Consider the following 57671-nt stretch of genomic DNA (forward strand, 5'->3'; position numbering starts at 1 on the left):
TGAAGCACCTGTTGTTGAAACCACGGTTGTTACCACACCGTTAGTTGAAACAACGATCGTTGAAACGACCACGGTTGATACACCGGTAGCTGAAAAGCCAGCAGTTGAAACAACTGTTGTAGCAACAACGACGGTTGAGACAACAGTGGTTGAAACGACGACTGTTGAAACAAGCAAAGCAGAAGTTCAACAAGATTTACCTTTTGATGAACCTCAAGTTGCAGAGCAAGAAGTTGAAACTGCGGTTGAAAAGCCAAAGCGCGTTATTTCAAGAAAACCAAGCCCTAAAGTGAGCTCAAAAGCCGGGAAAGTTTCTAGTAAAGGTAGTAAGCCAGGTAAATCATCTGCGCCAATGACTAAAACAGAATCAATTACCACCATGAATGAAGTTCCTACGGACTTCATTGCTAGTGAAGATCGTGTCAAGCATGCTTCATCGGGTAAAATGGCAAGAGTATCTAACGCAGTAAGTCGTAGTGGTGCAGGTCCAACTAAACCATAGGCCTATATAGCGTATATATTTACCACTAGGTAAAATTAAAAAAACCAGTCACTAGACTGGTTTTTTATTGTCTACGATAGAGTAAAACACCCTTTACAAAGCGGTAAAGGGTCGTTTATTGAGATAAAAACGCCTAAGGGAAATTTAAATTGACCTTAATAGAGATGTCTACAGCGATCATAAAATTTTAAATATCATCAAACATCACATAGTTAGCACTAAAGTACCTCTTACTTATAAAACAAGGTTGCAAACAAAGGGTTTTAATTCCTAAAACATATAACCCTTCCGCTGAGATACTCTAAACTTAAACTGAGCTTAATGGGGTAAGATCATCGTCTCATACCATTAATCACCGTTAGATTGGCTTATGAATAAAGGAGCATAAAGTTATTTAAGTTTCAGAGGTAATGTATATGAGTGTTATTTGGAAGAATCATGCAAGTCGACTGGTGGACTTCGTTAATAATAATAACGAAGTTCAAGCACATCTTTATCTTGAACAGCTAATGCTGTTTCCTTTAGATATTCAAGATAAAATAATCAATGACATTAGCCACTTGCCATATTGCAATTGTGAGTCCGTCTCAAACATCATCAGCCAATATATGATGTTTGAGCTTAAGTGATGACAAATCTATTTAACGAGATAGCTGCTGTTCTCTTAATTTTGCCACTTCATCACGTAAATTAGCAGCTTGTTCAAACTCTAGATTTTGAGCATGGTTAAGCATTTCACTTTCAAGCTGCTTAATTTTTTTATCAATATCTTTAATTGATAATATTTTATAATCTGAAGCTTGCTCAGCTACATTTAATAAGGTGTTACTTGAAGATACCGTACCATTATGAAGTGCATCACTAATTTTGCTAATGACTCCCCGAGGCGTAATGTTATTATCAAGGTTGTATTGATGTTGCATCTCACGTCTTCGTTCAGTTTCATCAATCGCTTTTTTCATAGAGCCAGTGATCTTCGCCGCATATAAAATAGCTCGACCATTAATATTACGGGCAGCACGTCCAATCGTTTGAATAAGTGAACGCTCTGAGCGTAAAAATCCCTCTTTATCTGCATCTAAAATCGCCACTAAGGAGACTTCTGGCATATCTAAACCTTCACGTAACAAGTTAATACCAACGAGCACATCAAACTTACCTAAACGAAAGTCACGAATAATTTCAACACGCTCTACGGTATCAATGTCAGAATGTAAATAACGGGCTTTTACATTATGTTCATCTAAGTAATCAGTAAGGTCTTCTGCCATTCGCTTGGTTAGCGTGGTCGCTAAAACACGCTCTTGTATCACGACACGTTTTCGAATTTCTGATAATAAGTCATCTACTTGTGTTTCGACTGGACGAACTTCGATGATAGGATCAAGTAAGCCTGTTGGACGAACTAATTGCTGAGCAATTTCATTACCTGACTTTTCAATCTCGTAATTACTTGGTGTCGCTGAAACATAAATAGTTTGTGGCGCTAACGCTTCAAACTCATCAAACTTCATCGGACGGTTATCCAATGCAGATGGCAAACGAAAGCCATAGTTCACTAGGTTTTCTTTACGAGAACGATCGCCTTTATACATAGCACCTATTTGCGGCACGGTTACATGCGATTCATCAATAATTAATAAACCATCGTCAGGTAAATAATCAAATAAAGTCGGTGGTGCTTCCCCTTCCCCACGCCCTGATAAGTAACGAGAATAATTTTCAATACCCGAGCAATAACCCAGCTCTGTCATCATTTCAATATCGAATTGAGTACGTTGCACGATGCGTTGCTCTTCAATTAAGCGGTTATTATCCTTTAAAAAAGTTGCTCGCTCTTTTAACTCGATTTTAATTTTATCTATTGCTGATAAAATTTTATCTCTTGGGGTCGCGTAATGTGTTTTAGGGTATACGGTTACTCGATCTAGCGTGCGGTCAACTTGTCCAGTCAGCGGATCGAACATCGACAAACGTTCTATTTCTTCGTCGAACAATTCAACACGTAACGCCAAACGATCTGATTCAGCAGGAAATATGTCAATAACATCACCGCGCACCCGATAAGTTGCTCGTTGAAAAGCTACATCGTTACGCTTGTACTGTAATTCAGCTAAGCGTCGTAAAATATCGCGCTGGTTGATAATATCGCCAACACTAATGTGTAGCATCATCTTTAAATACGAGTCGGGGTCACCCAAACCATAAATAGCAGACACTGAAGCGATAATGATAACATCTCTACGCTCTAGCAAGGCCTTAGTAGCCGACAAGCGCATTTGTTCGATATGTTCGTTTACAGAGGCGTCCTTCTCTATAAAAGTATCTGTTGTTGGCACGTAAGCTTCTGGTTGATAATAATCATAATAAGAAACAAAGTATTCAACCGCATTATTTGGAAAGAACTCTTTCATCTCACTATAAAGTTGTGCAGCAAGGGTTTTATTGGGGGCAATCATCATTGTTGGACGATTTAAGGTTGCAACAACATTGGCAATAGTAAAGGTTTTTCCTGAGCCAGTAACACCTAATAGCGTTTGATGCGCTAAGCCATCTCCAATACCATCAACTAACTGTTTAATCGCTGCTGGTTGGTCACCATTAGGGGTGTAATCTGACTTTAAATCCATTGATTTCATTAAGAAACATCCTTTGCTTGGGTAAGTTCATGCGGAAATTGTTTATCAAATAAACGGTATGAAATTATCGCCATAATAAAATTGCCAAAGACTCCACCAATGAAAAATCCTTCAAGACCATAATAAACACTGCCTAAATAGGCTAAAGGCACATAACAAACAAAAAGTCGGATAGCGCTAAGCACTAATGCGACTAACGGCTTATGAAGTGCATTAAAAGAAGAATTAGTTAAAATAATGACGCCTTGAAAACCATAACCTAAGGGAAGTATCCAAATAAAAAGTACAATAATATCTGCTACCGCTTGTTCTTTAGAGAAAACATCGGCGATAAATGGCGCAATTAACACCAGTAGAAAATAAATAAGTAATTGTAATACCATGATAAACTTTGTTGATGCTTTATAGCTTGTCTCAACCCTATGCATATTACCAGCACCAAAATTTTGGCTAATAAAAGGAGGTAAAGTCATCGACATAGCCAGCACAACTAAACAAGCTATAGATTCAATACGAGAGCCAACACCAAAGGCTGCAACAGCCGACTCACCATAATTTGCTACAATAGCGGTTAAAATAGCAGCGGCTATTGGCGTAAGCATATTAGCCCCCGCTGCTGGTAAACCGATATGTAAAATACCTCGACTCGACGCAATAAATGTTTTCAAAGGTAACAGCGTAGTGTGAATTAATTGTCGCTTGATACCAACAATATATAAAACCAATAAGAGTCCAAAAACCCAAGAGATTAGCGTCGCAATAGCCGCACCTTGTATTCCCATGGCCGGTATAGGACCTAATCCAAAAATAAAAATAGGATCTAATATCGCATTAATTAAACCGGCACTGCCCATAATTATGCTTGGCGTTTTGGTATCACCGGATGCTCTTAAAATAGCGTTACCTATCATAGGTCCAATTAAACAAATACTGCCAATAAACCAGATATCCATGTATTGATGAATAAGCGGTAATAAACTTTCACTCGCTCCCAGTAATAAAAAGGTTTCATCAATAAAATAATAACCAACACAAGATATAATACCGACAATTATTGCCGCTAAATATATCGCTGCTGTGCCTGAGTTTTTTGCAGAATCATCATTACCTTTACCTAAGGCTTTGGCAATAACAGCTGATGTGCCAATACCCAAACCTATGGTTAAACTGATCACGGTAAAGGTAATAGGAAAGGTAAAGCTGATTGCTGCGAGAGGTTGTGTACCGAGTAAACCAACGAAAAAAGTATCAACCAAGTTAAAAGTCATTAACAAAACCATACCGTATATCATAGGTATAGTCATACGTTTAATGGTTTCTGCAACAGGGTCTTCGAGTAAATTGATTTTTTTCTTTTTATTTATTTCGGTCATTTAAAGGTAGCTTTTGCTTGTCTTTGCAGGAGAATAGCAAAGTATTGTAAAAGATAGTGATAAGACTCGCTATGTATATATTTTATTTCAACTTCATTTTAATTTTTTATATAAATTTAATGTTAAAAAGAAATAAATAATAACGTTGAAATATCTTTACTTTTGTATAACTCACTGCAAATGGGTATAAAAACTGACGTTGAACAAAAATCACACTAAGATAGTAAAGTAGACAACAAAACTAGCTAAGTCACTGTTATAAATATAAAAAGACAAATCATCTTTATATAGCCATTTAGCTGTAACGTGCATTCTTCACCCAAGTTACGCTTTTTTACACTTTAACTCACAAAGTTATCCACAGATTCAGTGGATAACTTTGTGTAATAGTAACTTATATAGCCCAAGTGTAAAAAAAGCACTGAACTTGAAGATAAAGCAGACTGAGTGTCGACAAAATAAGCAAACAAACAAAATAATGATTTATTTCTACATTTTGTGTTGACAGTTCCGCCACGGACATTTAATATCTCGCCCCGTTAGCCAAGACCCTTGGCAAACAAAACAATTCCTCAATAGCTCAGTTGGTAGAGCAACGGACTGTTAATCCGTTTGTCCCTGGTTCAAGTCCAGGTTGAGGAGCCAAATTAAGATGAGTGGCTTTGAATTTTAAAGCGGCTTTAGAAAAGAACAATTCCTCAATAGCTCAGTTGGTAGAGCAACGGACTGTTAATCCGTTTGTCCCTGGTTCAAGTCCAGGTTGAGGAGCCACATAAGATAAGCCTGCAATTATTTGCAGGCTTTTTTTTATTTGAATGACTACTTCAATTAATTGATAGTAGTGAATAAAAATAGTCGCTTTTCATTATTAAAGGCAACTACATAAAGAACAATTCCTCAATAGCTCAGTTGGTAGAGCAACGGACTGTTAATCCGTTTGTCCCTGGTTCAAGTCCAGGTTGAGGAGCCACATAAGATAAGCCTGCAAATATTTGCAGGCTTTTTTTTACACTAAATTTAATAATCTGAGAAAGCTCAATAGCTCAGTTGGTAGAGCAACGGACTGTGCTTAAATAAAGTCAGCGTTTCTCCCTGGTTCAAGTCCATAGCTAAAGAAAGAGTCAAAGAAAGAGCTAAGGAGCCACATAAGATAAGCCTGCAGTTATATGCAGGCTATTTTTTACGCTAAATTTAAGACGTTAATTATACTAATACATTTTTTGGCTATCTTAATTGTCAGACGGCTAGCAAGTTAACTTGTTAATCATCTAGACGAGCGATCAAGCTAGATGTATCCCAACGGCTACCGCCTTTGTTCTGTACCTCTTCATAATAACCGTCTAATTGTTTAGTAATGGTTAAGTCAGCGCCGATCTTTTCTGCTTCACTGAACGCCATAGCTAAATCTTTTCTCACCCAATCGACGGCAAAACCAAAATCAAATTCTCGGGCACACATCGTTTTACCACGATTATCCATTTGCCATGAACCTGCTGCACCTTTAGAAATGGTCTCTATTAGCTTATCAGTATCAAGACCTGCCTTCTGGGCAAAGTTAAGGCCCTCTGCTAAGCCTTGTACGGTGTTTACAAAACATATTTGATTAACCATCTTAGCTAACTGACCCGAGCCTACCTGCCCCATTAATTGACTAAAGCGGGCATAAGCATCCATGACTGGCTTTACCTGTTCAAAAATAGTCAAGTCACCACCGGCCATAACCGTTAATACACCATTCTCTGCGCCTGCTTGGCCACCGGATACGGGTGCATCAATAAAGTGCTTTTTTTGCAATTTTGCTAGTGCATCAAGATCTCTTGCCAGCTCTGCTGAAGCGGTAGTGTGATCGACCAAAATAGCGCCAACAGCTAAGCCAGCGAATATACCGTCATCCCCCAAAACAACTTGTCTAACATCATTGTCATTACCAACACAGGAAAAGACGATCTCGCAACCTTGGGCGGCTTCTCTTGGACTTTGAGCTAAACAGCCACCAAACTCTTGCACCCATTGTTCTGCCTTCGCAGTCGTACGGTTATAAACGCAAACATCAAAGCCTGCCTTTTGTAAATGTCCGGCCATTGGATAGCCCATAACGCCTAAACCAACAAATGCTACTTTTTTCATATTATCTCCACGATAAATCAGCTCATAAAACCTATATTCTTCATTCATTAAATACTACGAAAAGTTGATAACAATTAATAGTAATCGTTTTATAAACATCATCTTTCTTTGTTATTGACACGATTGGAATTATTCATGCTTTGTTGTAGATAACAAAAACTCCGTCATCCTGAACTGGTTTCAGGATCTGGTCATTTAGATACTGAAATAAATTCAGCATGACGAACTTAGGATCTAGTCACAGAGATACTGAAACCAGTTCAGCATGACGACTTTAAGATCTCGTTACTTAGATACTGACATAAATATTATTCTAAACCTGAACTCTCTCACCTTAATACTGAAGTACTGCTTTTTGTAGACAACAAAAACTCCGTCATCCTGAACTCGTTTCAGGATCTGGTCACTTAGATACTGAAATAAATTCAGTATGACGACATTAGGATCTAGTTACTTAGATAGAGACATAAATATTATTCTAAACCTGAGCTCTCTCACCTTAACATTGAGGTACTGCTTTTTTGTAAACAACAAAAGCTCCGTCATCCTGAACTGGTTTCAGGATCTCGTCACTTAGATACTGAAATAAATTCAGCATGACGACATTAAGATCTTGTTACTTAGATAGAGACATAAATATTATTCTAAACCTGAGCTCTCTCACCTTAACATTGAGGTACTGCTTTTTTGTAAACAACAAAAACTCCGTCATCCTGAACTCGTTTCAGGATCTAGTCACTTAGATACTGAAATAAATTCAGCATGACGAACTTAGGATCTAGTCACAGAGATACTGAAACCAGTTCAGCATGACGACTTTAAGATCTCGTTACTTAGATACTGACATAAATATTACTCTAAACCTGAGCTCTCTCACCTTAATACTGAAGTATTGCTTTTTTGTAGATAACAAAAACTCCGTCATCCTGAACTCGTTTCAGGATCTCGTCACTTAGATACTGAAATAAATTCAGTATGACAACCTTAAGATCTCGTGATTTAAGTACTAAAATAACAGGGCTTAACATAAAAAAGCCCATTATTTTCATAATGGGCTTGGTCTCTTGTAACTGGGTTTACTCTAGCTGTATATTAAATATATTCGACTGAAACAATCTCATATTCAACAACGCCACCAGGTATGGTGATTTCAACTTCAGAATCAACTTCTTTACCAATTAAACCACGGGCAATCGGTGAGTTTAATGAAATACGACCGGTTTTAAAGTCTGCTTCATCATCGCCAACAATTTTATAAGTGACTTCAACTTCGGTTTCAATGTTTAATAAGGTAACTGTTGTACCAAAAAGCACTTTGCCATGATTGGGTATCTTAGTGATATCGATAACTTGAGCATTACACAGTCGACCTTCAATATCTTGAATTCGGCCTTCACAAAAGCCCTGCTCTTCTTTAGCCGCATGGTATTCTGCATTTTCTTTTAAATCACCATGTTCACGGGCAACAGCGATATCTTTAACAATACGTGGGCGTTTTTCTGTTTTTAAAACTCTAAGCTCTTCTTTCAGCTGTTCAGCACCAAGAAGTGTCATTGGATATTTTGTCATTTCTCTCTTCTTTTTAAATGATAAAGGTGGCTTACTTAAAAAGTATAACCACCCTTATATAACAATTTTTTATAAAGCATTTATCTCATAATAAATAAATGCCTTACATACTTCAATATTAATTACATTGCTTATGCAATTCTTGTATTGATGTTACCGTATTTCTATCATCAGCTGCATGAGATTGGCATGTTGCAAATGCTGCGTTCAAAGTAGTCGTGTATGCCACTTTATAGCGCAATGCTCCTCCACGCAAGACTTTAGAATCTTCAATCGCTTTACGACCTTCTGTGGTGTTAATAATATAGCTATATTCACCATTTTTGATTCTATCAAGAATATGCGGACGACCTTCTTGTACCTTATTAACTAAGCGACATGGAATATTAGCTTCACCTAGGATAATCGCTGTGCCATGAGTAGCATCGACGTCATAACCTAAAGCGACCAACTGTTTCGCTAAATCAACCACACGTACTTTATCACTGTTACGAACAGAGATTAACGCACGACCTGATTTAGGCACAGATACACCGGCACCTAAACAAGCTTTTGCGTATGCTTCTTCAAATGTCTTGCCAACGCCCATCACTTCACCCGTAGAGCGCATTTCAGGACCAACCAAAGGATCACTACCATGAAACTTGTTAAACGGAATAACCACTTCTTTCACTGAAAAGTATGGAGGAATAATTTCTTTCGTTATCCCTTGTTCTCTTAGTGACTTGCCAGCCATGACACGTGCGCCAATTTTAGCTAGTGGCACAGATGTCGCTTTAGAAACAAACGGTATGGTACGTGCAGCACGAGGGTTTACTTCAATAATGTAAACTTCGTTATCTTTAACCGCCATTTGTGTGTTCATTAAGCCAATAACGCCTAACTCAAATGCTAAGTCGGTAACCTGCTTGCGCATAACATCTTGGACTTCTTGGCTTAAGCTATAAGCTGGCAATGAACATGCTGAGTCACCTGAGTGAACACCCGCTTGTTCAATGTGTTGCATAATACCGCCAACAACAACGTCAGTACCATCACAAACAACGTCGATATCGACTTCAATCGCATCATCAAGAAAATGGTCAAGCAAGACTGGTGAATCATTTGAAACACTAACAGCTTCTGTCATGTATCGACGTAAATCATCTAGGTCATAAACAATTTCCATCGCACGACCACCTAAAACATAAGATGGACGAACAACTAACGGAAAGCCAATACCTTCAGCTTTAGCCATTGCTTCTTCTAATGAAGTCACCGTCGCATTTTCTGGTTGTAATAAACCTAAGCGTTCAACGGCTTGTTGAAAACGTTCTCTATCTTCTGCTCTATCGATTGCATCAGGAGAGGTACCAATAATAGGCACTCCGGCTGCTTCTAAAGCACGCGCTAATTTAAGCGGTGTTTGACCACCGTATTGCACAATAACGCCTTTAGGTTTTTCGATACGAACAATTTCAAGAACATCTTCAAAAGTGATAGATTCAAAATATAAACGGTCTGATGTGTCGTAATCGGTTGAAACAGTTTCAGGGTTACAATTGACCATGATAGTTTCATAACCGTCTTCGCGTAATGCTAATGCCGCATGTACACAACAGTAATCAAATTCAATACCTTGACCGATACGGTTTGGGCCGCCACCTAAGATCATAATTGATTCTTTATCGGTTGGGTTTGCTTCACACTCTTCATCGTAGGTTGAATACATGTAAGCTGTATCTGAACTAAATTCAGCCGCACAGGTATCAACACGTTTGTATACCGGGAAAATATTAGCTTTATGACGTTTTTTACGCACTTCAGCTTCGGCTATACCAATTAAATCGGCAAGGCGAGAATCAGCAAAACCTTTACGTTTAAGTTTACGTAAATAGTCGGCGGTTAATATTTTTAAACCGCCGGCAGCAACTTTAGCTTCTTCTAAAACGATATCTTCGATTTGAATAAGGAACCAACGGTCGACCATAGTTAAGCGATAAATATCATCAACTGATAAACCTAAGCGAAACGCATCAGCGATATACCAAATACGGTCAGCGCCAGCTTCTTGAAGTTCGTGCATAATTTTAGTTTTAGCGCCCGGCTGAGTAACATCAACCATAGAGTCAAAACCATTTACGCCAACTTCTAAGCCACGTAACGCTTTTTGTAATGATTCTTGTTGGTTACGGCCAATGGCCATTACTTCGCCAACAGATTTCATTTGCGTGGTTAGACGGTCTTCACAGCCAGCAAATTTTTCAAAATTAAAACGTGGAATCTTAGTAACAACATAATCAATAGTCGGTTCAAATGACGCTGGAGTTGCGCCGCCGGTAATATCGTTAGTTAATTCGTCAAGCGTATAACCGACCGCTAATTTTGCAGCAATCTTAGCTATTGGGAAACCTGTTGCTTTTGAAGCAAGTGCTGATGAACGTGAAACACGTGGGTTCATCTCGATAATAACCATGCGGCCAGTGTTAGGACAAATACCAAACTGTACGTTAGATCCGCCTGTTTCTACGCCAATTTCACGTAAAACCGCAATCGATGCATTACGCATGATTTGGTATTCTTTATCAGTTAACGTCTGTGCTGGAGCAACCGTAATAGAATCACCGGTATGAATACCCATAGGGTCAAAGTTTTCAATCGAACAAATAATAATACAGTTATCATTTTTGTCGCGAACCACTTCCATCTCATACTCTTTCCAACCAATTAATGATTCATCAATCAATAATTCAGAGGTTGGCGAGAGATCTAATCCACGAGTACAAATTTCATGGAACTCTTCGCGGTTATAAGCGATACCACCACCGGTCCCCCCCATAGTAAATGAAGGTCGAATGATACAAGGAAAGCCTAAGATTTTACTAGCGGCGTGCGCTTCTTCAATCGTATGAACAATTTCAGCATTTGGCGTATCTAAGCCGATTGCTTTCATAGCTTTATCGAAACGAGAACGATCTTCAGCTTTATCAATCGCATCAGCTGTTGCGCCGATCATTTCAACATTAAATTCTTTTAATACGCCTTTTGCTTCAAGTTCTAAAGCACAGTTTAAAGCGGTTTGCCCACCCATAGTCGGTAAAACCGCACAAGGACGTTCTTTTTCAATGATCTTGCGCACAACTTCCCAGTGAATAGGCTCAATGTAAGTTGCATCGGCCATTTCAGGGTCTGTCATGATAGTTGCAGGGTTTGAGTTAACTAAAATAACTCGGTAGCCTTCTTCACGAAGTGCTTTACAGGCTTGTGCGCCTGAATAATCGAATTCACATGCTTGACCAATAACAATTGGGCCAGCGCCTAAGATCAAGATACTTTTTAAATCGGTACGTTTTGGCATTTTTCAGTTCTCTCTATATCTTGTTTAAGGGCTAAGCTTTGGCTTCGTTCATTAAATCGATAAAATGATCAAATAATGGTGCCGCATCTGCAGGACCAGGACTTGCTTCAGGATGACCTTGAAAACTAAATGCAGGCTTATCGGTGCGATGTACACCTTGAATTGATTGGTCAAATAATGACACATGCGTTACTTTCAAATTCGCGGGCATTTTATTTTCATCAATCGCAAAACCATGGTTCTGCGCAGTTATCATCACGACATTACGTTCAAAGTCTTTCACGGGGTGATTGCCACCGTGATGACCAAATTTCATTTTAATGGTACCCGCTCCACTGGCTAAGCCAAGAAGTTGATGACCTAAACAAATACCAAAGATTGGCGTTTGTGTTTCTAAAAATGATTGAATAGCAGAAATCGCATAATCACAAGGCTCTGGATCGCCTGGGCCATTTGATAAGAATATGCCATCTGGATTCATTGCTAAAACATCAGCGGCTGGTGTTTGTGCTGGCACTACTGTTACCTTACAACCACGGTCGACTAACATGCGCAAAATATTGCGTTTGGCACCAAAATCGTAAGCAACTACATGAAACTTCGAGTTTTCAGGGGTAATGTGACCTTTTCCTAATTCCCAGCTACCTTCTGTCCATTGATATTGTTCTTTGGTTGAAACAACTTTGGCTAAATCCATGCCTTTAAGACCTGGAAATGCTTTTGCTTGAGCTAAAGCGTCTGTTTCTGCAGCCTCAGACATTGTGTCTAGGGTCATGATACAACCGTTTTGAGCACCTTTCTCCCGAAGAATACGTGTTAGTTTACGCGTATCAATATCAGCAATACCTAAAACATTACGTGCCTTTAGGTAGTCGCTTAAATTCTGTTCATTTCGAAAATTACTCGCTAATAGCGGTAAGTCACGAATAACTAAACCTTTTGCCCAAATAGTGTTTGATTCTTCATCTTCACTGTTGGTACCTGTATTACCAATATGCGGGTAAGTTAGGGTAATAATTTGCTCTGCATATGATGGGTCGGTAAGAATTTCTTGGTAACCGGTCATTGAAGTATTGAATACTACTTCACCAACAGCCGCTCCGTCTGCACCAATAGCGGTGCCTTTAAATACAGTGCCGTCTTCAAGCACTAAAATGGCAGATTTAGTCAATTTAACCTCCGTAAAGAAGAAAGAAGCTTAACGATGCAACTAAAAAACATCATTAAGTACAAATTACGTGTCGGCTGTTTCCTAATGAAACACCCATAAAAAATGCCAAAAATTTCGTTATTACTAACAGAACCACTAAATTTTTGACAAAATCCACTTATTTTACGCTTGTATCACATGTTCGTCTAGCGATAATTGTAAAAACTAAGCGTTTAATTGAATATTCAGTTAAAACAGCCAAAAGTAACTGTTTTCTCTAAAAATAAATTACTTCAAGCCTAAAACATCTTGCATATCATAAAAGCCATTATCTGCTTCACTTAACCAGAATGCGGCTCTCATAGCACCTAATGCGAAAGTCATTCTTGAACTTGCGCGATGGGTGATTTCTAACCGTTCACCAATATCAGCAAAAAAAGCGGTGTGCTCTCCAACGATATCTCCAGCTCTTACTGTCGCAAAACCTATGGTTTCTTTATCACGTTCTCCTGTGATACCTTCGCGACCATAAACAGCCACTTTATTTAAGTCTCTACCTAAAGTGTCTGCTATAACTTGCCCCATTTTTACTGCTGTACCTGATGGAGCATCTTTCTTAAATCTATGGTGTGCTTCAAATATTTCTATATCAGTATAGTCACCAATTGCTTTTGCGGTAACTTCTAGTAGTTTAAACATTAAATTAACACCGACACTAGTATTTGGCGCTAAAATCACCGGCATAAGTTCGCCTGCTTTTTCAATAATACTCACTTGCTCGTCACTGAAGCCCGTGGTACCAATAACGAGAGCTTTATGATGTTGTTGACACCATTTTAGGTTGTCTAAAGTGGTTTGAATAGCCGTAAAGTCAATAAAAACATCAGCATCGAGTAAGTCGTTTAAGTTAGTTGCTGTTTTTTGGCCAATAGCACCAATACCGGCGAGTTCGCCTAAGTCAAAATTAACAAACGATGAAGACGCTCGAACCGTACCACCAACAAGTTCAATAGACTTATGCTCTACGGCTGCTTGAATTAAGTTACGGCCCATACGGCCGCTGCATCCTAAAATGGCTACTTTTACTTTCATTTTAATCTCTATAAAATTATTTTATCTACTAGATTACTTTAGCGTACTAACGCTAATGGCAATGCTAATTCAATACTATTGGATAAGTCGTGTGAAACCACACTCATTATTTTAAACTGCTCATCTATCTTAACTACATGGAAAAATGCGGAAAAATCAGCAAAAACTTGATCTTTGTCATCAAAGAAAGCCCAATCAACACATATATCGATAGACGAATTATCTGCATAATTATAACTTGCTGTAATTGGTATTATCTTTCGGGTTTTTGCATGCGTTAAAACAGTAAAGATATCTTTAAACTCTTGATTGAAACTTTCACTATTCACTAAATAAGCAATTTTATCTGGGGTATGTAATGTACAAGGTAAATGATAACAAGCGCGGGCTGCCTCTAAATCACAATGTTCAAAGGCAGTAATATAATCTTTAAATAATTTGATCAATGCTTGCTCTAACATACATCCCTACTTGATTGCTTTGTTATGGTTAATCACTATGGGTTTATATTTTATTATTTTAGCGTATTCGTCGTTCTTTGCCATCTATGGCATCACGACATACAGGCATAAAAAAGCCCTCAACGGAGGGCTTTAAAAACTAATTAGCTAACAATTGCTAATAATTCAACGTCAAATACTAACGTTGAATAAGGTGGTATAGCACCTTGTGAGCCTTGCTCACCGTATGCCAAATGGTAAGGAACGTATAAACGCCACTTAGAACCTTCGGTCATTAACTGTAATGCTTCAGTCCAACCTGGGATAACACCACCAATTGGGAATTCAGCAGGTTGACCGCGATCTACAGAACTATCAAAAATGTCGCCATTGATGAAAGTACCATGATAATGAGTACGAACTGTGCTTGCTGCTGTTGGCTTCTCGCCATCGCCTGTTGCTAAAACTTCATATTGAAGGCCAGATTCAGTAACAGTTACTTCATCACGCTTAGCATTTTCAGCTAAGAATTTTTCGCCTTCAGCTGACATTTCTTTAGCTGCGGCTTGCTCTAACTCTTGCATTTTTTTAGAAACAACAGAAAACGCGGCATTTAAATCTTCGTCTGATACTTGGCTTGCTGAATTAGCAATAGCATCGGCCAAACCTGCTTGTACAGCAGATACGTCAAACTCTTTAAAAGGGTTATTACGTAATTGATCACCTAATTGACGACCTACGCCGTAACTTACACGTTGCTCAATTGTTTCAAATGTATTCTCTGACATGATATTCCTTATGTTTTCGCCGACACAGTTATTGTGTAAAAATGGCAATTAGATAAAAATTCGCGATAGGATAACATAAACAGCTACTGGTCTGTAGCTTGAACTTAAGACATTTGGTTATTTTATATAATTTCCGGTTATGGCTATGCTTTCGTTATTATTTTGCTATCGATTTAGTTTACGATAGACTAGCGTTAACTTAATGTTAAAGATAAATTTTATGAATAAAGATATCGTTATTTCTTCTCCAGAGAAGCGTTTACTTAGCCTGTTACCTTTTGGGGTTTTTCTTGGTTTATTTCTGGGCACCGGTATTGTCCTTACCCTACAAGGCGTTGAGTTTGCTTTTTATCAACTCCCCGCCAGCATCGCTATTATTCCAGCCATCTTAGTGGCTATATATTTAGGTAAAGACAGTATTAATGATCAAGTAAGCCAATTTATTTCTGGAGCTGGCCATGCAAACATTATTACTATGTGTGTTATTTATCTACTCGCCGGTGCTTTTGCAACAGTTGCCAAAACAACTGGGAGTGTTGATGCGAGCGTTCAGCTAGGTTTATCTTTTTTCCCTGATTACTTATTACTGCCAGGCTTATTTTTAGTTGCGGCTTTTATTGCTACCGCCATGGGTACTTCAATGGGCACCATCGCTGCGATTGCGCCGGTGGCATTAGGCTTTATAGAGTCTGCTGATTTAGACGCTTCAATTGTTGCTGGCTGTATTATTTCAGGCGCTATTTTTGGCGATAATTTATCAATAATATCTGACACCACCATAGCATCGACGCGCAGTCAGGGTGCGCACATGAAAGACAAATTTAAAGTCAATTTTAAATTTGCCGTACCTGCGGCAATTTTATGTCTCATTATTTATGCTTCAATGGGAATTAGTATTCCGCATGAACAAACCCAAGATATTAACGTACTTGGCTTATTACCCTATTTGGTCATACTAACGTTAGCGTTAATGGGTCTTAATGTGTTTGTCGTATTAATTGTTGGTATTATCCTCGCGGCTGCAATAGGCATGTACGACAATGGCTATCAATTATCGGCATGGGTCAGTGATATCAATGCTGGCTTTGCTAGTATGCAAGACATTTTCATTCTTTCGCTGTTTATTGGTGGTTTAAGCGAACTGATCAAACGCCAAGGAGGCTTAGCCGCGCTAACCCATGCAATTGAGCACTTTGCGCGAAAGCTCAACCCCAACAATAAAAAACGTGCCGCCGGTTTAGGTATCGCTTCGTTAGCATTTACTTGTAACTTTTTTACCGCAAATAATACCGTATCAATTATTGTTACTGGTGAAACAGCGAAAGAGTTAGCAGAAGATGGACAAGTCAGCCCAGCACACTCGGCAAGTTTATTAGATATTTACGCTTGTATTAACCAAGGTTTACTGCCTTATGGTGCGCAAGCTTTACTGCTAGGAGCAACCTTGAAAATATCACCTATTGAAGTGGTATCAAGTGCTTTTTATCCGATGATCTTGCTAGTTGTCGCCAGCATAGCTTTTTGGCGCATCACTAAGTAGCTTACCAATATTAGGCTTTCGTTACTCTATTCTAGATTCTTGCGTGATTGACTCGTTTAGGAGGTGATGAATTTACCATTATATTAAAAGACGTTGTTTGTATTAGTGAAATTAATGAGGTAACCGAGCGTATTTTAGCTAAAATGAACGAACCCTATATTATTGATAAGTTATCTTTATATTGCCACGCAAGTGTTGGAATGGCATGGAATAAAGATAAAACTAGCTCACCGGAATTACTGATGCAACAAGCTGATTCGGCTATGTACCAAGCGAAGGAAAAAGGTAAGCAGAGTTGTCATACTTTTAATTACACAACTCACTAAATATTAGCTAACTGCTAATATAACAGCCCTTTAAGCATTACGGGTTATTGAGCAATAATTCAAGTTTGTTGGCAACAATAAAAATGCCAAGTTAACGACATAGCGCTATCGGCACTAAACAACAGTAAATAAGACGTTATAACGTGATTATCGATAAGTGAAACACCAAAGTAGCGAAGTGCTCTACATGCCGCTAGACAGCGATTTATCTGCCTTGATGATCAACATGGAAATTCTGAAACTAACGCTTCAAATAATACCTCTTTCAAAGATTTCGTCTGTAAGTCATCTATTTTCATCGACTTGGCTACTTTAGAGACCACTTTCCTTCGGTCTTCTTCAAGAGGAATGCAAAACTCATGTTCACCGCCTTTCTCTGTCAATGATGACCTCGCTGTAACACGAGTATTGTAGGCTCTTTTGACAAAATCACTGACTGGCGCTCGAGGATTATCAATTAACGCCTCTGGTTTTACTACCGCACTTTCTGAAAGTAAAGATGAATCGATAAACCCATCGATATAAAGTTTGCATGGATTAATTTCACTACGGTCTATACCCTGTTGGTATGCTTTACACGATTTAATAATATCAGACTTAAAGTCGGCAAATACTGAGCCACTTGCTAATAAAAAACCAACGAAAATAAATTTAGCTATAAAATTTTTAGTGAACTTCATTGTTAAAATCCCTTAATTCAATTAATTTTCCAGATAACCACTCGTATTAATATTCTGCAAGTAATGGCAAAAACTACAATAATAGCCAACTTTAGTGCTTAACCATCCTAACCTAAGCAGTTTTATCTTTCTAGATATTTTACAATCCGAAAGTAAAACAATAAAAGCTGTTTGTTGTTACTTCTTTATTAGAAAAAAGTTGACAAAAAATCTAAGGATTATTATTTTTAATAGCTATAGGTAAATCATTAAGAGAACATTATGGCCAAACTAAACTATCACCACCTACAGTATTTTAATGCGATAGTAAAACATGGCAGTATTGCCCAAGCATCAAAAATTATTCATATAACTCCGCAAACGTTGAGTGCCCAACTCAGTACTTTTGAAGATCAATTAGGCTACCTGTTATTTGAACGAAAAGGGAAACGTTTAGTGCTGAACGAAATGGGACGCTTGACATATAGTTATAGCGAAGAAATCTTTAGTTTAGGAGACGAATTACTTTATTCACTTAAAAATCACTCAGCAGATTTTGCTTCCCGCTTTTCAATAGGTGTTACAGATGTGATAGCAAAAGTATTTTCTTTTCATTTCCTAAAGCAAATTTATACCATGGATAGTTCGATAAAATTAATCTGTAAGGAAACGAGTTTAGAGGTATTACTTGGAGAGTTGGCGATAAATAAATTAGACGCGATATTAACTGATACTCCCCTGCCTACGACTTCCCCGTTAAAGGCATATAGCCATGCTATCGGAAAAAGCGGTTTTAGCTTTTTTGCTCACCATAATTTGGCTGATAAATTACAGGCTAACTTTCCTTACTCACTCGATGGACAATCATTTTTCATTGCTGGTGAAGGTACAAATCAACGTTTAAGTGTACTTTCTTGGTTTAATCAATTGAGTATCTCGCCATTAATTATTGGAGAGTTTGATGATTCGATATTAACTAAGTATTTTGGTCAGGCGGGTTATGGTGTTTTTTGTGCCCCAACAATTATTGAAGATCACGTTATGGAACAGTTTAACGTGAGCATTATCGGAAAAACCAATGATATAACCGAACATTACTACTTGATCTCACCCGAACGTAAAGTCAAACATCCAGCGGTTCAACATTTATTAACCGAAGGCAAAAAACTATTTAAACAACCAATGGCTTAAACTTATTAAATAGTTAGCAAAATAAAGCCCCTAGATGGGGCCTGGGTAAACGTCTTTACTTTTCAATATTTATACTATGCTAAAGCCGTCATTCATTTAGTTAATTATTATTCAGCAGTTTTTGGAAAATTAAGGGTTAATTTAGCACCACCAGTATAGGTTTTATCTAGAGAGAGATAACCTTGCTGCTTGCGGGCAAAATCACCACATAAACTTAATCCTAAGCCATGACCTGATTCACCTTGAGTACCGCACTGACTAGCAACACAATCACTAAATAGTTGGTCTTGTATATTTTGAGGAACACCTTCACCAGTATCTGTTATAACCAGTTTAACCTGGCCATCACTAGATTTAGCTTCAATGTCGATACTGCCATGCTCTGGCGTATATTTAATGGCGTTTGCTAATAAATTACGAATAATAGTTTTTGTTAAATTAACGTCCGCCATCACAGTAGTATTTTCATTGATGTTGTGTTTAATACTGATTTTTTTTAAATTGAAACTTTCTGTCATCAAGTCGAGCGTTTCTATTAACAGTGGCTTTAACGCTATCGTTTTTAATTCCGCATGAACGGCGCCTAATTGATTACGCGACCATTGCAGAATTTCGTCTAGTAGCTGATAAAAAGTCAGTGACGACTCTAAAATTCCATCTGCCATTTCAGCAATAATCTCAGGCTCAAGAGTGTCTGCATTTTCATGCAAAATTTTTGATAACCCTAAAATACCATTAAAAGGAGAGCGTAAATCATGAGACAAAATAGCAAATATTTTTTCTTGATCTGCTTGCATACGCTCTAACTGACGGTTACGTAGTCTTAGTTCTAATTGGCTAACCACTTGTTTTGCTAAAGTGTTTAATGCTAGTTGTTGTTTTTCATCCAGTTTATGGGGAACTGTATCAATAACACATAAGGTGCCGATAGGCATGCCGTTTGTACTGACCAGAGGTGCTCCCGCATAAAAACGAATATCTGGAGCACCTGTTACCAATGGATTATCGACAAAGCGTTCATCCGCTAAGGTATCAGGTACTTCAAAAACGTCATCTTGTAAAATAGCATGTGAACAAAAAGCGATATTCCTTGGCGTTTCCTGAGCATTAAGACCTACTCGAGATTTAAACCACTGGCGGTCTTTGTCGACAAGAGAGATCAGAGAAATAGAAGTACCACAAATGGCGCTAGCCAACTGAGTAAGTTCATCGAGCATCTTTTCATCTTCAGTGTCTAATACTTCGTATCTGAGTAATTCATCAATACGTTGTAATTCTTCGGGGTGCAGCTCAGCACTTATCATAATACGCAAATCCTTAGGTTGCATTAACTACGTTTATAGGAAAAACAGAAGATTACATTAAACTATATTTCAATGACTATAGCGTATTTTACCATGTTAAGTTCTGATATTTAACTGTTTAAACAAAATCAATCACATTTGTAGTAGTGTTACTAAAGCCAGTCATCAATATAATTATAATACGTTTCTCAATTAGAGGCAGTAGAATCAATTACTGCTGTATTTGAGCGTAAAGACTCTATATAAGTCTTTAAATATTCTTTGGCTTTTTACAACTGGGTGCGTTACTGGCCTTATAATAAGCTTGGGATTTCGGCAAATGTTCTGTTAACTGAGTAATACGGGTTTCATTTGATGGATGTGTTGACATAAATTCTGGTGGTGAACCATTTGAAAGTTTAGCCATGTTCTGCCACAAACTAATAGCTGCCGATGGTTCAAATCCTGATTTTGCCATTAAGTCTTGCCCAACTATATCAGCTTCACTTTCATGGGTACGTCCATAGGGCATTAATATACCGTATTGTAACCCTAAGCCTAAACCAGACATCCACAAGTTGCGGTTTTCAACATTTCCAACTGATAGGGCCGTATCAACAACAGCCATACCTGTTTGAGAAATTTTACTAGATGACATCCTCTCATTAGAGTGACTTTCAATAACATGCCCTACTTCATGACCAATAATTGCCCCAAGTTGATTTTGATTTTCGGCAACTTTTAAAATACCCGTATAAACGCCAATTTTCCCGCCGGGTAAAGCGAATGCATTGACTTGTTCAGAGTCAAAAACAACAACTTCCCACTCTCCTTTATGAGCAGATTTATGCACGTTTTTAGTGATGGCTTTCGCGACACATTGTACGTAATTATTTACTGCAATATCGGTACTGATTTTTTCTTTTTCTTTCATTTGTTCAAACGAACTGGCACCCATTTTATTGAGATCTGAACTTGAGAAAAGCGTTATTTGATTACGTCCAGTCGAAGATTTTGCACAGCTTGCTAAAACGATAAGCGCAGCAAGTGTTAATAAGAGGGTAGCTTTGTTATTCACGATATTTCCTTAGGTGAAATTTTTTAAATGAAATCCTAATAGGTATTCTAAGGAATGTTGCCAAACAATTCGACTGTTAAAATTCAATTTATAACGAAACTTTACTTAAATTAATAGAAAATGTTGTCCCTTCGCCTAACGTACTCGTTACCTTTATATCAGATTTTAATAATTCCAATAGTTTTTTAGTGATAGCAAGCCCAAGTCCAGTATGCTTCTGCTTGTCTTGCACTGCATTACTTGCGCGATAACGCGTATCAAAAATATAGGGCAGCTCATCTTCTTTAATACCGGTGCCCGTATCCGTAATATTTAATTGACAGTGGTTTTTATCCACCTCAGAAATAGATAAGGTAATTTTTCCTAACTCAGCAGTATGACGAATAGCATTTTCTAGTAAATTACTTAATACCCGCTCTAATTTTCCAATATCACTATGAACTTGGGTGTAAGAACACTCAGGTACGATATTAATTTCTATATGCTTTGCTGAGGTTTGCAAACTAAATTTAGCAACAACATCATATAAAAGTTCAGCTAAATTAAACGCTTCAAGATTCAAAGAAACTTGACCACTTTCAAGATGGGCTAACTCAAATATTTGATCAATAAGCCCTTTCAATTGTTGAGCGTTTTTCAATGCTATTTCGATATATTTTTGTCGTTGTTCTTTAGTGACCTGATCATTTTTTAATTCAAGGGTTTCAATATAACCTTGCAGAGACGACAGTGGTGTTCGTAAATCATGGGAGATATCAGCCAACAGCTCTCGTCGATGCTCATCATTTTTTTGTAACATGCCAAACTGTTGATTAATTTGTTTAACCATTTGCTCAAACGCTTCGCCCAGTTGGTGTACTTCATTACGACTGTTAGGCATCCATTTAGCGAGATTCACTTTACTTTTGTCAAAACCAACCGCTCTTAGTGCTTTAATATCTCTACTCAAGCGTCTTAATGGGCGAGTAAAGTAAGCAAATATTCCTAACATTACTACAAAAAAGAATAACATAGCACCAAACATTGCCAGAATAGAAAGTTCGGCTTGCCTGCTTGGCTGCAATCGCTTAAAAGCAGATTCATAACGTTCTCCTGTAACAATGACATATAAGTAACCTTGCAAACTACTGCCATTAAAAACAGGCGCGGCAGAAAATATTTTTTTACGAGAAATGTGTTGCGGATCATCGCCATAAATAGGTAACGCAGCTTGATTTTGTGTTAATTGAATAAGTGGGAGTAAATCAATTTTTGTACGTTTAATTAATGTTGGAGTAATCGAATGGGTTATAATTTTACCTGCGGGGTCAACAAAATAAAATTCAAAGGCGGGGCCTAAAACCATTAAGGTATGAAATAAATTTTTCAACGCTTGGTGATCATAAACACCTTGTTGTAATAATGGGTTGTCTCTGGCTAGATTAGCCGCTAAAGATAAGTGTAAATTTTGCTCTGATTCATATCTTGTTTTTTGCTCAAGCTGTTGCGCCCAAATATAAAAAACACTAATAATTGCAATAAATACCACCAATAAAGAAAGAGACAAACGGTGATATAAAGACAGTTTCATGCGGCAACACCTTTTTTATTAAATTTATAACCCACACCCCAAACTGTTTGCACAATTTCAGGTTTAGTGGCATTTCTTTCAACTTTGTTACGTAAGCGATTGATATGAGAATTTACAGTATGCTCATAACCGCTATGGTGGTATCCCCAGACATTACTAAGTAGCTGTTCTCGAGAAAACACTTGCTCAGGATGAGAAGCCAAAAATAAGAGTAAGTCAAATTCAGTGGAGGTTAGCTCTAGTTCTTTTCCAGCCAATAGCGTTCGATGAGTAGTATTATTAATTTGCAATTCACCTATTGTTAAATGCTGTTCTGGTTGCTGTTGTTGTGAGTGTTGTTGCTCTCTCTGAGCCGCTAAGTGTAAACGTCGCAGCTGACTTCTTACCCTAGCTTGTAATTCACGCACACTAAAAGGCTTACTCATATAATCGTCTGCGCCCAATTCAAGCCCTAATACACGATCAATTTCACTATCACGAGAGGTTATCATTAAGATCACTTGTTCTGGTTTTTGTTCACGTAGTTGTCGGCAAACATCTAAACCTGAAATTCCTGGTAGCATCACATCCAGTAAAACGAGAGCATAGTTATTATCAACAAGTTTCTGCAACGCTAGCTCTCCGGTTAAGCAGTGTTCAACCGTTAATGACAGTTCTTGTAAATTTAAAATCATTAAATCTGCAATATCTTGATCATCTTCAACCACTAAAATAGTGTCCATGCTTTGCTCCGTTTTATTCTATTTATTATTAAGAATTACAGCACAAAGAAAAAAAGTTCATCAACTATTGATTGAATATACTTTATTGGACAATTTTAATGCTCATCAATATTATTAGGTAGCCAAGCAGGAGTTATAAACCTCATCGATTCAAGTTAAGCTATTATTAAGCTAACTCTCCATCGATACACCTAAGCCAATACCAACAACATCAATATGTTCTGCATTATTTTTCTTTATGCCTGAGCATAAGAACTTGCTCGGGCATAAATACTTTCGAAACATTTATTATTTTATTTTTTATCAACTCTTTGACTTTATTATCTATCACTAGCAATGTAGAAATAGCGACGCCTGTAAGGACGCCAGCCAATTTATCGAGTTCGAGTGACTATGATACGTGACGTTGGATTATCCCAGCGATCCGCTTCTGTTAATACCGACGTGCTTAAACCTTCCTTACTCTCATCATTAGCATTGGCATTAGTGACAACACCGCGATGGAAATGAACTAAGTCAAAAAGATCATCACGTGCTGCATCAAAACCAGCACTTGCTCCACCGCCACCTGCAGCACCTGCTGCTGGACCAGGCATAGTCGTTGCCGTTTCAGTATTAGCTTCAGTGCCAGAGTCCCATGTAGGAGCCATAAAGCTCATTGATTGTCCGACTGTCATATTACTTATGTCTGCCGCATTAAGACCGGTAAACGCATCATTAGTGTCAACTAACATTGTTGTGAAACTAAGTCTTAAATCATCTACGTCAAGTAATGGAACAACGAGAGTCGACATTGTACCAACAGAGCGAGGTCCCGTTGCACCATCTGTAGTGGTAGCATCTAAATACTGCGTTGCAGCTAAAGCTTCAGCAAGAAGTTCAGTAGGGTCACCACCTTCAGCGAGCTGCTCTAAACCAAGGCTGGCGGCTTCACCATCGATAAAGGCATGGTAGCCAGGTTCATGTAGAATAATCGCCGCAGGTGAAAATGGCTGACTGTAGGTTAAATTAGTTAACTGAACAGTGAAAACAGCTAGATTACCATTAGTACCATTAGTACCATCAGCACCGTTAGTACCATCAGTTCCATCAACACCCGCAGTACCGGCAGTACCGGCTTGACCAGCTGTACCATTACTTCCATCATCACCGCCACAACCCGTTGCTAATACAGCAATAAGAGGCAATAACACTAAACTTATTTTATTAATATTCATGTTCTATTCTCCCTAAATTAAGATGCTGGGATAGTAATGGTTACTCGGGCAACAGGGTTCAACCAACGATGCTCTGTCGATTGCAAATCACTTGCTCCATCGGTAAGACTGGTATCGCCTAGAATATTTCTATGAATATGTACGGGACCATCGGTACCATCAACAACTTCATTAGCACCAATTGCACTACCATCTTCAGCAAAACCAACTTTTACTGCAACACCTGTTCCGCCAACACCTAATGGCACTGGAGAAGCACCTGCACCTGCAACACCTGGAACACCGTAACCACCAAGTGCAGCACCACCTTGTTCAACAATATCAGTACGCATACTGTTTAATTCATCATTTAATTCTGTACCTGCATCATATGCGTGCAACATATAAGTATAAGTACCTGGCGTAGTTGGAATTTTAATACTGTCTAAGCCAACAAATGCATCATTCGTTGGGATCAACATAGATAAAATTGAAAGATAAGGCTTATCCATCGTATCAAAGGCATAACTTAAAGACGTTGATGGCGCGACTAAACCACCAAAACGGTGCCATGTATTCGTTGTATTATCGGTATCTGTAGGGCCTAAAAGTGCTTCAAAGTTTTGACCTGCTGATGCGGCATTTTGCGCATCATCAATGACACCCGCTTCTGCAAGCCATGCTAATGCTGATGTAGCTTCAACACCGGGTTCAAAAGCATCAACAGAATTATCATGGGCTATAACTAAGCGTGGCGTAAAATGTTGTGCATGGGTGAGGTTAGTAATTTGAATATCAATGGTTTGTGCCATTAATGCTGAACTTGAACAAGCTAATGCGATAGCTGATGCGACTTTAAAAAATTTCATAACTTTCCTTTGATGACTAAATGATTTCACATTCAGTATGCGCAGCAAATATTACGAAGGTTTCACGAAGTTATCACGAATTCATCACAAGAATTAATTATAAAAGTAATGAAATTTATTTAGAGAAAGAGGGTCTATGTATTGATAATATTTATTAAATCTTGCAAGTCCCGCAGCAAGCGTGACAAAATTATTAATCATTATCATTTTTTAGAATTTATATGAAATATCGGTTAACACCAGCACTATTCAATAATATCGCCATTACTTGTTCTTCATATCGCTGGAAACTATTAGCGTGGAGCGGTTTCTCGTTTGCACTATTTTTTATGTTAAGTAAGCAAATTGAACAAAGCACCCCTATTGTCTTGGTGTGGTTCGCTATATTTATTTTATTTGCGGCTTTACAGACCTTAGTGGTAGCAAGTTTTATTTTCTTCTTTGTGACTTTACAATCAAATAAACAAGAGAATAAACCGTGGCGAAAGTTTTATTCAACAATCGAATGGTGTGAGGCCATTATTTTTACCGTTATATTACCTTTACCTATGCTTTTGTTTGTTTACGCACTGATCGTTATTTAACCTGTTATTTATTGTTTAACCGGCTATTTATTATTTAACACCTAGGGATCAGTAATAACCTTATTTATGTTTTGCAAGTAATGTTACCAGCTCATCTTCGGTCAATATGTCTACCCCTAGGTCTTGCGCTTTTGTTAGCTTTGACCCAGCCTTTTCACCAGCGACCAAAAAGTCAGTTTTTACTGAGATACTGCCTGAGACTTTAGCGCCCAGTGCTTGTAATTCTGCTTTAGCTTCGTTGCGCCCCATTTGTGTCAAGGTACCTGTTAAGACAAATGTTTTATCTTTCAAGGGCTGTTGTTCTGCAGATTTCACTTCAATATCTGACCACGACATTATGCTTTCAAGCTCACTGACCACTTCAATGTTATGGTCTTGCTGAAAAAATTGTATAATATTTTTAGCAACAACCGCCCCAACATCAGGCACTTTTTGCAAAGTCTCTTCATTCGCTACTTTGATTGCAGAGAAGTTAAGAAAATAATTGGCTAAATTCGTTGCCGTGGTTTCACCTACTTCGCGAATACCGAGTGCATAAATAAATTTAGGCAATGTAGTACTTCTTGCTTTTACTAGACCTGAAATTAAATTATCTGCCGATTTTTTACCCATACGAGCCATGGTACTCACGTCTAGTTCTGTTAACTTAAATAAGTCAGCAGGGGTTTTAATCAAGTTTTCGTCGACTAATTGCTCAACTAATTTATCGCCTAAACCATCTATATCGAGGGCTTTTCGTGACGAAAAATGTTTAATCGCTTCTTTACGTTGTGCGCCACAATATAAGCCCCCCGTACAACGTAGCACGGCTTCGCCTTCAGCCTTAACCACAGCAGAATCACATACTGGACAAGTTGTCGGAAAAACGATGTCACGAGAATTTTCAGGACGCTTTTGCAATTGAACACTGACAATTTGTGGAATGACATCACCCGCTCTTCTGATCGTGACAAAATCATTAATTTTGATACCTAAACGCTCAATCTCATCCTGATTATGTAAGGTCGCATTGCTGACGGTTACACCACCAACAAAAATAGGATTTAAACGCGCAACCGGAGTAATAGCCCCTGTTCGGCCAACTTGAAAATCAACATCAAGTAATTGTGTTGTCTCTTCCTGTGCCGGAAATTTATAAGCGGTTGCCCAGCGCGGCGCTCGAGCAACAAAGCCTAATTTTTTTTGCAGGGCTATATCATCAACTTTAAAAACCGTGCCATCTATTTCATAGCTTAAATTGTCACGTTCTTGCATGATATATTGATAAAAAATGGCGACTTCTGACGAATCACTCAGTAACTTAACTTCTGGGCACATAGGTAAACCCAATGTTTTTAACTGACAAAGACGTTGATAGTGTGAATTTTCTAACCACTGTTCGCCTAATGTTTGACTTGATGCTTGTTCAACATAACCAATACCATAGACATAAAAAGCTAAGTTGCGTTTAGCGGCTATTTTTGAGTTTAATTGGCGTAAACTACCTGCAGCTGCATTTCTTGGGTTTGCGAAAATCTTTTCACCTTTTTTTAGCGCACTAGCATTTAACGCATTAAAGCTGGCTTTGGGCATAAAAACTTCGCCGCGAACCTCTAATATGTCAGGGTAGTTATCACCGGTTAATTTTAAAGGTATCGATTTGATCGTGCGAACATTTACCGTGATATTTTCACCAACAGCGCCATCCCCGCGCGTAGCTGCTTGTACTAAAACACCATTTTCGTAGCGTAAACTCACCGCTAAACCATCAAGTTTTGGCTCAGCACAGTATTTAATAGTTTCTTTAGAAAGCAAACGGTCTTTTACACGCTTAGCAAAAGCTTGCCATTCATCCCCAGAAAACACGTTATCAAGCGATAACATCGGTACTTGGTGTGTCACTTGACTGAAAGATTTTAACGCTTGCCCACCGACTTTTTGACTCGGTGAATCAAGTAATTTTAATTCTGGCTCTGCTGTTTCAATTGAAATAAGTTCTCGCATTAAGCGATCATATTCTGCATCAGGAACACTGGGTTCATCTAGGTCGTAATATTGATGATTTAATTGATTGATAAGTTGATGAAGCTCTTGTACTCGAGTCGCATTAGCAGGTGATGACATAAGAATGAATTACTTTTGAAAGAGTTTAAATTACAGGTTAATCAATAAATTAACCTGTCAGAGTTTGCTTAGTTTTAAGATGAGGCGATTAAATTTCTTCGCGTAAATTCGCGAATTTTACCCACATAATGTTGTTCTGTTTGTTTGGTCATAACATTACGTTTGTCATCTAATAATTGACCATTAAATTCTAAAGCGAGTTGCTTTGCTGCGTTGAGCATTTGCTCAAAGACGACGGAAGCATCACCCGCATTAGGTAACATCATAAAAAGGCTAATACCTTGTGTAGTAAAGCTTTCCATATTGTCGAGGTCAAATGTTCCTGGTTTCATGATGTTTGCTAAACTAAAGGTAACTTTACCATTTCCAGCATTATCTTGATGGCGATGAAAGATGTTCATCTCTCCGTATTTCATACCCAAGGTTAATAATGTCGGTAAAAGTGCGGCACCTGACATTTGCTGTTTTTCAGGCATAACCACTGAAATAACCAGTACTTCAGGTTCAACTTCCACTTTTTTATGCTGAGGGATTATCGATTCTTTTTTGGCCGCGCTTTTACTTTCCTTGCTTTCGCTGCCAAAATTTATCTCTATTTGGTCTCGCTTAACAGGCGCTTTTTCAGTAAAACGCGCCGACGTTTTCAATGGTTGTTTAGCTGATGTTATCGGTGTTTGATAGACAGGTGTTTCAATTCTCTCAATAACAGCCGCTTCTTTGGCGGTAACCGAGCCAAATAATGATGCATCATGATCACGTAAATCAGCACTGTTATTATCTTTTTTAGCAGAAGTTTCATCAAAAGAAGACATGTCCCCCAAACTTGGTTCATCATCTTCGGCACTAAATTCGCGATATGATGTAGCTTGTTCTTCATATTCAGCTGTCGATGGCATAGGCATCTCTTCATCGTATGATTGAGCACCAAGTGAGTTTTCAACAACTCTTGGTTTACTAACACCATCTTGATCAAAGCCTGAGCCATCAAAACCTCGGTTATTAGGCTCAACTTTTTCAGCTTTTGCTTTAAGCTTATAAGGGTTTTTATTTTTTCTTATGGTCCAAAAACCATGAACAAATATTGCCGTGATAACCACAGCACTGATAACAATCAATGCAGTTCTGAAATTATATTCCATCGGATAGCCTTTTATTATTCTATTTTCAGCTTGGTTTAGCTTTACTTAATTTTGTACTTATTCTAATTCAGCCATAGCGATTGCTTCATCAATATCTACAGCTACCATTTTTGATACGCCCGGTTCAAACATAGTAACACCGGTTAACTGACTCGCCATTTCCATCGCTATTTTATTATGGCTGATATAAATAAACTGTACAGTTTGCGACATCTCTCGCACCAAGTTACAAAAACGACTAACGTTAGCATCATCAAGAGGCGCATCGACTTCATCAAGCATACAAAATGGTGCAGGATTTAACCTAAAAATTGCGAACACTAATGATAATGCGGTCAGCGCTTTTTCGCCACCAGATAATAAGTGAATAGTGCTATTTTTTTTACCTGGCGGTCTAGCCATAATAGTAACACCCGTTTCAAGCATATCATCATCTGTTAAGGCTAAATAGGCACTACCACCACCAAACACCTTAGGAAATAATGCTTTAAGATCACTATTAATTTTTTCAAAGGTATTTTTAAATTTGTGACGGCTTTCTTTATCTATCTTAGCAATAGCTAATTCTAACGTATTAATCGCTTGGGTTAAATCTTCATCTTGTTGATCAAGATAGGTCTTTCGCTCAAATTGTATTTGATATTCATTGATAGCTGCAAGATTTATTGCCCCTAAACGATTAATATCTTTACCTAAGTTAACAATATGAGCCTGCCATAAAGGCTCTTTTGCTTGATCTGGCATAGCAGTTTGCACCGCCAATAAATTCTGTTGCATTTCATTAAGTTGCTCGAGTGCCGCATCAGCACGTAAACGATAACTTTCTGCGGTTAAATGAACAGCATTAATTTGCTCTTTCTTACTATTAATATTTCTAGTTAGTTGATGAACTTTTGATTCTGCATCACTAATCAGTGTTTTAGAGTCTGTTGTATCGTGCTGTATCTTTGCTATTTTTTCATCAAGTTCCGCAACGTCTATTAACCATGCTTGTAACTTTTGCTCATCAACTTGCAACGGCGATGCACACTCTTCAACGATTTCTTGATGCATGCGTTGTTGTTTGGTGAGTTGTTGAATACTTTCTTGCGCACGAACCAATGATAATTGGCCTTGAGTTTGCTCATGATTCAATTTTTCAATCATTAACGCTTGCTGATGTTTTTGTTGATGGAACCTTTGGCTACTTTCTTGAATGTCTTGAATTTTTCTTTGTAAACTCTCTTGTGCACTGCTGATATGCATAAGCTGTTCGGCATCATGCTTTGGTAATTTTGTAAGCGCATCTTCTTGTACTGATAATAATTTTTTGTTTTGGCTCAGTAAACTTTCTAGCGTTGTTAGCTCTTGTTGATAAAGGGTACTTTGTTTATCGCGTTGCTCTGCCGCTTGTTTAGCCAAAGCAATTTTTTGCTGTAAAGCCTGAACTTGATAAGTAGATTGTTCGATTGCCGTTTTAAGTGCCTTAGCGTCACTAACAAATTGTTCTTTGCTTTTTATCAGCTGACTTTCTTTATCTTGGCATTCTTGAATACTGAGTGTTAATTCAGTCACTTTTTCTGAGGTCTGGCTGATATTATCCGTTAACTGTAGCAAGGCATCAAAATTTTCAGCGCTTCCTTTTCGCAGAAAATACCGACTTAACCAAGTACCATCTTTACAAATAACTGACTGATGATCAGTAAGCGTTAACATTATCTGTTGCGCTTGTTGGTAATCTTGGGCAATAAAAATATTATTTAGCAAGGCCGTTATTGCCGGTAAGCCTTTAACTTGTTCGGCCAATGTGCCGCTTGTTACTTTCACTGAACGAGTCGCGCTAGTCTTGTTTATTTGTTGATCAAGCACTAAAAATAGTGGTTCAATGGTGACTTCTGTGGGGAAATATTCAACCAACTCGCCTTGTAACCAATGATGTAGCACTAATTCGACACTTGCCTGCCAGGCGGTTTCTACGGTTAATAATTGAAAAACAGCGCCAAGAACTTTTTGCCCACGCACACTTAACCATTCTTTTTGCTTAATGCGCCAACCTGCTTGTTGATTTTGTTGTGTCAGTAACTGCTGTAAATAAAGCTTTAATGCTGCTATTTCACCACTGTACTGTGCTTGCTGCTTCGAGGCTAGGCTGATTTGGGTAACGAGTACGAGTTGGTTTGATTCATTATCTTTATATTGTTTTAGTAAAGATTGCTGGTGTTTTTCTTGCTTAAGTAGCTTATTTCCAAGCTCAGCAGTACTCTCGACATTTTCGCTGAAGCTCTCTTTGGTTAAATTCGCTAATAAATGTGTTAATGATTGTTGGCGCTGCTGCTGCTGACTTATCTGCTCGCTTAACTGAGAGATTCGCTGATTAACACTCAGCTGTTGATCATTTGTATCTTGATGTTGGCGTTGTAAAGCTTGCCATTGCTGATGCTCATTTCGCTGCTGTTCAATATAGCCTTCTAACTGAATTTGACTCTCAAGCAGTTGCTGCTCTATGAGTTCAAGTTCAGGCACGTGTTCGGTAATTTTTAAAGTGCTTTTTTGGAGCTGTTCTTGCTCGGCTAGCACCAATTGTTGCGCATTAATCAGCTGTTGCTGGGTAACACTGTTATCGTGTTGGGCTTTCTGTTTTTGTTGCTTTAAATGTTTGATGTTTTGTTCTGCACGAGCAATATCATTACTTAATAGTAATTTTTGTTGATGTAGCTCACCGCTAGACTCTCCGCCTATGGTCACTTTTTGTTTAGCATCAAACAACTGGATATCGATTTTTTTCTGTTCAACAATCAAAGCTTCTATTTCTGTTTGATATTGACTTACTTGTTGTTTTTGATCGTTAGCTTGTTGATCAAATTTTTGCCATTTTAAAACAGTCAACTCAGCTCTATATTTACGCTCTCTAGTTTTTAACGTTTTAAAACGCTTAGCGGCTTCTGCCTGTTGATGCAGTTTGTCGATTTGTAAACCAAGCTCTACACGTATATCGTTTAAACGTTCAAGGTTTTCTCGCGTATGTCTGATTCTATTTTCAGTGTCTCTGCGGCGTTCTTTATATTTAGAAATACCCGCGGCTTCTTCAATAAAAACACGTAACTCTTGCGGCTTAGATTCAATAAGTTTTGAGATAGTACCTTGCTCAATAATCGCATAACTGCGAGGACCAAGACCGGTACCCAGGAAAATATCGGTGATATCTCGACGGCGGCATTTACTACCGTTTAAATAATATGTATTTTGGCTATCTCGATTTATAACGCGTCGAATAGAAACTTGATTACGATCGGCCATATTGCCTTGTATGCGACCATCAATATTATCGAATAACAATTCAACAGATGCTTGTCCGACCGGCTTGCGTGTTGCTGCACCATTAAAAATCACATCGGTCATGGCATCACCACGCAAATTTTTCGCTGAACTTTCACCAAGTACCCAACGAACAGCGTCAATGATATTCGATTTTCCACAACCATTTGGCCCAACAATAGCTGTCATTCTTTGTTCAAATGGCACTTTAGTCGGGTCAACAAATGATTTAAAACCAGCAAGTTTTATATGCTTTAAACGCATAAAACACAGAAACCTTTTATTGTTATACTTTGATAATACTCAGCAATAAAATTTTACCAGAGTTATCTATATTTTGTAACATGAAACATCTGTTCAATTTATCAATTTATTTTATAATCACAGTTAAAGAAAGCATGTAAGGATAAAAATCAGCCAATGAATACAATTATTAATCAACCGTTAGCTAACAGTGGTGCCGGATATTTTATTAAGGGCTTTGAATTAATCAGAGAAAAAGGTATTCGCCGTTTTGTGTTTATACCCCTACTGGTTAATTTAGTATTATTTAGTGTCGCCTTTTATGGTCTATTTTTAGAACTTGATACCTATATGACTATGCTCGATAACTGGCTTCCTGATTGGCTGTCTTGGTTAAGTGCTTTCTTATGGCCAGTCGCTTTATTATTTTTGTTAGTGATGTTTTCTTTTATATTTAGCTCAGTCGCTAACTGGATTGCCGCACCTTTTAATGGTTTGCTATCAGAAAAGATGGAATTATTGCTCTGTGGTAAAACAATACCACCCGCTTCGACCCTCGATGTTATAAAAGATGTACCACGAACGTTATCAAGAGAATGGTGTAAATTACGTTACTATTTACCGCGCGCTATTGGTTTTTTTATTCTTTATTGGATACTGCCGGTTATAGGACAAATATTTTGGTTTTTATTTTTAGCTTGGATGATGGCCGTTCAATATAAAGACTATCCTTTTGATAATCATAAAATTGACTTTAATGAAATGCGTTACGCACTCAAACAAAAGCAAGGATTAAGTTATAGCTTTGGTATCACAACGGCAGTATTTTCAATGATCCCTATTATTAATCTAGTGGTCATGCCTGTCGCTATATGTGGTGCAACCGCGCTATGGGTTGATCATTACAGAAATGACTTTGTTGATACCGAATGAACTTTCGAGATAATTTTGTTGACCGTTCATGTTAATTAATTATTAATCAGTTAGTTAGCGTTATTTATACGATTAGGTACTTATTACCGCTATTATTATTTGTTATTTAAACAATGCCTTATATAGCGGTAATGATTAGATTATTAACAATATTCTTGATAATTACCTAGCAACACACTAGATTTAGCTAAGCCCGTTAAAGGATCAAATATTATGTTTAACCTAAGTACCGTAAATTTATCAAGTCGATTAGCTTGCTCCTTGAAAACACTATTAGTCGCTTTTATGTTGATAAACGTCAACCTTGCTATCGCAGAAGAAACAGCAATGGTGACCATACCGGCCATGAGTGATGCGCGAGTTTTTGCTGAATTTACCGATGAGACACCTGCGGTTATAAACTATTTTACAAAAAGTACCGAAGAGGAAGTTATCCAGTTTTATCAAAAAGAATATGGGCAAGCGTTAAACCAAGAAAGGAAACGTGGCCGTTTAACGCTAAACTTTAACCAAAAACAACATAGCATCCGAGTTGTTATTTCACAGCAAAACAAGCTACGACAAGTTGATGTGATCGTTGAAGAAAACAGCAATAAATAATATATACATCACAAAATCACATAAAAAAACGCCACGTTAATATATGTTAACGTGGCGTTTTTATTTTATCATTTTAGTTGAATGTTATTTAGCTTTTAAGACACCGTCAATAGTGCCTTGCGCTAAACCATGATAACCAGGACGCGCTTTTTCATAGACATTAAGTGCCCAAGCTTTACCTGCAGGTGTCTCAGCTAACGCTTTATAAAGCGGTACAATTAACTTACGACGACCGATAGCAATTAGATATTTTGACATCGCAGGGTAAACAGTATCGTAACCGGTTCTTAATGCTAATAAGTACCAAGCATGTGCAATTTCAGCATTAGTACTAGCGGTAAGGTTAAACGCTTTATCGAGTGCACTCATCCGCTCAGTCGGTAATGTTACCGGCAAGTTATTAATAAAATGCAGCCATTCATGCAAGGTCCATGCTTTAGTTGGTAATTGCGCTAACGTTATTTTATCACTTAACAGACTATTAATTTGACCGTCGATAGTGGTAAATGCACTTGATGTAGGCTGCGGCGCATAACTAGGTAGTCCTTGTTCATAAATCCATTCATTAACTTCTTTATCGCTGACAATATTTGGATATTTATCAGTAAGATTTTTTTTCAAATAAATAACAAAATTGGCAGTACCTAAGCTTTCAAAGGCATGGCTGTTGAAGTAATCTAAAATAAAAGTATCAAATTTATCTCGACCAAATTTAGCTTCTAAAAACATTAAAAACAACTGACCTTTCACATAGGGAACACCTGAGAATGCGTCATCAGGATCACGTCCTTTAAGGTCGATATAAAGTTGAGTATCACCCGGCGCTAATTCAGCAATTTCATAATTTAAACTTTGTGCACCAAGCGCTTGTTCCATAACAGCTCGGTCTTCACCAAATACCGCTTCCATAATACGATTTTCAACATAACTGGTAAAACCTTCGTTTAACCATAAGTCACGCCAACTTTCATTAGTCACTAAGTTACCCGACCAAGAATGAGCGAGTTCATGAGCAATTAAATTGACTAAGCTTTTATCACCAGCAATAACTGTTGGGGTAATAAAAGACAAACGTGGGTTTTCCATACCACCAAAAGGAAAGCTAGGCGGTAATATCAGTAAGTCATAACGTCCCCAACGATAAGGACCAAAGATTTTTTCTGACTCATCAATCATCGCTTGTGTATCGTCAAACTCACTAACCGCTGCATCTAAAATGCTGGCTTCAGCATAAATACCCGTTTGCTTGCTCATCGCTTTAAATTCTAAATCGCCGACACTAATTGCAATTAAATATGGAGGGATTGCTTGCGGCATACTAAAAAAGTAATCGCCGTCACGAGCGGTATTAGGTTCGTTATTTGCACTCATTACCGCTAATAAATTATCAGGCGTAGTAATACGAGCGGTATAAGTTACGCGAACACTCGGTGTGTCTTGCACAGGTATCCATGAACGTGCGTGAATCGCTTGATTTTGACTAAATAGGAAAGGATACTTTTTCCCTGCCGTTTGTTCAGCTGACAACCATTGCAAACCTGATGCTTTTTCAGTTGATTGGTAATAAACACGAATTTTTTGTGCTTTAAAAGTATTGTTTATGGTGAGTTTTGAACCTAACACGTTATCACGATTAGCCAGTGTGAAACTTACCCCACGCCATTGTCCTGCTTCAGTTTGAGCCATTACACGGTCAATGATTAAATCTCGGGTATCGAGAATAATCGGCTGCGAAGTTTTACTTAACCACTCTAACGATAATTCTGCAAAACCAGCGAGTGATTTTTCATCAAAATTAACCGCTAGATCTAAATAGATGTGGGTTGTTTTTACTTGGTCGTAATTAGCATAGGTGTATGCGTCATTGGTTTTTGCCAAACTTGTAAAGCTCGATAAAACCAATAGTGCAAATAAAGACTTAAACAATGGTCGCATTATGGAAGATCCAATAAAAAAATAGGCTGATAGATTAAGATAACCTACCAGCCTATTCAACTGATTCTTTATAAAATAATTTTTTTGCAGTACATTCGTCTTTACGGTTGTTCCATTCTAATAACAACACGTCTGTTTTGTGCACGACCAATAACGGTATTGTTAGCAGCAATGTGACGTTTTTCGCCATAACCTTTTGCTTCAATTCGACTAGGGTCAATACCACTCTTAACAAAATGCTCTCGAATCGTGTTTGCTCGGCGGTTTGATATTTTCAAGTTATCGTTTCTACCACCATAACTGTCAGTATAACCGTCAATAAGCACCAACTCTAAGTTTTGATCTAAAGAAAGGTACTCTGCGATCATCGTTAAACGCTTTTTAGATGATTTGGTTAAGCTATCGCCACCAAATTGATAATTTAATACCGTATAAGAAATATCATCAAAATTGTAATTAAGTAAGTTACTGACACAACCAATAAATTCTTGATAGGCACGGTTAAACTTAGCCGTTGATATACCAACAGAAATAAGATCGTTGTCGCTATACCAATCGTTATAGTAAAACGTGGGGTTCATGCCCTGCTCTAATTCATTAAGCATATTCCAAGCAACCTTTTTCGGTAGACTTGGAGCAAACTGCTTATGAAGTTTCATATTGGCAAGGGTTCGACCATTTTTTCCGGGGCGCCAATTAGGCGCAACAGAACGAACTTCTGCTAATGAATAAGTATCAGGTAAACGCATCATATCGAGTTCAAATTCCATATTCATTTTACGGTTTGCCGTACTGTAGAATTTTGCTTCACCATAATTAGGTATTTGGTGTGATAAGGTGCACTCTAGCCTTGAGTTATTAGTTAACTGCCAATTAGCGTGTTCTAAGTCAGCACCATACTGACGAATACCAGCATTAGCTTGGCTAACAAATACGCATAATAATAATGTGATGATAGTTTTTTTCATAAAATATTTATCTTTTATCCTGCCACGTATCTGTTATCGACCCAATATTCTATAACTTTAGCAGTTATCAGCAATATTTTCATAACTTTAAAGTTTCATCATAGCGTTCGCATAGAGTTTACATTTTTTTTCTGCGATAATTTACTCCTTGAAATTGAATGCTAACTTAAAAAAGATGTAAACATGAGTATAAATCCTGATACTAAAAATAAGAGTTCTGCTGATAAAAATATTAAAAGTGCTTTTGCACAGCGCTTTAGAGGTTATTTCCCAGTAGTCATCGATGTTGAAACAGCAGGTTTCAATTCACAAACTGATGCTTTACTGGAAATAGCAGCGACAACTTTATCGCTAGATGAAAGTACAGGTCAATTCTCTCTTGATGAAACAATTCACTTTAACGTAGAACCTTTTGAAGGCGCCAATTTAGAGCAAGCGGCATTAGAGTTCACCGGCATAGACCCAACAAACCCATTACGTGGTGCTGTTGATGAACACAAAGCGTTAACAGAGATTTTTAAGTTAATTAGAAAAAAGATGAAAATTGCCGGCTGCCAGCGTGCCGTTATGGTTGCTCATAATTCCGCTTTTGATTTGGGATTTGTCAATGCAGCCGTAGAACGTTGTTTGATAAAGCGATCACCCTTTCATCCTTTTGTTAGCTTTGATACCACAACATTATCTGGTTTAGCGCTTGGACAAACTGTTCTTGCAAAAGCCTGTTTAGCGGCAGGGTTAGACTTCAATAATAGTGAAGCTCATTCGGCATTATACGATACCGAAAAAACCGCTGAACTTTTTTGTTTTATCGTTAATAAATGGCAAAAAATGGGTGGTTGGCCCCTAGCAATAGTCGATGAAGAACAACAAGAGAGTGATACACCGGCAAGCGATTAAAATAATTTAGCTGAGCTACTGCGGTTATTATGTCGGCACAATAGATTTCTAACCGCTAAAACAATCAAAGTGAATGCAAAAAATTGAAAGAGTGAATTTTTGGTGACCATCAGGGTAAATACCCCAATAGCGTTGTAAATATAGGGTAAATATTCATAGAAGAGTTCAGGTATTTTATTTTTTATACCGAGTTTTTTTTGTTTATCGAGTCTTCGACAAGCCGAACGAGTAACTAATGTAACACAAGCAGCACTATAAAATAGCGCCGCAGAAATAAGCATAGGCCATGTCATATTAAAGGTAAGTAAATAACCACTTACAATAAAATACGCGAACGGTAAGTTCTCATAAAGCGTCTTAGGTACAAACAAAACGATTCCAGAAATCAATAAGGTGATAAATTAAGTGTAGGTTGATTTTCAACTTTTGATTGGCTTAATTTTAAACACTGTCACTTTCTATTATTTACCCTCTCAATGAAGCCACCGTCATACTGATATTAAAATACAACGAGGAAAGACACCGTCATCCTGAACTTGTTTCAGGATCTAGTGCTTAGATACTGAAATAAATTCAGCATGACGACCTCAAGAGCCAGTACTTTATATACGTAGATACTGAAATACTTAAATACAACTCACAAAGACAACGTCATCCTGATATTGAAATACAACTAGCAAAGACACCGTCATCCTGAATTTATTTCAGGATCTAGTGCTTTAGATACTGAAGTAAATTCAGCATGACGATCTTAAGGGCCAGTATTTATATACTTAAATACAACTCACAAAGACACTGTCATCCTGAACTTGTTTCAGGATCTCGTTGTTGACAAACAAAAACAGATACTGAAATAAATTCAGCATGACGGGATTGAACATCGTCACTCTTTGCCATCCTTGGCACCGTGACATACCGTTCTTCCTGAACATAAAAAAACCGCAATTAAGCGGTTTTTTATTACTTTTAACAATTACATCGGCTAACTAAAGCCTAAGTTATTATATTAAAGCTTGTCAGCATTGTTAGCTAAGTAAGATGCAACGCCTTCAGGAGAAGCAGTCATACCTTTATCACCTTTGTTCCAGCCAGCTGGACAAACTTCGCCGTGCTCTTGGTGGAATTGTAATGCGTCAACCATACGGATCATTTCGTCAACGTCACGACCTAATGGTAAATCATTAATTACTTGATGACGTACATTGCCTTCTTCATCAATTAAGAAAGAACCACGAAATGCAACACCCGCTTCAGGATGTTCAACATCGTACGCTTTACAGATTTCATGTTTTGTATCAGCAACTAAAGTATATTGTACTGGGCCAATACCGCCTTCGTTTACTGGAGTGTTACGCCATGCGTTATGAGAAAATTGTGAATCGATAGAAACACCAATAACTTCAACACCACGGCTTTTGAATTCTTCCATACGGTGATCAAAAGCTAATAACTCAGACGGACAAACAAAAGTAAAATCTAGAGGGTAGAAAAACACTACGGCTTTTTTACCTTTAATTGCTGTCGATAACGTAAAGCTATCAACAATTTCGCCACTACCTAAAACTGCTGCTGCAGTAAAATCTGGTGCTGCACGGCCAACTAATACACTCATTCTATTCTCCAATATTTTTATTAAATTGATTTAAATCATAAAACTGACGTACATCTATTATTGAGACGATAAGGTGATTTTCAACTTATTTTCATCTTTTTTAATAAAAAATTTAACTAACGTCAGTTTCAAAAATGATACTAAGCTTTTTCTTCAGAATTATTTTTTTCTGCAGCTTCTTTGATCAAGGTTTGTAATTCACCTTGTTGGAACATTTCCATAATAATGTCACAACCACCGACTAATTCACCGTCAACCCATAATTGTGGGAATGTTGGCCAATCAGCATACTTTGGTAATTCGGCACGAATATCAGGATTTTGTAAAATATCAACATAAGCAAATTTTTCACCACACTGCATTAGTGCTTGTGATGCTTGTGAAGAAAAGCCACAGCTAGGCAATTTAGGAGAACCTTTCATATAAAGCAAAATAGTGTTTTCAGAAAGTTGTTCTTTGATACGTTCAATAGTTTCCATGGGATACCTCTAATTACGACCGAAAAAACCTCGATCTTTACAATATAAAATTTAATGTTTATTACTTTGATTAATGGAGTCTGACACTAAAATAATCAAGGTAATAAAGACTAAAAAGCACTTATTTAGTAGAATAAACAATAACAGGCTTGATATTTACACTGGCAAAACCTATATAAATGGGTACACTAGTCAGGCTTTAATAATACTTGACTAGTTTACTAGGTTTTAACTGGTTTTTAAATAAAAGCACACAACTTCTTTATTTTTGCGCAAAAATAAATTTGTATAACCCATTTCTGGAGAAACTAATGGCTATTGAATTACCCGCATTACCCTATGCACAAGATGCACTTGTACCACATATTTCAGCTGAAACACTTGAGTTTCACTACGGTAAGCATCACAACACTTATGTTGTAAAGCTTAATGGATTAATTGAAGGTACTGATTTTGAAGGCAAGTCTTTAGAAGACATCGTGAAGACTTCATCAGCAGGCATTTTCAATAATGCAGCACAAATTTGGAATCACACATTCTACTGGAACAGCTTAAGCCCTAACGGCGGCGGTGAACCAACAGGCGCTTTAGCTGATGCAATCAATGCAAGCTTTGGTTCTTTCGCTGAATTTAAAACAAAATTTACTGAAAGTGCAATCAACAACTTTGGTTCAAGCTGGACATGGTTAGTGAAAAAAGCAGATGGTAGCCTTGCTATCGTTAACACTTCAAATGCTGCAACACCATTAACTGATGAGAGCGTTACACCGTTATTAACAGTAGATTTATGGGAACATGCTTACTACATTGATTACCGTAATCTTCGTCCAAGCTACATGGCTGGTTTTTGGGCATTAGCTAACTGGGATTTTGCTGCGGCAAACTTCGCTTAATTTATATTCATTAAAGATTAATTTATTAACCTTTAAGTAAGAATTTTATTGAAAACCAGAGTACCTACTCTGGTTTTTTTATGCTTAAAATTCAATAAAAGTGTCCTTTTTCTTTTTAATTCAATATAAAAGATTTTTATATTTTCCTCTTTGCTTACAAAAAAAATCTCTAATTATTCTCAACCTTAAAAAATACCGTCTAGACTTAATGGTAGACATACTCGTTTCAATGCAAAGTTTAGTGTCTTGTTGGGGCGAATATCGATAGTTTCTCGGTCTTATTTGAATGAGTTAAACAATATCGACTTTGTACTACGGTAAGTTTTTACTCATCTGCAAATTTTTTCCTTATGGAGGCAGTTATGAGTATTTTTCAGCATTATCAATCACGTTACGATGAAGCTAAAGAAGAGAACTTTAGTATTCAAGCATTTTTAGCTATTTGTCAAAAAGACAAACTTGCTTACGCCACCGCTTCTGAGCGCTTATTGAAGGCCATTGGCGAGCCTGAAATGATAGACACCTCAAATGAACCTACCTTAAGCCGTATATTTTCTAATCGGGTAATTGCTCGCTATCCTGCCTTTAAGGAATTTTATGGCATGGAAGAAGCTATAGAGCAGATTGTTGCCTACCTTAAGCATGCTTCACAAGGACTGGAAGAACAGAAACAAATACTCTATTTATTAGGGCCTGTGGGTGGAGGAAAATCATCATTAGCTGAAAAATTAAAAGCATTAATGCAGCAAGAGCCTATTTATGTGCTCAGTGCTAATGGCATAAGAAGCCCGGTAAATGACCACCCTTTTTGTTTATTCGACGCAAATGCAGATGGTAAGATATTAAAAAAAGAATATAAAATACCAGAACGTTATTTAAAGACCATTATGTCGCCTTGGGTGGCTAAAAGGCTGCATGAATATCAAGGTGATATTGCAAAATTTGAGGTGGTTAAGTTATATCCTTCAATTCTTGATCAAATAGCCATTGCAAAAACAGAGCCTGGCGACGATAACAATCAAGATATTTCAGCCCTGGTTGGTAAAGTTGATATTCGACAGTTAGAGCACTTTTCACAAAATGATCCTGATGCCTATAGCTATTCAGGCGCATTGTGTCGAGCGAATCAAGGCATGATGGAATTTGTTGAAATGTTCAAAGCCCCCATTAAAGTATTGCATCCGTTGTTAACAGCAACACAAGAAGGTAACTATAATCCAACAGAAGGATTATCAGCCCTGCCCTTTAATGGCATTTTGCTTGCGCATTCTAATGAGTCAGAATGGCAAACCTTTAGAAATAACAAAAACAACGAAGCCTTTTTGGACCGCGTTTATATGGTCAAAGTCCCTTACTGCATGCGTGTTTCTGAAGAAGTAAAAATTTATAAAAAATTACTCGAAAACAGTGAATTAAAAAATGCACATTGTGCCCCAGATACGTTAGAAACCTTAGCGCAGTTTTCTGTACTATCACGTTTAAAAGATCCCGAGAACTCTAGTATTTATTCTAAAATGCGCGTTTATGACGGCGAAAGCTTAAAAGACACCGACCCAAAAGCTAAGTCGTATCAAGAATACCGTGATTATGCGGGCATGGATGAAGGTATGTCTGGGCTATCAACACGTTTTGCTTTTAAAATATTATCACGCGTGTTTAATTTTGATCATTTAGAAGTTGCCGCAAATCCAGTACATTTATTTTATGTACTCGAGCAACAAATTGAACGAGAGCAATTACCCCAAGAAACAGCCGAGCGATATTTAGAGTTCATTAAAGGTTACTTGTCAGCTCAATACATAGAATTTATTGGCAAGGAAATTCAGACGGCTTATTTAGAGTCTTATTCTGAATATGGACAAAATATCTTTGATCGCTATGTCACTTATGCTGATTTTTGGATACAAGACCAAGAGTATCGCGATGCTGAAACTGGACAGCTTTTCGACCGAGAAGCCTTAAATAATGAATTAGAAAAAGTAGAAAAGCCTGCTGGCATTAGTAACCCTAAAGATTTTCGTAATGAAATTGTCAATTTTGTATTACGTGCTAAAGCCAATAACAACGGTAAGAACCCCAACTGGACAAGTTACGAAAAACTGCGCACGGTTATTGAGAAAAAAATGTTCTCGAATACTGAAGATTTATTACCCGTTATTTCGTTTAACACTAAAACATCAAATGACGACCAGCAAAAACATGACGATTTTATAGAACGCATGATGAGTAAAGGTTATACAAAAAAACAAGTGCGGTTACTGTCAGAGTGGTATTTACGGGTAAGAAAGTCTTCTTAACTTGTACTTTATTGTTTTAAAAAGCCAATAAAGTAGGAGGATAATATGGCGAATTTTATTGATAGACGCTTAAATAGCAAAAACAAAAGCACGGTTAATCGCCAGCGCTTTATTAAACGCTATAAAAGCCAAATAAAGAAATCCGTTGAACAAGCGATTAATAAACGCAGTGTTACTGATGTTGATCGTGGTGAAGACATTACCATCACCAAAAAAGATTTATCTGAACCTGTTTTTCATCAGGGCAAAGGGGGTGTTAAAGATAGAGTTCACCCGGGTAATGACCAATTTTCAACCGGCGATCAAATCAAACGCCCTCCACAACAGCAAGGACAAGGTAGCGGTAAAGGTGATGCCAGTAACACTGGTGAGGGAGATGATGATTTTATTTTTTCTATTTCTAAAGATGAATATTTGAACTTACTTTTTGAAGATCTTGAATTGCCAAATTTAGAAAAGAACCAATTAGATACGTTAATTGATTATAAAACTGTTCGATCGGGTTATTGTGCTGAAGGCGTCCCCTCAAATATAGATATTGTAAAATCGCTACAGGGATCAATAGCAAGACGTATTGCCATGACATCAACCAAGCGTAAAGAGTTAAAAGTCCTTGAACTCGCCTTAGCGGCATTAATGGCTGATAAACATGATCATGTCCAAAAAATTAAAGACCTAAACAATCAGATCGACATGCTTAAAGGTAAAATCAGTAAAGTCCCTTTTATTGACACCTTTGATTTACGTTTTAGAAACTATGCAAAACAAGCCCTACCTACATCAAAGGCGGTGATGTTCTGTTTAATGGATGTTTCAGGCTCTATGGACCAAGCCACTAAAGATATTGCCAAACGATTTTATCTCTTATTGTATTTGTTTCTCACCCGCACCTATAAAACGATTGATGTGGTCTATATTCGACACCACACGCAAGCAAAAGAGGTTGATGAAGAAGAGTTTTTTTATTCGCAAGAAACTGGCGGCACTATTGCTTCAAGTGCATTAGATTTAATGATTAAAATAATGGATGAGCGTTATAAGGAAAGCGAATGGAATATTTACGCCGCGCAGGCCTCTGATGGAGATAACTGGGCCGATGACTCTCCTCGTTGTCAAAAATTACTCACAGAGCATATTCTACCTAAAGCACGCTACTTTAGTTACATTGAAATATCACAACGACCTCATCAAACACTTTGGCAGCAATATCAAGAAATTGCAGCATATACAGAACATTTTGCAATACAACATATTAAAAGCGTTGAAGATATTTATCCTGTTTTTAGAAAGCTTTTCAAGAAAAATCAGAGTAAAGCAGCCTAAGTTAATAATGGCAAAGGAGGCAAATAATGGACAAACGTAACCCCTTAAGTGACCAGTGTGACTGGAACTTTGATTTACTTGATCAATATCAAACTGAAATTGCACGGGTTGCAAAGCATTATCGATTGGAGACTTACGCCAACCAAATTGAAGTGATCACCGCAGAGCAAATGATGGATGCTTACGCTAGTGTCGGTATGCCTATTGGATATAACCATTGGACATTTGGTAAAAAATTTATTCAAACAGAGCAAAACTATAAACGTGGTCAAATGGGATTAGCCTACGAAATTGTTATCAATTCTGATCCTTGTATTTCATATTTAATGGAAGAGAATTCTATGACCATGCAAGCACTCGTTATGGCACATGCTTGTTACGGACATAATTCTTTTTTTAAAGGTAATTATTTATTCCAAACCTGGACTGATGCGAGCTCAATAATTGACTACTTATTGTTTGCTAAAAACTACATTAGCGAATGTGAACAAAAATTTGGCATTAGTGAGGTTGAATCATGCTTAGATGCTTGTCATGCATTAATGAATCACGGTGTTGACCGCTATAAACGTCCACAAAAGATATCATTAGAGGAAGAGTTACAACGTCAAAAGGACCGTGAAGCATATTTACAATCGCAGGTGAATACATTATGGCGAACATTACCCAAAAACAAAGATGATGCTAAGGATAAGAAACCGACATTTCCAAATGAACCGCAAGAAAACATTTTATATTTCATTGAAAAATATGCGCCCTTACTAAAACCATGGCAAAGAGAAATTGTACGCATTGTGCGAAAAATCTCGCAATACTTTTATCCGCAAAAACAAACACAAGTCATGAACGAGGGCTGGGCCTGCTTTTGGCATTACACACTGCTCAACCATTTATATGATGAAGGCTTAGTTACCGATAAGTTCATGATGGAATTTTTACATAACCATACCAATGTTGTCGCTCAACCCAATTACAACAGTCCTCATTATTCTGGTATTAATCCTTATGCGTTAGGCTTTAATATGTTTATAGATATTAGAAGAATATGTGAACAACCAACAGAAGAAGATAAACGATGGTTTCCAGAAATAGCCAATAGTAATTGGTTAGATACTTTACATTTTGCCATGAAAAATTTCAAAGATGAAAGCTTCATTAGTCAATATTTATCACCAAAACTAATGCGCGATTTCAAGTTATTTTATTTACACGATGATGAAAAAGAAAATTTTATTGACGTGGCGGCTATTCACAATGAAAGTGGCTACAAAAAAGTAAGAAGCGCGTTATCTGAACAGTATAATTTGAGTAATCTGGAGGTTAATATTCAGGTAACAAATGCTGATGTTGATGGTGACCGATCGCTAACATTGAAATATACACCACACCAAAATGTTCCGCTAGACGATTCAAAAGATGAAGTGATGAAACATTTATATACCTTATGGCAATTTGACGTGCGGTTAGTACAGAACAATGAAGAGGGGGATGAAGAAGTTATTGCACAATATCCAGAATGAGAGAGCAGTGAAGATAATTAAAAGGCAAGTTAACTCTTGCCTTTTAATCACTATAGATAATTTATTCAGATAGCTCTTTTAATACGTCATCTTTAAGTTCTAGCCAAAGCTTACCTGACTCGATACCATATTTACGTACGGCAAATATAGACTCATCAAACTTATCTTCGCTAGCTAATTCAATTAATTTCTTATAATAGACTCGAGATATCTCACGACCTTTAGGATGAGAAAAATATAAAGTACCTAGACGAGAATATAAGCCTCTAAAGCCATTTAAGATTAATAAATAGATAGAATTTCCAGAGGCAACCACCAACTCTTTATTTAATCGATAATCAAACTCGGCAAAGGCTTCTCCGTTATCTTCTACATCTTCATAAGCTTTAATGAGCTCAATCACCTTTTCAGCATTATTTTTAATCGCGCCACGAATATAAATGGCGCTAATATTTGTCCGAGCTGACATTAAATTGTCAACCAGATCAGGTATGCCTTCTTGATCGAGTTGAGCCAAGGTTTCAAGAATATTTAAACTAGAGGTTTCCCAAAAGTTATTCACTTTGGTGGGTTTACCGTGCTTAATAGTCAACCAGCCATCTCGTGCTAAGCGCTGTAAAACTTCACGTAATGTTGTACGCGTAACGCCAATGAGTTCAGATAACTCTCGTTCAGCCGGAAGTATAGAACCGGGGGGGAAACCACCGTTCCAAATAGACTCAACAATATATTGCTCTGCAAACCCTGCTGGGCTATGTGCTTTGATAACCATACTGCTCCACACAATATCTTAATCTTAAAATTTTAACTGATTGTACCAGAACATCTATTTGGCACAAGCGGATAAATTCGACGTTACTGTCAACGTTGGTCACTTATGTGGATACTCAGTGGCAACCTCACACTATATTTTGTTAAAAACAACAGAGTTAAACCCTGTTTATTAGCGGCTGTAGAGAGATAAGCCTTTAATTTATGAATAATAAATAATTTTATTTGTAGATAAAGTCAGTAAGTCAAAATGCAATTTACTATTTAATTTTTAAGCCAATACTGAACTAGCGTCTAAAAAACTATTAATATTTAAAGCTAATGCCTGATAAGAAGCGATGAGTTAAGTCACGAAAGCACCCCCTAATAAATTTTTATCTTATTAAAGTACTTATTATGCATAAACATCGATTAACTCAATAATTTGGCAATATTAACATGCTATATTCTGCGAAATAGCATGACAAATCTAGAATTAGCTTACTCATTGTGAATTTATAGCTCAATCGATGGTGTTTAACGCGGGGCTAAAGTGTGTATTTATAAAGGCAATATTTAATTTAATACTGCAGAGTCGAAGCATTTCAAGCAAAACGGCAATTCAATAAATATCACTGCGGCTAAGTTATTAAATAATATAAAGGACTCATGCCTTATATTCTCAGAAGAAAAGGCCACGATTACGCTATAAAGATAGATTATTTACAAGCTTTTCAATTGTACTTAAACTACTATGCATTTTTTATCAAAATAACAGAAACAAGATCCATTCAAGGCGAGACACAATTCGTCATATACTTAAAATAAACAGGTCAATTATGCAACAATCCTTCATGAGTGCATTTTATAAAAACTTTCTTGGCAACTCGCCTGAGTGGTACAAGCTGGCAATTATCTCATTCTTAGTGATTAACCCTATCCTCTTTTTCTATGTTGACCCCTATATTGCAGGTTGGGCATTAGTCATAGAGTTTATATTCACTTTAGCAATGGCATTAAAATGTTACCCGCTGCAACCCGGCGGTTTATTAACGATTGAAGCTATTGCCATAGGGATGACTTCACCCGCTCATGTAAAACATGAATTAATGATTAACTTCGAAGTACTTCTGCTGCTGATTTTTATGGTTGCTGGAATATATTTCATGAAGAGTTTGTTGCTCTTTTTGTTCACGAAAATAGTCACTAAGATCCGTTCAAAAATAGTGGTGTCATTATTATTCTGTTTTTCAGGGGCATTTTTATCAGCCTTTTTAGATGCACTAACCGTCATTGCGGTAATAATCAGCGTTGGCCTAGGTTTTTATTCTGTCTATCATAAAGCTGCCTCTATAGGTGAAGACCATCCCCATGACAATCCCGATGATGATGATATAAAAAGCGATTTACAAAGCTTTAGAGGATATTTACGTAACCTATTGATGCACGCGGGTGTTGGTACCGCTTTAGGTGGTGTATGCACTATCGTGGGCGAACCACAAAATTTGATTATTGGTCAGCAAGCCGGTTGGGATTTCATTGAATTCACCATTCGGATGTCACCCGTTACTATTCCTGTATTTGTTTCAGGTTTAATCACATGTGCTTTATTAGAAAAGTTCAAATGGTTTGGTTATGGTTTTGCCCTGCCAGAAAATGTTTATCAAATATTACGTGACTTCGACATTGAAGAAAGTAAAAAACGCAATAAAAGTGATAATGTAAAATTAGTCGTGCAAGGATTAATCGCCGTTTGGTTGATTGTTGGTTTAGCATTACATTTAGCGCCAGTTGGCTTAATTGGTTTATCCGTTATTATACTTGCAACCGTTTTCACAGGTGTAACTGAAGAACATCAAATTGGTCATGCTTTTGAAGAAGCATTACCTTTTACCGCGCTATTAGTGGTGTTTTTGTCCATCGTTGCCGTTATTGTTGACCAACAATTATTTACGCCAGTCATCACTTGGGTATTAACTTTTGAAGGTAACATGCAATTAGTCATGTTTTATTTAGCTAATGGCCTATTATCTATGGTCAGTGACAACGTATTTGTTGGCACGGTATACATTACTGAAATTGAAAAAGCACTTTCTTCAGGAATAATAAACCGTGACCAATTTGATTTACTTGCTGTTGCTATTAACACAGGCACTAACTTGCCGAGTGTTGCTACGCCAAATGGCCAAGCTGCGTTTTTATTCCTATTAACTTCAGCGCTTGCTCCCTTAGTTAGATTGTCATATGGCCGTATGGTTATTATGGCTTTCCCTTATACTATCGTATTGACCATTATTGGTTTACTTGCTATTTCTTCAGGTCATTTGGAGCAATCAACACAAGATTTTTATGACTCGGGGTTAATTCAGCATCACATGACTGAAGGTGGGACTTCATCTTCACAAGAGCACTAAAGTTAACATCTAGTAGTTTTACTGTTAAATTTTATCAATAAAGCGCCCTTATGGCGCTTTATTGATACTAATGATAAAAGTCATTTTTGTGCAACAAACTAAGTGCTAGCAACTATCACGCTAATGTCACTATCACACCAATTTAAGTGTCAATATGTGATGATGCCTATAGTTAACTAGATAACAATCTAAAATAACAACATTGAACATGATTAAGGAAAACTTTTGAAATTTTTAAGTGATTTATCGGTAAACACTCGCGCTTGGCAATTACTTAGCCTAACCGTTTTTGGTTTAGAATTATCGGCTCTTTATTTTCAATACGTAATGGGCTTAGCTCCTTGCATTATGTGTATTTACCAACGTACAGCACTATGGGGAATATTCTTTGCTGGCATAGTTGGCAGCATGGGCAATAAAAATACTGTCTTACGCTCAGTCGCATTTACACTCTGGGGTGTTAGCGCTATATGGGGGTTATTGATTGCCATTGAGCACGTTGAAATTCAATCAGCTACATTATCATTTCTCTATAGTTGTGAGTTTGTACCTAACTTCCCAAGTTGGGCCCCTTTACACGAATGGTTACCTTCTTTGTTTGAAGCAACAGGAGATTGTGGTGATATTAATTGGCAATTCTTCGGTTATACTATGCCACAAATGATGATTGTTGTTTTTGGTGGTTTTACTGCTGCGCTAGTGGTTATTGTATTAGCTCAACTGATCAATAAAAAATCACTGTGATCATTTAAAATGTCGATTTACTCGCTGCTTTTAATAAAGGGTCACAGAACACAGTATTCAAATTATAAGGCCTTTAACGGCCTAACTAATCTCATTGTATTAAACAATAGCCTCACAATGGGGCCCTTACTGCTTAAGTGATAAAAATCATGTCTATATTACTCACTGTTATCGTATCAACATTTCTTGCTGGTTTGGCTATGCCACTTGGTGCTGCCCTTGCCTGCTTCGAAAAAATTGGCAATGACTGGCTTGAACAAGAGCTCAGACATAGCGTTATGGCTTTTGGTGGCGGAGCGCTGTTGTCGGCAGTTGCCTTAGTGTTAGTACCTGAAGGAATGGGAAATCTTGATATATTACCCGCATGCATTTGGTTTATTGTTGGCGGGCTTAGCTTTATGGCACTAGATATTTATCTTAAAAAAATAGATACACCTGCCAGTCAACTAGCAGCAATGCTTGCTGATTTCATTCCAGAATCAATAGCACTTGGAGCAGCATTCGCAACAGGAAGTAGTAGTGCATATTTGCTAGCTGGTTTAATTGCCTTACAAAACTTACCTGAAGGATTTAGCGCTTATCGTGAGTTAAGTGCATCTTCAAGTTATAAACCGCGAAAAATCATCATGGTCTTTGCTTTAATGGCAATACTTGGGCCTATCGCCGCAGTTTCTGGCTATTTATGGCTATCTGAGTCCCCCAAGATTATTGGCGCGGTTATGCTTTTCGCTTCAGGCGGAATTCTTTATTCAATATTTCAAGATTTGGCACCACAAGTAAAATTAGAAAATCATTGGGCTCCACCGATGGGCGCTGTGTTAGGCTTTACTCTCGGCATGTTGGGGCTAATGTTAACGGCAACATAAATCATAATGGCGTTATAATAGAAGCATAATTTGCCATTACATTTATGCTAGGTAATTAAGATAAAGGGGCTAAAATTTAGCCCCTTACTTTTGTTATAACAAAAGTAAATAGCAAACAATTGCTATTAAACAAGACAAGATAAAACTTAATATTGCCCCTTCTTTCACCATATCTTTAATTTCAAGTTCACCGGTACCATAAGCAATTGCATTAGGCGCAGTAGCAACAGGCAGCATAAAAGCGCAACTCGCGCACATAGCGGCGGGCACCATTAATACCATAGGATCGTAACCAGCAGAGGTGGCAACGACAGCCAAAATAGGCATAAGTAAGGTTGCTGTCGCGGTGTTACTGGTAATTTCTGTGAGGTAAGTAACCACTAAACAAATTGTCAGTATCATCACAATTACCGGTAAATTAGCCAACGAAGACAGCCATTCGCCTAGTATCTGGCTTAAACCTGATTCAACAAACCCTTTAGCAATGGCAATACCGCCAGCAAATAACAGCAACATTCCCCAGGGTATTGATTTAGCAGTGTCCCAATCAAGCAGGCGCGAGCCCTTACCATTAGGGATTAAAAACATTAACACCACGGCAAATAAAGCGACGGTGCTGTCACCCGCAATTTGAACATTTAATAGGTCACTCCAGCCACCAAAGGGCTCTGAGCGAGTGATCCATGCGAGTGCCGTAAGGCCAAAAACCCACAGTGTTCTTTTTTCTTCACTTCGCCATTCGCCTTGCGCGGGTAACTTTATTTCATGGTCGAGTTTTATCTTTCTTGTTAGCCAGAATGCCATAATAGGTAAAGCGATTAACACTATCGGGACGCCTATTTTCATCCATGATAAAAACCCAAATTCTCGGCCAGTATTTTCTTCATATATGCCCATAAAAATAACATTGGGTGGTGTACCAATAGGGGTACCAATACCGCCAAGCGACGCAGCATAGGCAATACCTAAAATTAAAGCGACTTTAAGTTCTTTGTTATCTACATGAGTAAGTATAGCTAATGCAATCGGCAGCATAATTAACGTCGTTGCGGTATTTGAAATCCACATACTTAATAAAGCAGACGCTAACATAAAACCAAAGACTAATCGCCGCCCACTTGATACGCCAACTAACTTAACCATGTAAACAGCAAGTCTTTGGTGTGCTCCACTTTTCTCTATCGCTTTAGAGAGCATAAATGCCCCCATTAACAATAAAATAACGTGACTACCTAATGATGAAGCTACTGTTTTATGATCAACAACCCCCAATAATGGCAGCAAAGCAAAAGGGACTAAAGATGTTGCAGGAATGGGGATCGCTTCACTAACCCACCAAATAACGGTGAGTAATGTTATTGCCGCCGCAGTTGCGGGTTTTTCTGCTAAGCCTAACCAAAGTAGCAAAAAGTAAAAACCAAAGGCTAGTGCGGGTGCTAAGACAATAAAACTTTGTTTAGTTAACTTCATTTAACTCTCTATTTTTATTATTTTTAAGAGGACGACAAAATTATTTTATAAGTATTCGGCTAATGCTTGTCGAGCATGTTGCCAATGAGTATTCGCCTTTAACTCACTGAGCCCACTCGTAGACGTTTTCAATAAACGTAATAAGCGCTGATTACTTTTTTCATCAATAGTGATATTGGCATGGTCAATGACATCTATACAGCTATCTCGGTTATTACACAGTAATAGCATGTCGCAACCTGCTTGTTGGGCTGCTTCAGCACGTTCAACATAACCACCAACACATGCAGCACCTTCCATCGATAAATCATCACTGAAAATAACGCCACTAAAACCAAGTTGCTTACGCAAAATATCTTTGAGCCAGTAAGGAGAAAAACCGACAGCTTCGCGGTCAACGTCAGGGAAAATAACGTGGGCAGGCATTAATGCATCTACCTTATTGCTATTAATTAACGTTTTAAAAGGTAACATATCAACAGCGAATATTTCATCACGTGAACGAGAGTCAATAGGTAAAGCAAGGTGAGAATCAGCTTCAACACTGCCATGACCAGGAAAATGCTTACCCGTAGCTTTCATACCAACCAAATGTAAGCCATCGACAAAAGCACTAGCGAGTTGACAAACAATTTCTGGATTTTTATGAAAAGCTCTATCACCAATAACAGCACTAATATCGTTAATATCAAGAATAGGTGCAAAACTGATATCAATACCGACGGCTTGAACTTCTAATGCCATTAATATTGCACTTTGTTTAGCCAGCTCTTGCGCCACACTAATATTTTCTTCGGCAAAGTGCCAAATCTTACCCATTGCCGGAATAAGAGAGAAGCCATCACGAAATCGCTGAACTCGACCACCTTCATGGTCAACGGCAATAATCAATGGCTTTTTAGCGGCACGGCGGATATCAGCAGTCAATTCTGCTATTTGTTCAGGGGATTCATAATTACGAGTAAATAAAATTAACCCGCCAACAAGAGGATGTTGCAGAAGCTCTTTGTCTTCTGCCGTTAAAGATGTGCCAAGCACATCTAGCATAATAGGACCCATATACACACTTTGAAGATGATAAGTTTTTGATGTTGCTACTTTACCTAAATCAATAGTAATTACAAAGGCTGATATTGATATATAACGGTGATACCTGAAAATTATCGCTGACAGATTGAAGTATCACGGATATATCATATAAAAATGATAAAAGAGTAAGATTAAAGTAAAGGAGCAGCAACACCTGCGGCGACATAAGGGATAACTTGTTTAATCACGCCGGCAATGTCCATATTACGATCAAAATCACTTTTAGCGATATCAATTAAAGCATCACTCGAAGACATGGTAAAAACCACTGTGCCCATAGTGAAGTGCAAACGCCAAAACATTTCTTCAGCAGTAAGCTCTGGATAAGCTTTTTGCACCGCTTTAACAAAGTTATTAATAACGCCTGGGTATTGTGTCGTTAAGAACCAACGCAAAAAGCCTTGGCTATCGCTATAACCTCGTCCTAATAATTGTAAAAAATTACTGGTACCATTTTCTTTAAATTCATTTAATGATAACAAGGGTTCAATAAAAGCTGAAAACACTTCAAGTAAGGTTAAATCATCTTGTTCGCATATATTCACTAGCGATAATTCTAAACGAGGTGAAAGCTCGTTCATATAACGAGACATTACTGATTTTATTAACTCTTTTTTAGAGCCAAAATGGTAATTTACTGCGGCTAAATTAACTTCTGCTTGGCTAGTAATTTCTCTTAATGATGTACCATTAAAACCTTGCGTTGCGAATAATTTTTCTGCTGCATCTAAAATTTTGTTTTTTGTACTCATGTGCCAACGGTACCTCTTACCTGCGCCCTAAATGAAAATATTCATCATTAATTAAGCCTAGTTTAAACAAGCGTTTGAAATAACGCAACAATGAATATACAAATCAATAAATTTACATTTAAATTCAACGAGATAGCCTTTGTTTTGGTATGACCACCTCCTCTATTACCTATTCACAGCCAGATGAATATGGCAACGATCACAATACAGACCAAACGTTGTTATATTCGTAAAAAACGCAACGTAGACCTTTACGTTTTATTGAAGAGAATATTGAAGCGTACAAAGTACTGGAGATGACGATCAGTTCAGTCCAAGAATAAAAGTTAAGCCCTAGCATTAAATTCTACGTTTATAAGCCTAATTTAACCTTAATCACATTCGCTAAGGTTAAGTTTTACACACTGAAAGTAAAGAGCATAATATGGCGATATAAAGCACTCAACGTAAAAGTGTTTAGTGCTTTTTATCGAAACAACTAAAACGTTTAGATACGTTGATACTTCCCTACTGGTTTATCTGATTTAATCTACATAGGTTATCTTTAATCTCGACTTTTATTTAACGTTAATCGCGTTAACGTTTGCCCGTTAATTACCTAGTAAGATAATGTTCAAACTTACTTAATCACAGAGTATTGTAAAAGTTTGATCAGTTTTTGCGGTCAAAGCTTTAAGCTGACTAGACAATTTTATATACTGGCGATTCATTATCTATTAATAATAAAAATATAAGACTGTTATGATAAAACTATTCAAACAAACAAGCGTAGCCTTGTGTGTATTGGCCTCACTTACTGCATGTAATGATGAAAATTCTACACAAACTGAACAAGCACAAACGCAAGTAGCTCCAGCATTAACAGCAAAAGATGCGAATGTATTTCTTAACGCTACCGAAAAAGAATTAATCGCTCTAGGTATTGAGGGGAGCCGCGCCGAATGGATTTATTCAAATTTTATTACCGATGATACAGCCGCCCTATCTGCGGCAGCAAACCAAAAATCAACAGAAGCTGGCGTTCGTTTCGCTATGGCAGCGGCTAAATTTGACGATGTCGATGTTACAGAGACACAACGTAGAAAATTAAATACCTTAAAGCAAAGCTTAGTTATGCCAGCGCCACAAGATTCTGAAAAGTCAGCTGAACTGGCAAAAATTGGCTCTGAACTTGGCGGCATGTACGGTAAAGGAACATACACGACCCAAGCTGGAAAAAAATTAAGCTTGGGTGAAATGACTTCGACGATGGCAACATCACGTGATTACGACGAATTGCTAGAAATGTGGCAAGGCTGGCGAACAATTAGTCCAGAGATGAAACCTTTATTTGTTCGTCAATCTGAATTAGGCAATGAGGGTGCACAAGGGCTAGGCTACAAAGACTTAGGCGCCATGTGGCGTTCAAACTACGATATGCCTGCTGACGATTTCGCTAAAGAACTTGACCGTTTATGGGGACAAGTAAAGCCCTTGTACGATGACCTTCACTGCTATGTTCGCAGCGAACTAGGCAAAACCTATGGAGAAGATAAGGTAGCACAAGACCAACCTATTCCCGCTCATTTGTTGGGTAATATGTGGGCACAATCATGGGGGAATATCTATGAGTTAGTTGCTCCTGAAAATGCAGATCCAGGTTATGATGTTACCGAGCAGTTAGCTGCAAATAACTATGACGAAATTAAAATGGTTGCAGGGGCTGAAACCTTTTTTACATCTTTAGGGTTCGATGCATTACCTGAAACATTCTGGACGCGATCATTATTTACTAAACCAGCAGACCGCGATGTTGTTTGTCATGCTTCCGCTTGGGATCTTGATGCAAAAGATGATATTCGCATTAAAATGTGTATTCAAAAAACCGGCGAAGAGTTCAACGTTATTCACCACGAACTTGGTCATAATTTCTATCAGCGCGCTTACCAAGATCAACCCGTTTATTTTCAAAATAGTGCCAACGATGGTTTTCATGAAGCGATTGGTGACACCATTGCACTTTCAGTAACACCTAAATACTTGAAAGAAATTGGCTTAATCGACACTATCCCTGACGAATCAAAAGATATTGGTTTATTAATGAAAATGGCGTTAGAGAAAATAGCCTTCATCCCCTTCGGCTTAATGGTTGATCAATGGCGTTGGAAAGTCTATTCAGGAGAAATCACACCAGAGAATTACAATACAGCTTGGTGGGAATTACGTCAAAAGTATCAAGGCATTGCTGCACCCGTAGCTCGTGAAGTTGATGCATTTGACCCCGGTGCGAAATACCATGTGCCTGGTGGCGTACCTTACAGTCGATATTTCTTAGCGCATATTCAACAATTTGAGTTTCATAAAGCGCTTTGTGAAATATCAGGTAATACCGATCCCATTCATCGCTGTTCAATTTACAACTCTAAGGCTGCCGGTAAAGCACTTAATACCATGTTAGAAATGGGCTCTAGTCAGCCTTGGCAAGAAGCTTATAAAGTGTTGACTGGGAGTAAACAAATGGACGCAACCGCAGTACTCGATTACTTTGCTCCTTTACAAGTCTGGTTAAAAGAGAAGAACAAAGGCAAGCAATGTGGTTTCTAATCTTTTAATGCCATTATAATTTTTTATGACAAAAGCCTGATAATTGACTTATCAGGCTTTTTTATTGGTGAGAATGGGAACTAAAATAATTACTTAAAGTATTGGATGACTTCATAGGTAACATTTAACAACGTCGCTTGCTTGATTTTTATTTCAGCGCCTTTGAAATTAAATAGGATATGCGCACCTTCTTTATTTTCTATAGAAAAATCTTGGCTAAAAGTCGCTTTAGCCATGTTTGCTGAGTATTCAGCATAGTTAAAGTTAATTTTACCGTTTGATAATCCTTTATAAGAGAGTGTTTTTCTGAAATAGCCTTTCTCAGGGGTCTTACTGTTATCGCTAAAAATATTATAAGGGATATTTAAAGTAACACTTTCATCGCCAGCAAAAGTTCCCAATTCAAAATACCCATCTTTGTTTTCATCAAATAAACAAAATTTAACCAAACCATCATCATATTCAGCGTCATTAAAACAAGCGGCATTGCCCCCTGAGCGACTCATGCCTAACAGGGTGGTTTTTCCTTTGCTTAATCCTGGGTGTTCATCGTAAATAAATTTAATATGAGTAAGTAAACTAACAGACTGCGTTTTTTTTTCTAAGTAGCTACCTGACACTTTAGTTAATAAGTTATCACCTATGTCTACTGTAAATTCATCGGCTAACTCAGGGCTGTTTTTTTTAGCATTAACCACTATCGCGTCACTAGACAAGTTCTGATAAACAGGT

44 protein-coding genes, 3 tRNA genes and 1 pseudogene (1 of these 48 running past the window's edge) are annotated in these 57671 nt (G+C 37.6%); 19 read left to right on the forward strand and 29 right to left on the reverse strand.

Annotation, left to right across the window (positions count from 1 at the left end):
• Positions 1-502: pseudogene (locus tag H4J56_RS14555) on the forward strand (hypothetical protein); the annotation flags it as partial.
• A gap of 641 nt (positions 503-1143) precedes the next feature.
• Here the strand turns inward: H4J56_RS14555 and uvrB are convergent.
• A complete protein-coding gene (uvrB, locus tag H4J56_RS14560; protein ID WP_182175759.1) occupies positions 1144-3141 on the reverse strand; it encodes an excinuclease ABC subunit UvrB in 1998 nt (665 codons plus the stop codon).
• A complete protein-coding gene (locus H4J56_RS14565; RefSeq protein WP_182216278.1) occupies positions 3141-4514 on the reverse strand; it encodes an MATE family efflux transporter in 1374 nt (457 codons plus the stop codon). The genes uvrB and H4J56_RS14565 overlap by 1 nt, the downstream gene beginning before the upstream one ends.
• Before the next feature lie 569 nt (positions 4515-5083).
• Here H4J56_RS14565 and H4J56_RS14570 point away from each other — a divergent pair.
• From H4J56_RS14570 to H4J56_RS14580, 3 genes are all read left to right on the forward strand, one after another.
• Positions 5084-5159: transfer RNA gene (locus tag H4J56_RS14570), tRNA-Asn, on the forward strand.
• Positions 5160-5209: 50 nt separating this feature from the next.
• Positions 5210-5285: transfer RNA gene (locus tag H4J56_RS14575), tRNA-Asn, on the forward strand.
• Between the two features lie 123 nt (positions 5286-5408).
• Positions 5409-5484, forward strand: a tRNA-Asn gene (locus H4J56_RS14580).
• Between the two features lie 290 nt (positions 5485-5774).
• Here the strand turns inward: H4J56_RS14580 and H4J56_RS14585 are convergent.
• The 7 genes from H4J56_RS14585 to H4J56_RS14615 all read right to left on the reverse strand — a co-directional run bounded on the left by H4J56_RS14585 (position 5775) and on the right by H4J56_RS14615 (position 15017).
• Positions 5775-6641 carry an NAD(P)-dependent oxidoreductase gene (locus tag H4J56_RS14585; protein ID WP_182216280.1) on the reverse strand — a complete coding sequence of 289 codons (867 nt, stop codon included), beginning with the start codon at positions 6639-6641 and terminating at the stop codon, positions 5775-5777.
• A gap of 1092 nt (positions 6642-7733) precedes the next feature.
• A complete protein-coding gene (gene greA / locus H4J56_RS14590) occupies positions 7734-8210 on the reverse strand; it encodes a transcription elongation factor GreA (protein ID WP_070376488.1) in 477 nt (158 codons plus the stop codon).
• Positions 8211-8328: 118 nt separating this feature from the next.
• Entirely contained in the window at positions 8329-11547 is a 3219-nt protein-coding gene (carB, locus tag H4J56_RS14595; RefSeq protein WP_070376487.1) for a carbamoyl-phosphate synthase large subunit, read from the reverse strand.
• Between the two features lie 31 nt (positions 11548-11578).
• Positions 11579-12718, reverse strand: coding sequence for a glutamine-hydrolyzing carbamoyl-phosphate synthase small subunit (gene carA / locus H4J56_RS14600; RefSeq protein WP_070376486.1), 1140 nt, complete (start codon positions 12716-12718; stop codon positions 11579-11581).
• A 267-nt stretch (positions 12719-12985) separates the two neighbouring features.
• Positions 12986-13789: a 4-hydroxy-tetrahydrodipicolinate reductase gene (gene dapB, locus H4J56_RS14605; RefSeq protein ID WP_182216282.1), complete on the reverse strand. Its 804-nt coding sequence runs from the start codon at positions 13787-13789 to the stop codon at positions 12986-12988.
• 38 nt (positions 13790-13827) lie between these two features.
• Entirely contained in the window at positions 13828-14250 is a 423-nt protein-coding gene (locus H4J56_RS14610) for a hypothetical protein (protein WP_182216284.1), read from the reverse strand.
• 143 nt (positions 14251-14393) lie between these two features.
• On the reverse strand, positions 14394-15017 hold the full coding sequence (locus H4J56_RS14615; protein WP_182216286.1) for an FKBP-type peptidyl-prolyl cis-trans isomerase: 624 nt from the start codon (positions 15015-15017) through the stop codon (positions 14394-14396).
• Positions 15018-15237: 220 nt separating this feature from the next.
• Here H4J56_RS14615 and H4J56_RS14620 point away from each other — a divergent pair, with 220 nt between their 5' ends.
• On the forward strand, positions 15238-16557 hold the full coding sequence (locus H4J56_RS14620; RefSeq protein WP_182222355.1) for a Na+/H+ antiporter NhaC family protein: 1320 nt from the start codon (positions 15238-15240) through the stop codon (positions 16555-16557).
• Positions 16558-16604: 47 nt separating this feature from the next.
• A complete protein-coding gene (locus tag H4J56_RS14625; RefSeq protein WP_182222356.1) occupies positions 16605-16883 on the forward strand; it encodes a diguanylate cyclase domain-containing protein in 279 nt (92 codons plus the stop codon).
• Between the two features lie 221 nt (positions 16884-17104).
• Here the strand turns inward: H4J56_RS14625 and H4J56_RS14630 are convergent, their stop codons facing one another.
• Positions 17105-17563: a Rap1a/Tai family immunity protein gene (locus tag H4J56_RS14630; RefSeq protein ID WP_182216292.1), complete on the reverse strand. Its 459-nt coding sequence runs from the start codon at positions 17561-17563 to the stop codon at positions 17105-17107.
• Positions 17564-17824: 261 nt separating this feature from the next.
• Between H4J56_RS14630 and nhaR the strand changes: the two genes are divergently transcribed.
• Positions 17825-18733 (forward strand): transcriptional activator NhaR, encoded by a 909-nt coding sequence (nhaR, locus tag H4J56_RS14635; protein WP_182216294.1) that lies wholly within the window; start codon positions 17825-17827, stop codon positions 18731-18733.
• 107 nt (positions 18734-18840) lie between these two features.
• On the opposite strand, the gene H4J56_RS14640 is transcribed toward nhaR, so the two are convergent.
• The 6 genes from H4J56_RS14640 to H4J56_RS14665 form a co-directional block, all read right to left on the reverse strand.
• A complete protein-coding gene (locus H4J56_RS14640) occupies positions 18841-20037 on the reverse strand; it encodes a GAF domain-containing sensor histidine kinase (RefSeq protein ID WP_182259525.1) in 1197 nt (398 codons plus the stop codon).
• 250 nt (positions 20038-20287) lie between these two features.
• Positions 20288-21094, reverse strand: a complete 807-nt coding sequence (locus H4J56_RS14645) for a M48 family metallopeptidase (RefSeq protein WP_310733842.1) — start codon at positions 21092-21094, stop codon at positions 20288-20290.
• Between the two features lie 88 nt (positions 21095-21182).
• Complete coding sequence (locus H4J56_RS14650) at positions 21183-22664, reverse strand: HAMP domain-containing sensor histidine kinase (RefSeq protein WP_182216297.1); 1482 nt, start codon at positions 22662-22664, stop codon at positions 21183-21185.
• Positions 22661-23386: a response regulator transcription factor gene (locus H4J56_RS14655; protein ID WP_182216299.1), complete on the reverse strand. Its 726-nt coding sequence runs from the start codon at positions 23384-23386 to the stop codon at positions 22661-22663. Before H4J56_RS14655 ends, H4J56_RS14650 begins: the two co-directional genes overlap by 4 nt.
• Positions 23387-23760: 374 nt before the next feature.
• Complete coding sequence (locus H4J56_RS14660) at positions 23761-24603, reverse strand: spondin domain-containing protein (protein WP_182259526.1); 843 nt, start codon at positions 24601-24603, stop codon at positions 23761-23763.
• Between the two features lie 17 nt (positions 24604-24620).
• Entirely contained in the window at positions 24621-25451 is an 831-nt protein-coding gene (locus H4J56_RS14665) for a spondin domain-containing protein (protein ID WP_182216303.1), read from the reverse strand.
• Between the two features lie 221 nt (positions 25452-25672).
• Between H4J56_RS14665 and H4J56_RS14670 the strand changes: the two genes are divergently transcribed.
• Complete coding sequence (locus tag H4J56_RS14670) at positions 25673-26035, forward strand: hypothetical protein (protein WP_182175749.1); 363 nt, start codon at positions 25673-25675, stop codon at positions 26033-26035.
• 60 nt (positions 26036-26095) lie between these two features.
• On the opposite strand, the gene ligA is transcribed toward H4J56_RS14670, so the two are convergent.
• The 3 genes from ligA to smc form a co-directional block, all read right to left on the reverse strand.
• Positions 26096-28138: an NAD-dependent DNA ligase LigA gene (ligA, locus tag H4J56_RS14675; RefSeq protein ID WP_182259527.1), complete on the reverse strand. Its 2043-nt coding sequence runs from the start codon at positions 28136-28138 to the stop codon at positions 26096-26098.
• Between the two features lie 74 nt (positions 28139-28212).
• Positions 28213-29277: a cell division protein ZipA gene (zipA, locus tag H4J56_RS14680; RefSeq protein ID WP_182216306.1), complete on the reverse strand. Its 1065-nt coding sequence runs from the start codon at positions 29275-29277 to the stop codon at positions 28213-28215.
• Positions 29278-29334: 57 nt separating this feature from the next.
• The gene (gene smc, locus H4J56_RS14685) at positions 29335-32835 is read right to left on the reverse strand and encodes a chromosome segregation protein SMC (RefSeq protein WP_182259528.1); all 3501 of its coding nucleotides are present in this window, start codon (positions 32833-32835) and stop codon (positions 29335-29337) included.
• 156 nt (positions 32836-32991) lie between these two features.
• Between smc and cysZ the strand changes: the two genes are divergently transcribed.
• On the forward strand, positions 32992-33747 hold the full coding sequence (gene cysZ, locus H4J56_RS14690; protein WP_182230529.1) for a sulfate transporter CysZ: 756 nt from the start codon (positions 32992-32994) through the stop codon (positions 33745-33747).
• 213 nt (positions 33748-33960) lie between these two features.
• A complete protein-coding gene (locus tag H4J56_RS14695) occupies positions 33961-34347 on the forward strand; it encodes a hypothetical protein (RefSeq protein ID WP_182259529.1) in 387 nt (128 codons plus the stop codon).
• Positions 34348-34431: 84 nt separating this feature from the next.
• Here the strand turns inward: H4J56_RS14695 and H4J56_RS14700 are convergent, their stop codons facing one another.
• Positions 34432-36282 (reverse strand): M1 family metallopeptidase, encoded by a 1851-nt coding sequence (locus H4J56_RS14700; RefSeq protein WP_182216313.1) that lies wholly within the window; start codon positions 36280-36282, stop codon positions 34432-34434.
• A 101-nt stretch (positions 36283-36383) separates the two neighbouring features.
• On the reverse strand, positions 36384-37250 hold the full coding sequence (locus H4J56_RS14705; RefSeq protein WP_182222367.1) for an OmpA family protein: 867 nt from the start codon (positions 37248-37250) through the stop codon (positions 36384-36386).
• 183 nt (positions 37251-37433) lie between these two features.
• On the opposite strand from H4J56_RS14705, the gene rnt reads away from it, so the two are divergent.
• The gene (rnt, locus tag H4J56_RS14710) at positions 37434-38147 is read left to right on the forward strand and encodes a ribonuclease T (protein ID WP_182216316.1); all 714 of its coding nucleotides are present in this window, start codon (positions 37434-37436) and stop codon (positions 38145-38147) included.
• Here the strand turns inward: rnt and H4J56_RS14715 are convergent.
• The 3 genes from H4J56_RS14715 to H4J56_RS14725 all read right to left on the reverse strand — a co-directional run bounded on the left by H4J56_RS14715 (position 38144) and on the right by H4J56_RS14725 (position 40238).
• Entirely contained in the window at positions 38144-38518 is a 375-nt protein-coding gene (locus tag H4J56_RS14715) for a hypothetical protein (protein ID WP_070376461.1), read from the reverse strand. The genes rnt and H4J56_RS14715 overlap by 4 nt on opposite strands.
• A gap of 635 nt (positions 38519-39153) precedes the next feature.
• On the reverse strand, positions 39154-39759 hold the full coding sequence (locus H4J56_RS14720; protein ID WP_070376460.1) for a peroxiredoxin: 606 nt from the start codon (positions 39757-39759) through the stop codon (positions 39154-39156).
• Between the two features lie 140 nt (positions 39760-39899).
• Complete coding sequence (locus H4J56_RS14725) at positions 39900-40238, reverse strand: Grx4 family monothiol glutaredoxin (RefSeq protein WP_070376459.1); 339 nt, start codon at positions 40236-40238, stop codon at positions 39900-39902.
• Between the two features lie 311 nt (positions 40239-40549).
• Here H4J56_RS14725 and sodB point away from each other — a divergent pair, with 311 nt between their 5' ends.
• The 4 genes from sodB to H4J56_RS14745 all read left to right on the forward strand — a co-directional run bounded on the left by sodB (position 40550) and on the right by H4J56_RS14745 (position 46271).
• Complete coding sequence (gene sodB / locus H4J56_RS14730) at positions 40550-41131, forward strand: superoxide dismutase [Fe] (RefSeq protein ID WP_070376458.1); 582 nt, start codon at positions 40550-40552, stop codon at positions 41129-41131.
• Positions 41132-41493: 362 nt separating this feature from the next.
• A complete protein-coding gene (locus H4J56_RS14735) occupies positions 41494-43428 on the forward strand; it encodes a PrkA family serine protein kinase (RefSeq protein WP_182216320.1) in 1935 nt (644 codons plus the stop codon).
• A gap of 45 nt (positions 43429-43473) precedes the next feature.
• The gene (locus H4J56_RS14740) at positions 43474-44751 is read left to right on the forward strand and encodes a YeaH/YhbH family protein (protein ID WP_182259530.1); all 1278 of its coding nucleotides are present in this window, start codon (positions 43474-43476) and stop codon (positions 44749-44751) included.
• Positions 44752-44777: 26 nt separating this feature from the next.
• On the forward strand, positions 44778-46271 hold the full coding sequence (locus H4J56_RS14745; protein WP_182230615.1) for a SpoVR family protein: 1494 nt from the start codon (positions 44778-44780) through the stop codon (positions 46269-46271).
• A gap of 61 nt (positions 46272-46332) precedes the next feature.
• On the opposite strand, the gene fadR is transcribed toward H4J56_RS14745, so the two are convergent.
• Positions 46333-47043 (reverse strand): fatty acid metabolism transcriptional regulator FadR, encoded by a 711-nt coding sequence (fadR, locus tag H4J56_RS14750; protein WP_182216326.1) that lies wholly within the window; start codon positions 47041-47043, stop codon positions 46333-46335.
• Positions 47044-47860: 817 nt separating this feature from the next.
• Between fadR and nhaB the strand changes: the two genes are divergently transcribed.
• The 3 genes from nhaB to H4J56_RS14765 all read left to right on the forward strand — a co-directional run bounded on the left by nhaB (position 47861) and on the right by H4J56_RS14765 (position 51045).
• Positions 47861-49435 carry a sodium/proton antiporter NhaB gene (gene nhaB, locus H4J56_RS14755; RefSeq protein WP_182259531.1) on the forward strand — a complete coding sequence of 525 codons (1575 nt, stop codon included), beginning with the start codon at positions 47861-47863 and terminating at the stop codon, positions 49433-49435.
• 225 nt (positions 49436-49660) lie between these two features.
• Positions 49661-50179 (forward strand): disulfide bond formation protein DsbB, encoded by a 519-nt coding sequence (dsbB, locus tag H4J56_RS14760; protein ID WP_182230617.1) that lies wholly within the window; start codon positions 49661-49663, stop codon positions 50177-50179.
• A 149-nt stretch (positions 50180-50328) separates the two neighbouring features.
• Entirely contained in the window at positions 50329-51045 is a 717-nt protein-coding gene (locus H4J56_RS14765; RefSeq protein WP_182230618.1) for a ZIP family metal transporter, read from the forward strand.
• Positions 51046-51138: 93 nt separating this feature from the next.
• Here H4J56_RS14765 and H4J56_RS14770 read toward each other — a convergent pair whose 3' ends face one another.
• From H4J56_RS14770 to H4J56_RS14780, 3 genes are all read right to left on the reverse strand, one after another.
• Positions 51139-52515, reverse strand: coding sequence for a DASS family sodium-coupled anion symporter (locus tag H4J56_RS14770; protein ID WP_182259532.1), 1377 nt, complete (start codon positions 52513-52515; stop codon positions 51139-51141).
• 45 nt (positions 52516-52560) lie between these two features.
• On the reverse strand, positions 52561-53574 hold the full coding sequence (nagZ, locus tag H4J56_RS14775) for a beta-N-acetylhexosaminidase (protein WP_182216335.1): 1014 nt from the start codon (positions 53572-53574) through the stop codon (positions 52561-52563).
• 161 nt (positions 53575-53735) lie between these two features.
• Complete coding sequence (locus H4J56_RS14780) at positions 53736-54356, reverse strand: TetR/AcrR family transcriptional regulator (protein ID WP_070376448.1); 621 nt, start codon at positions 54354-54356, stop codon at positions 53736-53738.
• Between the two features lie 741 nt (positions 54357-55097).
• Here H4J56_RS14780 and H4J56_RS14785 point away from each other — a divergent pair.
• The gene (locus H4J56_RS14785) at positions 55098-56939 is read left to right on the forward strand and encodes a M2 family metallopeptidase (protein WP_182241944.1); all 1842 of its coding nucleotides are present in this window, start codon (positions 55098-55100) and stop codon (positions 56937-56939) included.
• An 89-nt stretch (positions 56940-57028) separates the two neighbouring features.
• On the opposite strand, the gene H4J56_RS14790 is transcribed toward H4J56_RS14785, so the two are convergent.
• On the reverse strand, positions 57029-57671 hold the 3' portion of the coding sequence (locus tag H4J56_RS14790; RefSeq protein WP_182241945.1) for a hypothetical protein. 80 nt of this gene lie beyond the right edge of the window; the window shows 643 of its 723 coding nt (coding positions 81-723); its start codon lies beyond the right edge, outside the window — the gene reads right to left on this strand; it ends in the stop codon at positions 57029-57031.

Source organism: Colwellia sp. BRX8-4, assembly GCF_014077345.1.
Taxonomy (GTDB): Bacteria; Pseudomonadota; Gammaproteobacteria; order Enterobacterales; family Alteromonadaceae; genus Colwellia_A.

Bases quoted from the DNA above. Each gene is read 5' to 3' on its own strand.
- H4J56_RS14785 (WP_182241944.1), top strand. From the start codon at position 55,098: ATGATAAAACTATTCAAACAAACAAGCGTAGCCTTGTGTGTATTGGCC.
- H4J56_RS14740 (WP_182259530.1), top strand. From the start codon at position 43,474: ATGGCGAATTTTATTGATAGACGCTTAAATAGCAAAAACAAAAGCACG.
- H4J56_RS14780 (WP_070376448.1), bottom strand. From the start codon at position 54,356: ATGAGTACAAAAAACAAAATTTTAGATGCAGCAGAAAAATTATTCGCA.
- cysZ (WP_182230529.1), top strand. From the start codon at position 32,992: ATGAATACAATTATTAATCAACCGTTAGCTAACAGTGGTGCCGGATAT.
- H4J56_RS14630 (WP_182216292.1), bottom strand. From the start codon at position 17,563: ATGAAGTTCACTAAAAATTTTATAGCTAAATTTATTTTCGTTGGTTTT.
- H4J56_RS14650 (WP_182216297.1), bottom strand. From the start codon at position 22,664: ATGAAACTGTCTTTATATCACCGTTTGTCTCTTTCTTTATTGGTGGTA.
- H4J56_RS14660 (WP_182259526.1), bottom strand. From the start codon at position 24,603: ATGAATATTAATAAAATAAGTTTAGTGTTATTGCCTCTTATTGCTGTA.
- sodB (WP_070376458.1), top strand. From the start codon at position 40,550: ATGGCTATTGAATTACCCGCATTACCCTATGCACAAGATGCACTTGTA.
- carB (WP_070376487.1), bottom strand. From the start codon at position 11,547: ATGCCAAAACGTACCGATTTAAAAAGTATCTTGATCTTAGGCGCTGGC.
- H4J56_RS14765 (WP_182230618.1), top strand. From the start codon at position 50,329: ATGTCTATATTACTCACTGTTATCGTATCAACATTTCTTGCTGGTTTG.
- H4J56_RS14735 (WP_182216320.1), top strand. From the start codon at position 41,494: ATGAGTATTTTTCAGCATTATCAATCACGTTACGATGAAGCTAAAGAA.
- H4J56_RS14620 (WP_182222355.1), top strand. From the start codon at position 15,238: ATGAATAAAGATATCGTTATTTCTTCTCCAGAGAAGCGTTTACTTAGC.
- nhaB (WP_182259531.1), top strand. From the start codon at position 47,861: ATGCAACAATCCTTCATGAGTGCATTTTATAAAAACTTTCTTGGCAAC.
- nagZ (WP_182216335.1), bottom strand. From the start codon at position 53,574: ATGGGTCCTATTATGCTAGATGTGCTTGGCACATCTTTAACGGCAGAA.
- ligA (WP_182259527.1), bottom strand. From the start codon at position 28,138: ATGTCATCACCTGCTAATGCGACTCGAGTACAAGAGCTTCATCAACTT.
- H4J56_RS14695 (WP_182259529.1), top strand. From the start codon at position 33,961: ATGTTTAACCTAAGTACCGTAAATTTATCAAGTCGATTAGCTTGCTCC.
- smc (WP_182259528.1), bottom strand. From the start codon at position 32,835: ATGCGTTTAAAGCATATAAAACTTGCTGGTTTTAAATCATTTGTTGAC.
- H4J56_RS14700 (WP_182216313.1), bottom strand. From the start codon at position 36,282: ATGCGACCATTGTTTAAGTCTTTATTTGCACTATTGGTTTTATCGAGC.
- H4J56_RS14655 (WP_182216299.1), bottom strand. From the start codon at position 23,386: ATGGACACTATTTTAGTGGTTGAAGATGATCAAGATATTGCAGATTTA.
- H4J56_RS14720 (WP_070376460.1), bottom strand. From the start codon at position 39,759: ATGAGTGTATTAGTTGGCCGTGCAGCACCAGATTTTACTGCAGCAGCA.
- H4J56_RS14770 (WP_182259532.1), bottom strand. From the start codon at position 52,515: ATGAAGTTAACTAAACAAAGTTTTATTGTCTTAGCACCCGCACTAGCC.
- H4J56_RS14640 (WP_182259525.1), bottom strand. From the start codon at position 20,037: ATGATAAGTGCTGAGCTGCACCCCGAAGAATTACAACGTATTGATGAA.
- H4J56_RS14610 (WP_182216284.1), bottom strand. From the start codon at position 14,250: ATGTTAGAGCAAGCATTGATCAAATTATTTAAAGATTATATTACTGCC.
- fadR (WP_182216326.1), bottom strand. From the start codon at position 47,043: ATGGTTATCAAAGCACATAGCCCAGCAGGGTTTGCAGAGCAATATATT.
- H4J56_RS14745 (WP_182230615.1), top strand. From the start codon at position 44,778: ATGGACAAACGTAACCCCTTAAGTGACCAGTGTGACTGGAACTTTGAT.
- uvrB (WP_182175759.1), bottom strand. From the start codon at position 3,141: ATGAAATCAATGGATTTAAAGTCAGATTACACCCCTAATGGTGACCAA.
- rnt (WP_182216316.1), top strand. From the start codon at position 37,434: ATGAGTATAAATCCTGATACTAAAAATAAGAGTTCTGCTGATAAAAAT.
- H4J56_RS14725 (WP_070376459.1), bottom strand. From the start codon at position 40,238: ATGGAAACTATTGAACGTATCAAAGAACAACTTTCTGAAAACACTATT.
- H4J56_RS14670 (WP_182175749.1), top strand. From the start codon at position 25,673: ATGAAATATCGGTTAACACCAGCACTATTCAATAATATCGCCATTACT.
- H4J56_RS14615 (WP_182216286.1), bottom strand. From the start codon at position 15,017: ATGTCAGAGAATACATTTGAAACAATTGAGCAACGTGTAAGTTACGGC.
- H4J56_RS14565 (WP_182216278.1), bottom strand. From the start codon at position 4,514: ATGACCGAAATAAATAAAAAGAAAAAAATCAATTTACTCGAAGACCCT.
- H4J56_RS14705 (WP_182222367.1), bottom strand. From the start codon at position 37,250: ATGAAAAAAACTATCATCACATTATTATTATGCGTATTTGTTAGCCAA.
- greA (WP_070376488.1), bottom strand. From the start codon at position 8,210: ATGACAAAATATCCAATGACACTTCTTGGTGCTGAACAGCTGAAAGAA.
- dapB (WP_182216282.1), bottom strand. From the start codon at position 13,789: ATGAAAGTAAAAGTAGCCATTTTAGGATGCAGCGGCCGTATGGGCCGT.
- nhaR (WP_182216294.1), top strand. From the start codon at position 17,825: ATGGCCAAACTAAACTATCACCACCTACAGTATTTTAATGCGATAGTA.
- zipA (WP_182216306.1), bottom strand. From the start codon at position 29,277: ATGGAATATAATTTCAGAACTGCATTGATTGTTATCAGTGCTGTGGTT.
- H4J56_RS14665 (WP_182216303.1), bottom strand. From the start codon at position 25,451: ATGAAATTTTTTAAAGTCGCATCAGCTATCGCATTAGCTTGTTCAAGT.
- H4J56_RS14585 (WP_182216280.1), bottom strand. From the start codon at position 6,641: ATGAAAAAAGTAGCATTTGTTGGTTTAGGCGTTATGGGCTATCCAATG.